A 55,226-nucleotide genomic window follows, 5' to 3' on the forward strand; every position below is an offset into this window, starting at 1 on the left:
GCCACCTGCTCAACTACTGCGGACACGACACCGACCAGGACGACATCGACCGCGCCATCGGCCACACCACCGCCTACAACCGGGTGATCGGCAACAGCTACACCGCGTCGGTGTACCTGGGCGTGGCCGCACTGCTCGACCGCTCGGAGGACCTGACGGGCCGGCCCGTGGCGTTCCTCAGCTACGGCTCCGGCTCCGTCGCCGAGTTCTTCGCCGGCACCGTCGTCGCCGGGTACAAGGACCATCTGCGCACCGAGGCCAACCGCGAGGCGATCGACCGGCGCAAGCCCGTCGACTACGCCGGCTACCGGGAGCTGCACGAGCACAAGCTGCCGGCCGACGGCGGCGACCACGCCAACCCGGAGCAGACCACCGGCCCGTTCCGGCTGGCCGGCATCAGCGGCCACAAGCGCATCTACACCAAGCGCTAGACGCCGAGGACGCGTCGAGCGTCTGGGGCCGGTGCGGGGGCGTCATGTGCGTCCGCTCCCGCGCCGGCCCGTCACGGCCGCGCACCCGCCGGCCTTGTCGTACTGGAGTTCACAGACCATGTGAGGGGAGGGCAGCCGCGTGAACGACACCACCATCCACCGAACAGGCAGCCCCATCAGGGACGTCAGGATCGTCGGTACGGGTGCCTGCGTGCCCGAGCGGATCGTCTCCAACGACGAGGTCGGCGCGCCGGCCGGAGTCGACGACGCCTGGATCACCCGCAAGACCGCCATCCGGGAGCGGCGCTGGGCCGGGCCCGAGCAGGCCACGTCCGACCTGGCGACGGCCGCGGCCCGCGCCGCGATGAAGTCGGCCGGCATCACCGCCGAGCAGCTCACCGTGATCGCGGTGGCCACGTCCACGCCGGACCGTCCGCAGCCGCCGACCGCGGCCTACGTCCAGCACAACCTCGGCGCGTCCGGCACGGCCGCCTTCGACGTCAACGCGGTGTGCTCCGGCACGGTGTTCGCGCTGTCCGCCGTCGGCAGCGTGATCCTGCGGCGCGGCGGCTACGCGCTGGTCATCGGCGCCGACGTGTACTCACGCATCCTCAACCCGGCCGACCGCAGGACGGTCGTGCTGTTCGGGGACGGCGCCGGGGCGATGGTCCTCGCCCCCACCACCGAGGGCCCGTCGGTCAAGCATGTCGCGCTGCACACCTTCGGCGAGCTGTCCGGGCTGATCCGGGTGCCGGCGGGCGGCAGCCGGCAGCCGCTGGACCAGGCCGCGCTCGACGCCGGGTTGCAGTACTTCGCGATGGACGGGCGGGAGGTGCGCCGCTTCGTCGTCGAGCAACTGCCGCAACTGGTCAAGGGGTTCCTCCACGAAGCCGGCGTGGAGGCCGCGGACATCAGTCACTTCATCCCGCACCAGGCCAACGGCATCATGCTCGACGAGGTCTTCGCCGACCTGCACCTGCCGCGCGCCACCATGCACAAGACGGTGACCCACTACGGCAACACCGGCGCCGCCTCCATCCCGATCACTCTGGACGCGGCCGTCCGTGAGGGCCGCATCCGGCCGGGCGAGCTGGTCCTGATGGCCGGGTTCGGCGGGGGCATGGCCGCGAGTTTCGCCCTGGTGGAGTGGTGAGGCAGGCATGACCCTCGTCCCCGCGCTCCCGGGTCGAAGCCGTCCCGGCGGACCGGCGGTCGGGCCCGGGGCGCGGATGTGACCTGGCTGACCGGCGTCATGTGCTGCAGCGGGCCGCCGGGAAGAACTTCCACGACGACGGTGTGACCCCACGGACCATCACGGCCGCCGGCCGTCAGCCCTGGCGGCTGACGGCCGGCGGCCGTGGTGGTCCGGTGGCCCCTGTGGTTCGGCGGCCCGAGGTGGCGCGGGGCCGCGGCGGAGGTCAGCTGCCCTCGGACGCCCGGTGTTCTTCGTAGCGCGCCGGCCACAGTTCGCGCAGGATCCGCAGTTCCTCCTCGGAGAGCGGAACGTCCTCGCGCACGCGTTCGGGGTGGGCGGGCGGCGGTCCTCCGGGGCGCTGGCGGGGCGACTGCTCCCGGTCGGCGTACTGCGCGGCGAAGGGATCGTGGGCGGCGCCGAAGTCGACCAGGGAGAGCCAGAGCTGTCGTACGAAGTAGTCCGACAGCGCCCGCCGACCGCCCCGAAAGAACCGCCTCACGTCCGCCTCCTCCACCGTCGCTCGTCACCTCCTCCACAAGCTCCCAAGGTCCGCTCGCGGATCACTTGAGGGCGGCACGGGTGCGGCCGCGGGGGCGGGGTCAGTCGATGCCGCGGACGAGATGGGGCTCGCGCAGCTCGTCCTCGTCGATCCCCGCGAGCCGCAGCGGCGGAGCCCAGGACGGGGGCAGGTCCGCCCGTCCCTCCGCTGTCCTGCCGTCCTCCTCGGTGGTGTCGTACACCTGGTCCTCCTGCCGGGTCGAGTGATCCATGTCACGATGCCGGACGGCGGACGAGGAACCCTCGAAGAGCGGATGAACGGCGGTGGATGCCGATCACACGCCGGGCAGGGCGGCGTCTTCCGGTCCCCGCGCGAGCGCCCGCGCCCGCTCACCGTGCTGTACGCGCCCGGGGGCCCGGGTGCCACACTGGGAGGCGTGGCGGAGCCGGACCATCTCGACCAGCGGCTGGAGCGGGCCATCATCAGCCTGCTGGAGCGCCGCGCCGACACGGCGTCCATCTGCCCGTCCGACGCCGCACGCGCGGCCTACGAGGGCGACGACGACGGCTGGCGGGCCCTGATGGAACCGGTACGCCGGGCGGCCTGGCGTCTGGTGGAGGCCGGCGAGGTCGAGGTGACGCAGGCCGGGCGGCCCGTCGCGAAGACCGGGGCACGGGGACCCCTGCGCATTCGTCGGGTCCGCCGGTAGCCGGGGCGCCGGCCGGACGGTCCCTTCCGGGCGCGGGGTGCTCAGCGTCGCCGGACCCGCCTGGCTGCGGGACACACCGGCCTCTACCGGACGGCTGAGCCGTCCCCGTGACGGACGGGGCAGCCGCGCAGCCCGGGGACGGGCCGGGTGCCCAGCTCGTCCAGGCGGTAGCCGTCCGGGTAGCTCTTGATCTCCCGGTTCTGGCGTGCGTGGTGCGGCCGGCGGCGCGGGGGCAGCAGGCGGACCAGCCGTCCCCGCGTGCGTACGGCCCGTCGTACCAGGGCGCGTGCGGCGGGGCCGGGAGGTGGGTAGCGGAACGCCTCCAGGAGCGGGTCGTCGAGCAGGGCGAGGGTCGAGGCGCGCAGGAGGGGCGCGAGGGGGCTGGGGTACCAGGAGGCCATGAGGTCGAGCGTGGCGTCCGCGACGCGGCGCGCGTCCGCGTCCCAGGCGAAGTGGGCGGCCTCGTAGGCGTCGAGGCAGTCCTCGAACTCCTCGTAGGTCTGCGGGACGTCCTTGATGCCCATGTGCCGTCCGAGTGTGCGGTAGTGGACGGCGGAGGCGACCGTCTCGTGCCGGGAGAGCCTGCGCCACCCGTAGGCGTCGATCCAGCGCTTGGGCACGACGACGAACGTGCACAGCACGTAGCGCATGTCGTCGTCGCCGATGTCGTAGGCGCGGTGCATCTGGTTGATGCGCCGGATCGCGGTGCGGGCTTCCCGGCTGTCGAAGCCGTGCTCGATGACGGCGTCGAGGAGCAGCGCGGTGTCGTCGTAGCGCTTTTGTGTGCGGTCCGTGAGTTCGGCGGTCGTGGCGAGCAGGCGGCCGATGCTCGGTACCGCGTAGGTGCGGTAGAGCGCCAGTTCCAGGGCTCGGGTGGTGTCCCAGGGGAACTCGTAGGCGGTGGTGAGGAGGTAGATCTCCGAGGCCTGCTCGTAGGGGTCCATCCGCCGGATCTGTGCCAGCCGTGCGAAGCGCTCCACCGGGCCCTCCCCCTTCTGCCACCGAAGTGCCCACTCTACGTCCAGTGACAGCAGGCGGACGGACGGTCGCCGTCGGCGGCCACGCCGGCCAGCACCTCGGGCACCCGCCGGGGGAACCGCGGGAGCACGGCCAGCAGTTCGGGGACCGCGGAGCGGGCCTGCGGCCCCCAGTGTGCGAGGAGCCCCAAGAGGTACACCGCTTCCTCCTCCCCCACGCCGTCCGCGACCAGACGCGTGCGGACCGCCCGCAGCAGTGCGGGATCGCAGGCGAGCGGCCGGACGGAGCGGATCCGTCCGCCGGCCTCGGACACGACCGTCGCCGCCAGGGCCCGCGGCCGGTCCGGGAGGTGCCGCGCGAGGAGGGCCGTCGCCTCGGGGACGTCCGCGGCGATCAGGACCGACAGGGCCCGGTCGGCGAGGACGTCGTCCTCGCCGGACGCCAGGTGTACGAGCTCCCGCGCGACGGCGTCGTCCTCCTTGCGCCATGCGTTCACGAGGAGATCCGCCGCCGTCCCCGGATCGTCGACAAGGGCGAGGAGGTCCGGCAGCAGGCGCAGCCGGACCTCCGGCCTGTGTTCTGCCAGCGTCCTGGCGCCCCACACGGCCTCCTTGCGCGCGCCGGCCCCGTCCTCGCCCTCGGTGCGCAGCGCCGCGGTGACCACGTCCATGGCGTCACCGGGACGCCCCCGTTCCACGAGCCGTTCGACGAGGTCGGGGAAGGGGTCGGTGAGCCAGGGGGTCCGGCCGATACGGTCGCTCGCCGGCAGCAGGGAGACCGTCACGGCGGTCAGTTCGGCCGTCCAGGCAAGGCCGGTGTCCGGGAGGACGACCAGGGCGGCGATCCGCACCTCGTCGGGCCGGCCGGCGGCCAGGGCCGTGGGCATCAGGCGGCGGGCCGACAGCGCGTCGAGCAGCGCGATGCCGAACAGCACGTCCCGCCGTACGCAGGGTTCGTCCTCCCTCTCCCAGCGGGCGGCCAGCGCCCGACCGGAGTTCTCTGGGCTGCGGCACTGGGCCACCGCCCAGACGGCGAGCTGGCGCACCTCGGCCTCCTCGTGCGCCAACAGAGGCAGCAGGAGCGGAAGTTGGGCGGTGACCGAGGCGCGGGCGGCACCCGGGGGGATGCCCTTCTCCTGGTCGGAGGCGGCGACGGAGCCGAGGAAGAAGAGCAGGGCCGAAGTCCGCAGACCGGCCGCGCACAGCCGGGCGATCCAGGGCACCGCCTGGACGGTGGCGGGTGTCGCGGTGCTGCCCAGGTCCAGCAACAGCCCGTAGAGATCTTCGAGGGCTTCTTGCGAGGTGTCGACGTCCGTGGACGCCAGCGCCCGCAGCACGCCGGGGAGTTCGCCCACCCCGTACCGCTCCCACGGCACGCGGTCGAACCCGTCTGCTTCCCGCCCGACGTCCATTTCGCGATCCTAGCCACGGCCGGCCCGCCGCCTGAGTCCCGGTGTCGCCGGAAGCATCTCCCCGTCCTGCGAAGGCCGTTGCGGCCCCGGCGCCGAACACGCATTCCCTTGCCCGGCCCGGCATGGAGGAGTTCACTGGTGTGATGCCGGCCTTGGTGGCGACGTTGACGGGCTTCTGGCCCTCGCGCCGCGTGTATCTCTTCGACGGTTTCTGTAGCCGGGCCTCGTGAGCGCGCCGCGCGCCCTCACCCCCGTCCGTGCCCTCCCCGTACGAGAGAACCGAGGTCCGTCATGTCCGTCACCGATGAGCTGCTCGCCAACAACGCCCGCTACGCCGAGACCTTCTCCGGCCCGCTCCCGCTGCCGCCCTCCCGCCGACTGGCCGTCGTGGCCTGCATGGACGCCCGGCTGAACGTCTACGCGATCCTCGGCCTGAACGACGGCGAGGCGCACGTCATCCGCAACGCCGGCGGGGTGGTGACCCAGGACGAGATCCGCTCGCTCGCCATCAGCCAGCGCCTCCTGGGCACCGAGGAGATCATCCTCATCCACCACACCGACTGCGGCATGCTGACGTTCACCGACGACGCGTTCAAGGACGCGGTCCAGAAGGACACCGGGATCCGTCCGCCCTGGGCGGTCGAGGCGTTCCCCGACCTGGAGGAGGACGTGCGGCAGTCCGTCGCGCGCATCAAGGCCGATCCCTTCGTCGTCCACAAGGACCGCGTCCGCGGTTTCGTCTTCGACGTGGCGACGGGCAGGCTCACGGAAGTCCGCTGACCGGATTCCCGACGCACCGGGGGCGCGCCCCCGGTGCGCACGCGGGCCCCGCGCGCTTCAACGAGCCGCAGACGCGCAGCGTACGCAGGTTCTCGCCGCCGGGCGGACCTCGAGGCGCCCCGCCGGGATCGGCTCACCGCACTGCTCGCAGCGCCCGTAGTCGCCTGCCTCCCATCGCTCCAGGGCCTGGTCGAGATCGTGCAGATGCTCGCGCGCCTGGGACAGCAGGGCGGCGACGTGCGCCCGCTCGAAGGCCGTGCTCGCCCCCTCCGGGTCGTGCTCGTCGTCGATGGCCACCAGGGCGTTCGCCGCGACGATCCCTTCGTACTCACGGCTCAGGGCGGATATCTGCTGCAGTGTGCCGGCGCGGTCGGCCGCCAGCGCCGCACGGATCGCCTCGGCCTGAGGCGGGGGAAAGGCGGCATTGCCGGAGGGATCACTCATAGGGGAGGAAACCTCTTCACCCCGGCTGCGATTCCCGGTCGCCCCGTCACGCGGCCCGTACGGCCCCGTGGGCGCGGGCCAGGTGGCGCAGCTCGGTGCGCGCCGTGGGTGCCGAGGGGACGGTCTGCCAGTAGGGGTGCCACCACAGCCGTACGGACAGGCGCAGCAGGCGGCGGCGCAGGGCGGCGGTGTCGCGGGGGTGGGGTGCGGCGAGTGCCTGGTAGGTGGTGTTCCAGGCGGCTTGCGTCCGCACCAGGTCGTCGGGGAAGTCGGTCGCATCCATACCGGCATTAGATCACTTGTTCGAATTCTCTGTCGCGTCGGCCGGGCAGGGGTGGTGCGGACCGTCCCCTGCGCTCGCGCAGGGGACGAAAAGGGGCGCCACCCGGACGGGGGACGTTCTCCCCGGTCCGCTGCCCGGGGGCCATCAATGCAGGCGGTGAGGGTAAGGGGTAGGGACCACCGACCGCTCGCAGGGAAGAAAGGTGCCCCGCCATGTCCCAGGCACAGGACGTCGTCGAGCTCATCCTCCAGGACCACCGGCGCATGGAGGACCTGTTCCGTCTGATGCGCAGCGTCGAGGCGGACCGTGCTGCCGCGCTGGAGGAGTTCGCCGACCTGCTGGTCGCCCATGCGCTGGCCGAGGAGGCCAAGGTCTACCCCGCCCTGAAGAGGTACAAGAACATCGACGACGAAGAGGTCGAGCACGGCGAGCACGAGCACGACGAGGGCAACGAGGCCCTGCTGGCCCTCCTGGAGGTGGAGGAGGTCGGCTCCGAGGAGTGGGACTCCAAGCTGGAGGAACTGGTGGAGGCCGTCACCCACCACGCCGACGAGGAGGAACGCACCATCCTCAACGGTGCGCGCGAGAACGTGGCCATGGAGCGGCGTGCGGAACTGGGAGCGGCGTTCCTTCAGGAGCGCGAGCGTCAGCTGAAGGCGGGCTGCGGCTCGGTCGACAACGTGCGCCGCATCGTGAAGTCCTGACCGCCTCGCACAGCGGGGTCCCGCCGGCCGGCGTCCTGACGCCGGCTGGCGGGTGGCCGGGGGCCGGGGTGAAGCTGGAGGTGTCCGCCGGGCACCGGAAGCAGTCCGTGACCGGCGTTCCTCTCGGGCCCCGGGCGGCGGTGTCCTCCTCGCGGCCGGGGCCGCGCGCGGGTGACTCGAAACCCGGGATCGGGGAACCGGAAGGGGTGCCCTGACCCATGCGGGCGGGCCGGGTGCCCGAACGCCCCGGCCTTCCCACCGGAAGAAGGACCATGATGGCGCACGAAGAGGACGACGGGCCCACCGAAGGCGGCGTCACCCGCCGCCGCCCGCTGCGTGAGTGGCACGTCGAGGAGACGGTCGAGGCCGCGGTGCCGGTGCGCACGGCCTACAACCAGTGGACGCAGTTCAAAACGTTCCCGCGCTTCTCGGCCGTGGTGCACGACGTCGAGCAGGTCAGGCCCACCGTCACCGCCTGGACCATCGGCTACGGCCCGCTGCGCCACCGTTTCTGCGTCGAGATCGTGGAGCAGGACCCCGACGCCTACCTGGCCTGGCGCGGCCTGGAGCAGAACCCCACCCACGAGGGCGAGGTCGAGTTCCGGCCCACCGGGTCCGGCGGCACCGCCATCACGGTCCGGATGCTTCTGCGGCCGCACGGGGCCGCGCAGGTCCTCGCCCGCTCCCCCGCGGTCACGGGGCTGGCCGCCCGGCTGGTGCGCGCCGAACTGGTCCACTTCCAGCACTTCATCGAGGGGCTCGGCCAGGAGGGCGGCGCCTGGCGCGGCACCATCCGCAACGGCCGCGTCCAGCACGACACCCCGGAACCGCCCAGGAGCCGTGTCGCCCAGTGGCCCGTCGGCTGACCCGCCCGCCCCGGACACGGCAAGAGAAAGGCCAAGCGATGCAGAACCCGCCCGGTGACGAGCCGGAGACCGCGCTCTCCGTGACACCGCCGAAGAAGTGGGCGGCCGGTGTCCCCGCCGTCGTGCACGCGCTGGAGTACTCCCTGGAGCAGACCTCCCCCCGCAAGACCGGGGTCGACCTGCTCACCATGAACCAGGTGGGCGGGATCGACTGCCCCGGCTGCGCGTGGGCGGACCCCGCCCCGGGCCGGCGCCATCGCAACGAGTACTGCGAGAACGGCGCCAAGCACATCAACGACGAGGCCACCACGCGCCGGATCACCGCCGGCTTCTTCCGCGAGCACAGCGTGTCCGACCTGGCGGCCCGTTCCGACAAGTGGCTCAACCAGCAGGGCCGGCTCACCGAGCCGATGATCAAACGGCCCGGATCGGACCACTACGAGCCCATCGGCTGGAACGACGCGCTGGGCGTCCTCGCGCAGGAGCTCACCGCGCTGGACTCGCCCGACGAGGCGGTCTTCTACACCTCCGGCCGGGCCAGCAACGAAGCCGCCTTCGTCTTCCAGCTCTTCGCCCGTGCCCTGGGCACCAACAACCTGCCCGACTGCAGCAACATGTGCCACGAGTCCAGCGGCTTCGCCCTGAACGAGACGCTCGGCGTCGGCAAGGGCACCGTGAGCCTGGACGACCTGCACCACGCGGACCTGATCTTCCTGGTGGGGCAGAACCCGGGCAGCAACCACCCGCGGCAGCTGTCGGCGCTGGAGGAGGCCAAGCGCAACGGCGGCCGCATCGTGGCGGTCAACCCGCTGCCGGAGGCGGGACTGCGGCGCTTCAAGAACCCGCAGAAGCCGCGCGGGGTCGTGGGGCGCGGCACCCAGATCGCCGACCGCTTCCTGCACATCAAACCGGGCGGGGACCTGGCCCTGTTCCAGGCGCTGAACCGGCTGCTGCTGGAGGCGGAGGACGCGCGTCCCGGCACCGTCCTGGACCACGACTTCATCGACGCCCACACCTCCGGTTTCGAGGACTTCGCCCGGCACGCCCGCACCGTCGACTGGGACGACGTGCACGCGGCGACGGGACTGACCCGCCAGGAGATCGAGAAGGTCCGCGACGAGGTCCTGGGCAGCGAACGCGTCGTCGTGTGCTGGGCGATGGGCATCACCCAGCACAAGCACGGCGTGCCCACCATCCGGGAGATCGTCAACTTCCTGATGCTGCGCGGCAACCTGGGGCGCGCGGGCACGGGCGTCTGCCCGGTGCGCGGGCACAGCAACGTCCAGGGCGACCGCACCATGGGCATCTGGGAGCAGATGCCGGACAGCTTCCTGGACGGCCTGCGGAAGGAGTTCGGCTTCGACCCGCCGCGCCCGCACGGCCTGGACTCGGTGAACTCGATCAAGGCGATGCTGGAGGGCCGTGTCAAGGTCTTCCTCGCCCTGGCCGGGAACTTCGTGCGCGCCGCGCCCGACAGCGACGTCACCGAGAAGGCGATGCGTTCGTGCCGGCTGACCGCCCACATCTCCACCAAGCTCAACCGCTCGCACACCGTCTGCGGCGACACCGCCCTGATCCTGCCGACGCTGGGCCGCACCGAGCGTGACGTGCAGGCCGACGGCGAGCAGTTCGTCACCGTGGAGAACTCCATGAGCGAGGTGCACACCTCCCAGGGGCGGCTGGAGCCGGCCTCGCGCATGCTGCTGAGCGAGGTCGCCATCCTGTGCCGGCTCGCCCGGCTGACCGTCGACGGCGTGGGGGACATCCCCTGGGCGAAGTTCGAGGGCGACTACGGCACCATCCGCGACAGCATCTCCCGGATCGTGCCGGGCTTCCACGACTTCAACGCCCGGGTGGCGCGCCCGGGCGGCTTCCAGCTGCCCAACCCGGTCAACGAGGGCGTGTTCCGCACCGAGACCGGCAAGGCCCGCTTCACCTGCAACGAACCGGTCGTCCCCCGCGCCCCCCAGGGGCACCTGCTGCTGCAGACCCTGCGCTCGCACGACCAGTGGAACACCGTCCCGTACACCGACAACGACCGCTACCGCGGCATCCACGGCAGCCGCCAGGTCGTCCTGGTCAACCCGGCCGACCTGTCCGAGCTCGGCCTCGCCCAGGGCGACCGGGTGGACCTGGTGAGCGTCTGGCAGGACGGCACCGAGCGCCGGGCGGAGAACTTCCGGGTCGTGTCCTACCCGGCGGCCAAGGGCTCGGCGGCCGCCTACTACCCGGAGACCAACGTCCTGGTGCCGCTCGACAGCGTCGCCGACATGAGCAACCAGCCCACGTCCAAGGGCATCGTCGTGCGCCTGGAGCCCGTCGGCGACCGGGTCAGGGACGTTCGTACAGCTGGAGCAGGCCGCCCGCGCTGAAGCATACGGCGCCCAGGAGCGTGCCCCAGTCGGCGATGTTGGCGTTGACCAGGCCGCCGGTGGCGGGGCGGGTGTAGGCGGCGAGCGCCGAGACCATGAAGAGGACGGAGCCGATCTGGTTGACGGCGGCGATCCACCAGCCGAGGCTGCGGCGGCGCACGCAGGGCCGGGCGCGGTGGCAGATCTCGACGAAGGCGAGATGGCCGGAGATCAGGAACAACAGGCAGCCGATCACGTCCGGCGCCCAGATGAGCCGGTTGACCTGCTGGACGCTCAGGCCCCGCAGGAAGGAGTCCAGCAGGTCGACGGCGAACACCAGCGTTCCGGCGAACAGCACGAAGGTGCCCAGCCAGTCGACGCGTGCCGGCTCGTAGCTCCACCAGCGCCAGCCGCGGGCGACCAGGCGGCCCTGGCCGCCGGGTTCGTGGCGGGGGGCGTTGACGACCTGCAGCAGGCTGACGTAGCCGCCGGTGGTGAAGAACAGGCCGCCGGCGAAGTAGATCGAGGCGCAGGTGGTGGCGTCGCCGGAGCCGAACTGGGCGACGGCGGCACCGGCCGCGAACAGCGCGCCGCCGAGGACGAAGGCGGTCGCGGCGACGGTGTTGAGGCGGCGCAGCCGGCCGAGCGTCACGTCGTCGGCGGCGATGGTGCGGCCGGCCGGTGCTCCGGACGGGTGGACCGCGATGACGCCGCGGCGCCGGGCGGGCCGTGACTCCCACACGGCGGTGCCCCCGCCGGGCGGCTGCCAGGTGAGCCTGGTGGTGAAGGGCCCGGCGCCCTCGGCGTGCGGCTCGGCGGATGTCATGCGGGCCTTTCTGAGATGCCGGCCGGTCCCGGGCCGGGTGCGTGCACGGCAGCAGGCGCTGTTCGTGCGCGAGGGCCACGGCGCCCGCCCGGTGGTCCGCTTCGAGTGTGTCGTAGACGGGGACGCGGCGCAGGCGGGGCCGTGGCCTCGCTGACGCGGCCGGGGCCGGCGCCGGGGGCGCCTCAGGAGGCGATGCCCACGGTCTGACCGATCGCGTCGGGCTCGTCCAGGACGCGCAGCATGTGGTGGGCGACGTCGGCGCGCGGCGACCGCCCGGGGGGCGCATGAAGAACCCCTCGCCCGGGTCGTGCCTGGGCGGGGTGGGCCGGCCGGGTGAGGGCACGGTGGCGACGGGTGCGGCGCCGACGGTCACGAAGCGCCGCACGGCCCGCCGGAGGTCCCACCCACCCGCAACGCCCCGCCACGCTCAGAAGACCTGTCTGCCCAGGTCCCGTCTCATGGCCATCCGCAGTTCCGTCAGCAGCAGTTCCCACCTGTCGCGGGCCCGGGCGTAGTCCTCGCTGGTGTGCAGGGCTCCTTCCTCCACGCGGTCCCTGAGGTCCCGCAGGGCCCGGAACGCGGCGGTCGACGCCTCCACGACCGCCCGGGGCGCCACCACCGCGATCTGGTAGCGCAGTTCATAGGCGTTCCCCTCGTGGAACGCCTCGGCCGCCCTGCGGGCCCGCTCCGCGGCCGGCACGTCGGCCGGCCGGGCCGCCATCCGCACCTGGTTCCTCGTCCTGGCCAGAGCGGCCAGGTAGTCGCCGTACAACTGCTGCCGGGCGGCCCGGTCGTCGTCCTGACGGCCGCGCCTGGTGCGCAGGTGGTCCGTCGCCAGCGTGGACGCGATGCCGATGACGGCACCCAGTGACGTGCTGAGCAGCGGTCCCCAGTCCATACGGGGATCCTACGAGAGGCGTCGGCGGGCCGGTCGTGGCTCAGTACAGCACCGGCAGGTCCCCCGGGCGTACGCGGACGGTGACCGGGAGGGTGGCCTCGACCTCGCCGTCGGCGCCGTAGGGGACGGGGCGGTCGGCCTCGATGCGCAGTTCGCGGCCGCGCAGGACGCGCACTTCGGGGCGGCGGACGTGGGCGCCGGTCTTCAGTTCGTTCATCAGCGTGAAGAAGAGCCGGCGCGGGGCCTCGCGGATCAGCACCACGTCCAGCAGTCCGTCGTCGACGCGCGCGCCGGGCGCGATGAGCCGGCCGGAGCCGTAGTAGGGGGAGTTGGCGGCGACGACGGTGTAGCCGCGGTGGAGGTGTTCCTCGCCGTCGACGGTGACCCGGTAGCCGGCCGGCCGCCAGGTGGTGACGGCGCGCAGGCCGCCCGCGTAGTAGGAGGCGGCGCCGCGCAGCAGGCGGGCCTGGTTGGCGTGCCGGTTGGCCTCGGCGTCGACGCCGGCGTACACGCTGCCCAGGACCACCGTGCGCGGGTGGACGGCCGACTCGACCTCGAGGGTGTCGACGGGCCGGGGTTCGGCGTGCAGCAGGATGTCCGCGAGGGCCTGCGGGTCGGCGGGCAGGCCGAGCGCGCGGGCGAAGTCGTTGCCGCGTCCGGCGGGTACGAGGCCCAGCACGGTCCCGGTGCCGCTGAGGGCGCCGCCGATGCCGCCGGCGATGCCGTCGCCGCCCACGGCCAGGACGGTCCGGCCGCGTTCGCCGGCCGCGCGGGCGATGTCCTGGGCGTGGGCGAGGCTGCGGCTGTACTCGGTCTCCAGCTCGGCGCCGGCCGCGCGCAGCAGCCGGGCCAGCGGCAGCAGGGTCGCCGCCCCGGTGGAGCCGCCCGCGGTGGGGTTGACGACGGCGGTGAACGGGCGCATCGGTGGGCCTCCGGGGCAGGCGGTCGGGGTGGGGCGGGTCAGTCGGTGGGCAGCAGGACGCCGGGGTTGAGCAGCCCCTCGGGGTCCAGGCGGCGCTTGACGGCGCGCAGCGCGGAGACGCCGAGGGGGCCGGCCTCGCGGACGTACCAGTCGCGGTGGTCGGTGCCGACGCCGTGGTGGTGGGAGATGGTGCCGCCGGCCGCGAGCACGGCCTCGTTGGCGGCGTGCTTGGCGGGCGTCCAGTGGGCCACCGGGTCCTCGCCCTGGGCGCTGACGACGGTGAAGTACAAGGAGGCGCCGTTCTCGTACACGTGGGAGATGTGGCACATCACCAGGGGCGGGGTGCCGGCCCGGGTGAGGGTGTCGGTCAGGGCGGTGCGCACGGCGGTGTACAGGCCGGGGATGCGGGACCAGAAGGCGGCGGTCTCCAGGGTCTCGGCGAAGGCGCCGGCGTCGAGGAGGGCGTCGCGCAGGTACGGCGCGGAGTAGCGGCCGTGCGCCCAGCGTTCGCCCGGTGCGGTGCCGGCGGGGGTGCCGCCGCAGCCGGCCAGGACGGTGGCCGCCCGCTCGCGGCGGTGGGCGGTGTCCTCGGCCGTCCCCTCGTACCCGGCGATCGCCAGGCAGCCCGCGCCGCCCTGGGCCGCGTCGGCGCCGATGGCGTCGGGCTGGGCGAGGCCGACGAGCGTCTCGGTCTCGTCGGACAGGCGCAGCACGGTGGGGCGGGGTCCGTCCTGGGCGAGCCGGCGCAGGGCGGCGGCGCCCTCCAGGAAGGAGGCGAACCGCCAGCCCTCGTGGACCCGGACCTCGGGCAGCGGGCGGATGCGGACGGTGACGGAGGTGATGACGCCGAAGGCGCCCTCGGAGCCGAGGATGAGCTGGCGCAGGTCGGGTCCGGCGGCGGAGCGCGGGGCGCGGCCGGTCGTGAGGGTGCCCTCGGGGGTGGCGAGGGTCAGGGCGAGGACCATCTCGTCGAAGCGGCCGTAGCCGGCGGAGGCCTGCCCGCTGGAGCGGGCGGCCGCGAAGCCGCCGATGGTGGCCCATTCGAAGGACTGCGGGAAGTGGCCGAGGGTGAAGCCCTCGGCGGCGAGCAGGGCTTCGGCCTCGGGGGCGCGCAGGCCGGGCTGGAGGACGGCGGTGCGCGAGAGCGGGTCGAGGTCGAGCAGGCGGTTCATCCGGCGCAGGTCCAGGGAGACGAACGCGCTGCGCTGCGGGGCGAGTCCGCCCACCACCGAGGTGCCGCCGCCGAAGGGCACGACGGCCAGGCCGTGTGCGGCGCAGGCGCGCAGGACGGCGAGGACCTCGTCGTGGCCGGCGGGCAGGACGACCGCCTGGGGGACGTCGGTGACGTCGCCGGCGCGCAGGCGCAGCAGGTCGGGGGTGGACTTGCCGCGGGTGTGGCGGACGCGGCTCGCGGTGTCCGTGCGCACGTGTTCCTCGCCGACGGCCGCGGCGAGGGCGCGCAGGGCGGCGGGGGCTGCGGTGGGGGCGGGCGGGCGGATGTCCTCCAGGCCGAGGGCGGGGGTGCTGCGCGGTTCGACGCCGAGCAGGTCGTGCAGCAGCCCGGTCACCGTCTCGGGCAGCGGCGCCGCCTTGGCCGGGTCGCCCCAGCCGTTCCACAGCATGTCCATCGAACGGTCGTCCTCACGGGTCGGTGTGCTGGTCGGTGGGCCGGCGGGACGGCCCCGGTCGGCGGCCGGCCGGGGTGGTGCGGGTGGGCGGGGCCCGGGCCGGCGGCGGGGCCGTGCCGGTTCCGCCCCGGCCCCGGGGCGTTACACTGTGACACATGACGCCTATTCGTCACAACGGTTCGGGCGGCGGATCGGACAACGACGCCGTCCTCGACGCGGTCCGCGACTGCGTGCTGGCCGTCGGGGTGCGGCGCACCACGCTCGCCGACGTGGCCCGCCGCGCCGGTGTCTCCCGGATGACGCTGTACCGGCGCTGGCCGGACCTGCGGAGCCTGGTGGGCGACCTGATGACGCGGGAGTGGATCGCGGTGGCCACCGGGGCCATGCCGGCTGCCGCGCCCGGCACCGGCACGCGCACCCGGATCGTGGACGGACTGGTCGCCGGGGTCGAGGCGTTCCGGGCCCACCCGCTCTTCCGCAAGATCGTCGACGTCGACCCCGAACTGCTCCTGCCCTACGTCCTGGACCGGCGCGGCGCGAGCCAGGAGGCGCTGCTGGCCCTGCTGGGCGAGGCGCTGCGCGAGGGCCACGCGGACGGTTCGGTACGGCCCGGCCACCCCGAACGGCAGGCGCGCGCGCTGCTGTTGACCGTGCAGTCCTTCACCCTGTCCCTGCGCACGATGACCGACGAGGACGACCCGGAGCTGGATGCGGCGGCGTTCCTCGGCGAGCTGCGCACCCTCCTGGAGAGGACCCTGACGCCATGAGCCACACCGAGGCCGCGCCCGGCTCGTCGCTGAGCGCGCACCGGCGCCGCCGGGAACTGGCCGAGGCCGCGGACGGCCGCACGGTGGACGTCCTGGTCGTCGGGCTCGGCGCCACGGGGGCCGGTGCCGCGCTGGACGCGGCGGCCCGCGGCCTGGACGTCGTCGCGGTGGACGCCCACGACCTGGCCTTCGGCACCTCGCGCTGGAGCTCCAAGCTCATCCACGGGGGGCTGCGCTACCTCGCCTCCGCGCAGTTCGACGTCGCCCACGAGAGCGCGGTCGAGCGCGGGGTGCTGATGACCCGGACCGCCCCCCACCTGGTGGCCGCCCAGCCGTTCGTGCTGCCGCTGACCCCGCTGGTGTCCCGGGGCCAGGCGTCGCTGGCCTGGGCCGGGCTGCGGGCCGGGGACGTGCTGCGGCTGGCCGCGCGGACCCCGCGCCCGGTGCTGCCCGCGCCGCGCCGGCTGTCCGCGGCCGAGGCCCGGCACCTGGCGCCCGCGGTCCGCGCGGCCGGCCTGCGCGGCGCCCTGCTGTCCTGGGACGGCAAGGTGAGCGACGACGCGGCGCTGGTGACGGCCCTGGCCAGGACGGCCGCCGCGCACGGCGCCCGGGTGCTGACCCGGGTGCGCGCCCGGGAGCTGACCGGCACCGGCGCCCGCGTCCGCGACGAACTCACCGGCGAGGAGGGCGAGATCAGGGCCCGCGCCGTGATCAACGCCACCGGGGTGTGGGCGGGCACCCTCGCCGACGGCATCCGCATCCGGCCCTCCCGCGGCACCCACCTGGTCCTGCGCTCCGAGCGGCTCGGCGCCCTGCCGGCCGGCCTGCACATCCCGGTCCCCGGCGAGAGCAACCGCTTCGTGCTGGTGCTGCCGCAGGACGACGGCCGCGTCTACGTCGGCCTCACCGACGAGCCGGTCGAGGGCCCGGTGCCGGACGTGCCGGAGGTGCCCGAGAGCGACATCGGCTTCCTGCTGGACGTGCTGGGCTCGGCCCTGGACGTGCCGGTCGGCCGGGAGGAGGTGGTCGGCGCCTTCGCCGGACTGCGCCCGCTGCTCGACACCTGCGCCGGCGGCCCCGCGCAGCGCACCTCCGACATCTCCCGCCGGCACGCCGTGCTGACCTCGCCCGACGGGGTCACCACCGTGGTCGGCGGCAAGCTCACCACCTACCGGCGCATGGCCCAGGACGCCGTGGACGCGGCCGTCGCGGCCCGGGGCCTGCGCGCCGCGCCCTCCCCCACCGCCGCGCTGGCGCTGACCGGTGCCGCCGCCCCCGGGCGGCTGCGCGCGCTGCCCGTGCCCCGCCGCCTGGTGCGCCGTTACGGCACGGAGGCCGTGGCGGTCCACGCCCTCGCCGCCGGCGACCCCGCGCTGGCCGAGCCGGTGCTGCCCGGCCACCCCGTCACCCGCGCCGAGCTGCTGTGGGCCGTCCGGCACGAGGGTGCCCTGGACGAGTCCGACCTGGTGGACCGCCGTACCCGCATCGGCCTGGTCGGCGAGGACCGCGAGCAGGCGCTCCCCGCGGCCCGCGAGGTCCTCGGCGAGGCGGCAGCGGTACGGCCCTGACCCGGCCGCCCGCCCCGCCCCGCCCTGCCCTGCCCTGTCTCGTGCCGGAGCTCAGCCGAAGTAGGCGTCGAAGGTCTTCTGGAACTCCCCGTTCGCGAAGCGGTCCCAGTTGATCGACCACGTCATCAGGCCCCGCAGCGCCGGCCAGGTCCCGTGGGTGGCGTAGGAGCCGCAGCCGGTCTTCTTCGTCAGGCAGTCCAGGGTCTTGGTGACCTCGGCCGGGGAGACGTAGCCGTTGCCGGCGTTCGTGTAGGCCGGCATGCCGATCGCGACCTGGTCGGGGCGCAGCGGCGGGAAGACGTTGTTCGGGTCGCCGGCCACCGGGAAGCCGGTGAGCAGCATGTCGGTCATGGCGATGTGGAAGTCGGCGCCGCCCATGGAGTGGTACTGGTTGTCCAGGCCCATGATCGGGCCCGAGTTGTAGTCCTGGACGTGCAGCAGGGTCAGGTCGTCGCGCAGGGCGTGGATGACCGGGAGGTAGGCGCCGCAGCGCGGGTCCTGGCCGCCCCACTTGCCGGTGCCGTAGAACTGGTAGCCGTTCTGCACGAAGAAGGTCTCCGGGGCCATCGTGAGGACGAACTTCGTCCCGTACTTGGCCTTCAGGGTCTTCAGGGCCGAGATCAGGTTCACGACCACGGGCGTGGTGGGGTTCTTGAAGTCCGTGTCGTTCGCGTTCAGCGACAGGGAGTGGCCCTCGAAGTCGACGTCCAGGCCGTCCAGGCCCCAGGTGTCGATGATCTTGGAGACGGAGGAGACGAAGGCGTCCCGGGCGGCCGTCGTGGTGAGCTGGACCTGGCCGTTCTGGCCGCCGATCGAGATGAGCACCTTCTTGCCGGCGGCCTGCTTGGCCTTGATCGCGGCCTTGAAGTCGGCGTCGCTCTCCACGCCGGGGCACTCGGTGACCGGGCAGCGGTTGAAGCGGATGTCGCCGGAGGTGACCGAGGTCGGCTCGCCGAAGGCCAGGTCGATGACGTCCCAGCTGTCGGGGACGTCGGCGAGGCGGGTGTAGCCGGCGCCGTTGGCGAAGCTGGCGTGCAGGTAGCCGACGAGGGCGTGGGCGGGCAGGTCGGACGGGCCGCCGCCGCCGGTGCCGGTGCCTGCGCTGGTGGTGGCGGTGACGGCCGCGGACTTCGCGGACTCGCCGGCGGCGTTGGCCGCGGCCACCTGGAAGCTGTACGCCGTCGAGGCCGTGAGGCCGGACACGGTCGCCGAGGTGCCGGTCACCGTCTGGGCCCGGGTGCCGTCGCGGTAGAGGACGTAGCTCGTCGCGCCGCTGACCGCCGACCAGGACAGGCCCACGGAGGACGAGGTGACCGAGGTGGTCCTGAGGCCGGCCGGGACGGCGGGCGGCTGGCCCGTGCCGGTGCCGCCGGGGCCGACGAGGGTGATGTCGTCGGCCTGGTAGGCGCCGGTGCCGTACCAGCCGTGGGTGTAGAGGGTGACCTTGGTGGTGGCGGGGCCGGTGCGGAAGGCGGTGCTCAGTTTCTGCCAGTCGGGGGCGGACTGGGTCCAGGCGGAGACGTCGGTGGTGCCGGTGCCGCTCGCGCCGAGGTAGACGTAGGAGCCGCGGACGTACCCCGACAGGGTGTACTGCGCGTCGGGCTGGACGGTCACCGTCTGGGAGCACTGGGCGTTGTCGCTGCCCGCCGGGGTGGCCTGCAGCGCCGAACGCCCGCTGTGCACGGGTGAGTCGACGGTCGTGCCGGCCGTGCAGGTCCACCCGGTCAGACCGGACTCGAAGCCGCCGTTGATCGCGACGTCCGCGTCGGCCGCGCCGGCGGGCGAGGAGAGCGCGGTGAGGGCGGGCACGGCCAGCAGGGCGGCCGTGAGCGCGGCGAGGACGGATCTGGGACGTCGGGCGCGGTCCACAAGGGCCTCCGGGGTCGGGGGAGTTGGAGGGGCGCAGCGCACACAACTTGGTCCAGACCAATCCTGTTGTCAAGACGTCCGGGCGCTGTCCGTGCGGGGACCGGACGCGGTGCGGGCCCCCAGGCGGGGCGCGCCGATTGTGGGGCCGCACTCCATATCGGGGGGTGGCCCCCGCTCCTACCGTCCCTGCGCATGACACCGACCAGAGCCGCACACCACCGCATCGCCGCCGTGCTCGCGACGCTGCTCGTCGCCCTGAGCCTCGGCCTGTTCACGCCCGGCAGGGCCGCCGCGGCCTCCCTGCAGGAGGTCACCGGTTTCGGCACGAATCCCGGTGCCCTGCGCATGTTCCGCTACGTGCCCGACGGGCTGCCCGCCGGCCGGCCCGTGGTCGTCGCCCTGCACGGGTGCACCCAGAACGCCGCCGGGTACAGCGCCGGCACCGGCTGGCTGCAACTGGCCGACCGCTGGGGCTTCTCCGTGGTCCTGCCGCAGCAGCAGAGCGCCAACAACGCCTCGTCCTGCTTCGACTGGTTCCAGAGCGGCGACATCCAGCGCGGGCAGGGCGAGGCCGCCTCCGTCGCGCAGATGGTCGACCGCCACCTCGCCGACGTCGGCGCGGACGCCTCGCGCGTGTACGTCACCGGTCTGTCGGCGGGCGGCGCGATGACAGCCGTGATGATGGCGGCCTACCCGGAGAAGTTCGCCGCCGGCGGGATCGTCGCCGGGCTGCCCTACGGCTGCGCGCAGGCCGCCGGGTCGCCGTACGTGTGCATGTACGTCGGCGCCGCCCAGACCCCGCGCCAGTGGGGCGACCGGGTGCGCGCCGCCCGCCCCGGTTACCCGGGTCCCTGGCCGAAGCTGACCGTCTTCCAGGGCAGCGCCGACTACACGGTCAAACCGGTCAACATGACCGACCTGGTCGAGCAGTGGACCGACGTCCAGGGCGCCGACCAGAGCGCCGACGCCGGCGACACCGTCGCCGGGTACCCGCACCAGGTGTACCGGGCGCCGTCGGGCGCCGCCGTGGTGGAGACCTACAGCATCACCGGCATGGGGCACGGCCAGCCCGTCGACCCCGGCAGCGGTCAGACGCAGTGCGGGACGGCCGGCGCCTACCTGCTGGACGTCGGCCTGTGCGCGGCGTACCGGATGGGGGCGGCCTGGGGACTGGGGCCGGCGTGAGACGAAGCCGTGGTCGGACGCGGGCGCTCCCGACCTTTCGACGGTCTTCGAAATCATTGCCGGCCGCGGAGCGGTCACGCGAGTATCTGGCGGCGACATCGAAGTGACGCTGTCGCGCCGGGACGGGTGACCGGCCGGGACACGGCAGGGGGCAGCAGTGAGGGCATTCCGGCGGACTTCCGGCGCGCGTCGCCGATGTGTCGTGGGTGTCGTGTGTGCGGGCGCAGCCCTGGTCGTAGCGGGCGGCGTCCACACACTCGCTGCTTCCCCGCCTGCCGCCTCGGCTGCTGCGGAGCGAGAACCGCGTGAGCCGTCGCGGCAGGAGGCGAGCCTCCTGCACGAAGCGGGCCAGATTCTGCTGCGGGACTGCATGCGGCGGAAGGGCTTCGACTACCAGCCGGTCAAGGAGAACCCGGTTCCGCAGGCTCGGGAGTTCCCGTATGTGCTCGACGACGTCGCGTGGGCCCGGGAACACGGCTACGGCTCGGGCATCCAGCACGCGCTGTCCGAGCTGAGGAGAACGGACGCCAACCAGCGGTACTTTCGCGGGCTGCCGGCCGGGCGGCGGGCGGCGGCGCTCGCGGCGGCCAATGGTTCCCCTCCCCTGACCGTCACGGCCAGGGCCCCCGACGGCATGGTGTACCAACGCAGTCCCGCGGGCTGTCAGTCGCAGGCCGACGCAACGCTCTACGGAAACCTGCAGGAGTGGTTCCGGGCCAAGGTCACCGCCGACGCGCTGACGGAGATCCGCCATGCCAAGGTCAGCGGGGACCCAAGGTTCGCCAAGGCCCTCAAGCCCTGGTCCGCGTGCATGCGGGCAGCCGGTCACCCCGCTGCCAGCCCGGCCGACCTGCGCGCTGCGGCAGGTTCGCGCACGCCCCCTCTTGCCCGGGGCGAGGAGATCGCCCTCGCCGTCACCGAGGCGCGGTGCGCCCGCGGTTCGGGCCTGGCCGAAACGGCACGGGCCCTGGACCTGCAGTACGCCCGCAGCCTGGCCCGGCAGTACCACCGGGCCGTGCGCAGCTACCGGGAACTGCAGCTGAACGCACTGTCCCGTGCCCGCGACCTCACACGGGAGGCCGGCACACCCTCATGAACCCGACATCCGCAGCAACGGGAGGACAGAACATGGGCACAGTACGCAGCGCTCTGATCGGCGCGGCTCTCGCCATGGTGACAGTGGCGGCCACACCGCTCGCCGCCCAGGCATCGGAACCCGTTCCCCTGCCCTCACAGGAGCCGCCCGCCGACGGCCTCCTCCACGTCTACTACAACACCGGTTATTCGGGATGGTGCGACGACTGGTCGGGAGAGGCCCCGGACTGGGGCAGCTGCCGCAACCAGGTGAGCTCGCTGTGGAACAACGGCTACCCCGGCAACCTGGACGACGTCTGGGTGTACTGGGGTCTGAACTACACAGGCGCGCGCCGGGGCGTCCACAACGGCATCGGACTCAGCGACCTGCGCCAGTGGACCTTCGACGCGAACACGGGCCCCGGTGCCGGGGAGTGGCTCAACGACAACATCTCCTCGCACCGATGGACGAACCTGCCCTGAGCCTGCCGCACTTCGGGGGCCGACGTGTTGACGTTCCATTTCACGGGCGCGGACATCGCCCGCGTACGGGTGGCGAGCAGACCGGATCCGATGTGGGAGCTGCTGCTCAGTCTGCATCTGCTCAGGGGGGACGACGGCGCGGTCGTCTTCGGACCGTGGAAGCGGCAGGTGCGGTCGCGGCTCGCCGCAGGCGTCCCCATGCTCTTCGACCTCGCCCCGCCCCGGGGCTACTCGGCCGACTTCCTCACCCCCTCCCCCAGCGGGGAGGGTCTGGAGGCGGGACTCGACGCCCTTTTGTCCACTCCGCGCCCCGTGCTGCGCCGGGACACCGGGAGGCTGGCCGCCGCTCGGCGTCCCGGCACCTGGACGCGGTCCCTGGCCGAGGGGGACCTGGACACCCTGCACCGCCTGGATGGGATCCTGCGCTCCTACTTCGCCGCCGCCCTGCGGCCCTACTGGTCCCGGGTGCACACGGCTTTCACCCGGGACCGTGAGCTGCGGGTGCGGGCCGTGGCGGACGGGGGCGTCGAGGGCATGCTGACCGGCCTGCACCCGGATCTGCGCTGGCGGTCCGGTCTGCTCACCATGGCCAGCGCCTGCGACCGCGACATCCACCTCGGCGGGCGCGGCCTGGTCCTGCTGCCGTCGTTCTTCTGCTGGCGCGCTCCTATCACCCTGCGCGATCCCGGCATGCCGCCGGTGATCGTCTACCCAGTGGCCCACGACCTGGGCTGGGCGCAGCCGAACGCCGAATCGCGCGATCCGCGGCTGGCCCTGCGCACCCTCCTGGGCCGCACCCGCGCCGATCTGCTCGCCGCCCTCACCGCGGGTGGCGGATCGACCGGGGAGCTCGCCCGGCGGCTCGTCGTCTCCCCCGCCTCGGTGTCGCAGCACACCACCGCGCTGCGTGACTGCGGGCTGATCGTCACCCGGCGCCGCGGACCGGCCGTCCACCACAGCGCGACCCCGCTGGGGGAGGCGCTGGTGGACGGCCGCCCCGGCATCCCATCGGTCAGGGCCGGGTGACGCGGCCGTGGTCAGGCGCCCAGGGTGAACACCCCCGCCCCCTGGCCCGGAGCCTGGGTCCAGCCTGTGATCCGCCGGGCGAGGCCGCGCAGCCGGGGATCACCGGGTCGTACGGCGATCTGGAAGTGTGCCGCATGCGGCCGGCGCAGGTCGCCGCCCCAGGCCACCACCGCCCCGCACTCCTTGAGGATGTCGCGTACCACGGCCAGTTGTGGGGGGAACAGCACGCCGGCCGCGGCCTGGGGGTAGGCGGCCGGGCGTATCTCGACGGCCGTGCCGGAGGCGTAGTTGGTGGTGTGTCCCGTCAGCCCCGCGGCGGGGCGGTGTCCGGCGAGTTCGTGGCGGGCCACCTCTTGGACCTCGTAGTGGAAGCGGCGGATGACGTGGACGAGCACCGTGGAGACGTCGCCCTCCAGCAGGGAGACGCGGGCCGCGGTGCCCGGCACCGGCAGGGTGGCGATACCGGTGGTGGTGAGGGGCCATCCGTTGGCGCTGGTGGTCGTGGCCGCGGCGGCGGGAGCGGCCGACGGCAGGGTGGCACCGGCCGTCATCACCCCCGCCAGTGCGGTGAGCAGCAGGGTCCGCCGGGGCAGACCTCTGCCGCCCGGTCCGCCCGTGTTCCTGGCCTGCATGCCGGGTCCCCTCTCAGCCGCGCAGGGCCGCGTTGTAGTGCTCGAATATGGCGTAGAGGTCGCGTGCCCGGCGGCCGTATTCGCCGGCGCCGTTGTACAGGGTGAGCACCGCGACGATCTCCTCGTCGGAGTAGCGCAGCCGGTCGGTGGTGATGCCCTTGAGGGCAGCGGATTCGATGTGGATCAGCGGGACGGTGCTCACGTTGTAGTCGTCGTCGTTGCGCAGCCGGTCCCAGACCGCCCGGCGCGCCCGCCAGTCCTCCATGTCCTGGATCGTGCCCGCGATCACGTCCGCGCGGATGCAGTGGTTACGGGCCTTGATCGCGGTCCTGCCGAAGATCTGGGCGACGCCTGTGCTGGAGTCGTCCCTGATCACGGCCGGCGGGGTGGGCGGTATCCCGACGGGGTTCTGCTCCCAGGCGGCATGCGCCTCCTCCCAGTCGAAGTAGGCAGCGACCAGCGCGTCCACGCCCTCGTCGGTGAAGTCGGCCTGGTACTCCCAGAAGATCACGGCCTGCATGAGCGACTTGCGCATCCGGAAGGACCGGGCGAGACCGGTGATCAGCGCGTCCATGGCGAGGACTTTGTCGATGCACTCCTCGGGGGTGCGGTCCCGGTACCAGTCGTCGTGTCCGTTGGCCACGATGTAGTGGACGAGGTCCGTGGCCAGGGCTCCCCGTTGGTTCATGTCGAAGGGCACGTCCAGCGCGGTGTCCGGGCCCCGGGGCGTGAACTGGGTCTGCCCGGTGTCGCGTCCGGAGGCGACGTCCTTGTCGATCTCGATGGACCCGGTGCCCGAGCCCACCGTGATCGTCGCGATCTGGTCGAAGGCCCAGTCCCTCGGCAGCGGGAAACCCAGGTTGCCGCTGTAGCCGGTGGACATGTCCGACACGAAACTGGCCACCGTCAGACCGGCCTTGGCGAGCCGGCTGCAGATGTTGCGGGGGGCGTAGACACCGACGCGGTACTCGCTGCCGTAGGCGGCCATACGGTCCGCCAGTGCGCGGAAGTGCGGCACGACCCGGCTGGTGATCTCCTCGTCGACGGCGTCGTAGTCGACGGAGAAGTAGAGGATGGTCCCGGCGCGGAAGCCGTGTCCTCGGGCCGCCTCCAGGGCCGCCAGGGCGTCCGTGGCACCCTGCTGCGCGTTGAAGTAGTCCGGATCGCCGCCGTTGGTCTGGTAGATCGGGAAGACCGACAGGCCGCCCGCGACGATGGTGGCGAGTTCACCGGGCTGGATCTTCTTGTTCCTCGGGTTGGTGACGTTGGCGTTGGTCAGGTACCGCCCCACCGTGGTGTATCCGGCGGCGCGCAGCGCCTGGGCGCGGGCCGGGGTGATCTCGGTGATGCAGTCCGCCGCGGTGCCGGGGCGGCTCGGGTCGCCGGTGCTGACCAGCAGTGAGGCCCAGGTGCGGAAGTCCGCGGTGCCGGTGGTGGGCAGCAGCTGGGCGAAGCGCTGGAAGTCCACGACGGTGCTGAGCAGCGACCCGGAGTACACGCCGTCGAACGCCACGTCCCAGCCGTTGAACCGCATCGCCGCCTGGAACAGGTGCACGAACTGCCGGGCGCCGTCGGCCGAGCCGAGGCCGAGCATTGCCTGGGTCCTGATGCCGTCCTGCGTGCCGGGTCCGAAACGCCCGTTGGCGACGTCGTCGCTCATGCCGATCTCGTACTGGAGGGCGAAGACCAGCGCCTTCTGCACGTCCCGGGAGAAGTTCCCGTCGGCCGGGCAGATGAAGAACTCCCGTCGTTGGACGTACCTCCCGTTCAGCCACTGCTGGATCTGGCGCACCTGCTGGGTGCCGTTGCCCACCCGCACGTACGGGTCCATCGTCAAAAGCGCTTTGAACACCTTGGGCTGCAGCCCGTTGCCCGGATAGGCCCCGCCCACGCCCATGTCGGACTTGAGTGCGGCGACCGAGTCCGCGGTCCTGCCGTTGTAGGTGCCGTCGATGCCGCCGCCGTCGTAGCCCTTGCAGTACAGGCCCGACTGGATGATCCGGTAGACGTTGCCGTGCCGGGTCAGGTCGTCGATCTGCGGCCCGAACCGGGACTGGAGCGTGCTCAGTGTCGTGGGACCGAAGGTGTCCGAGAGCGAGGTGATGCCCAGCTCGTACTGGAGTGCCCGGGTCAGGGCGTACATCACCGTCCAGCTGGTGCGCCCGTTGACCTCCACCTTCGGGATACCGGAGATGTTGTAGGAGTTGATGAACCGCTGCGCGAGTTCCACCATCTCGTCGGCCATGTGTGCCTCTTGTCCGTGGGGTGGGACGTCAGACCCAGTCCTGGTAGATGCCGCCGTTGCAGCCGGTGGTGCGGAATCCGCTGTCGTCGCTGTCGTCGATGCAGTCGTCGGTGTACTGGTTGCGGAAGGTCAGGCGCACGGAGTGGTGGTGGACGACGTACCAGCTCACGTTCTCGGAGCTGTCGCAGAACTGGGTGCTGAACCCGGCGGGGCCGTCGTAGAGGCAGCGTCCGGTGGCCTTGTTCTGGAAGCGTCGGGTGCCGTCGTTGAAGACGTGGACGTCCCACTGCTGGTAGAGGCCGCTGTTGCAGGGGTACGTGCGGAACCCGTACTGCTTGCTGTCGTCCATACAGCGCTGCGTGCCGAGGCTCTGGAAGGTGTTCACGACCAGGACGGTGGCGGCGCCGTCCTGGGATTCCTGCGCGGCTTCGGCGGTGCCGGCCGTGGTGACCAGTGCGCCCGCGCAGAGCAGGGCCGCCGCGGCCGTCTTGAGCGATTTCATGTCATCCCCCGGATGTCTGAGTGGTCGGACTCGCACGCCAAGACTGGGACCGGGGCCGCACGGCTGCCAGACGTTTCAGCCAGGACCGAAAGGGGCTTCGCGGCGGCGTCCGGGGGGAAGTCGGCGTGCACGCCCTGGACTCTCGAGCCGTTGTCGGTGGCCTGCCGTGAGCTGGAGCGGGAGCGTCTTGCTGCCGTCCCGGGCGCCCTGCGCGACCTGCCCGAAGTGGCTCGTGAAGGTCCTGCCCACGAAGTAGGTGCTCTGGAGAGGAGTTCCGAGGCGGCGCGGATCCGCCGGGACGGACGGCGTCGTCGCCACCTCCACCCGCCGGCGCCATCGCTCCGCCCGTCCCGGCGATCACCAGCGCCGTGGCCGCCGCCACCGCGCGGCGGCGGACACGGCGGCGGCGTCCGCCTTTGCCGATATTCTGCGCGGCGGGTCGACCTGCCCGAGGCGGTCAGTACAGCTTGTTCACCGCCGTGACGGTCGTGGTCTTGAAGTCCGCCACCTGGGCGTCCTTGAAGGTGCCCATCCGGCCCCAGCGCACGATGGTGACAGCGGCGCCGTCGCGGCCGACGGAGAACAGGTTGATGTCGGAGGAGCCCTGGGCGGAGGCGGTGTGGATGCCGTAGACGTCGGCGCCCTCCTCCACGTTCAGGTGGCCGTAGGACTTCTGCGTCGCCGTGATGTTGGGGTCCTGCTGCATCAGCGTCCGCGCGCAGCCGGCGAGGTCCTTGCGCAGCAGGGCGGCGAACTCCTTCGACCACTGCTCGCTGCGCCCCTCGACGGTGAGCTGCTGGGCGTTGGTGTCGAGCTCCGTCCAGTACTCGCGGTGGGAGGTGATGGACGGCAGCGCCTCGCCCACGCACATCGGCAGCGGGTCGGGCTGCCCGGCGGTGACGGGGCCCGCGTACCAGGGCGAGGACGGGTACGGCGGCAGCTCGGCCGGCTCCAGGTACCGGGGCGTGTCGGAGGGGTCCTGGCCGGCCGCGGCCGGGACGGCGGCTGCGGCGAGGCCGGCCACGGCCGCCAGCGCGGCCAGGCCGCCGGCCAGGGCGGTACGGGTGATACGGGTGCCTCGGGCGCGGATCTGCATGGTCTCCCCCATCGGTCGTGCCCGGCTGGCCGGGCGGGTGCGCGGGCTTGTGCCCTCGCCCCCTGTACGACCCGTCGGCGGCCGCATGCGTTGCCCGCGGGCTTGCTACGGATCCGTCCCGAATGTCACCGATCGGTCCGCCCCCGGGGGGCCGGCGCCTCTTCCCACCCTGACGGCCGTGCCCGTGCGGGTGTGCGCCACACTGAGGTGCGCCCCCCGCCCACCTGCAGGAGCAGCACGATGAACCCCCGATTCCGTCGCCTGGCCCTCGCCATGGCGCTGAGCGCGCTGCTGGGCGGATGCGGCACGGCCGCGGACACACAGACGCCTGCCGCCGCGGAGAAACCGTTCTGGAGTGCCGAGTTCGCGGGGGAGGCCGGTACCCGTCCGTCGGAGATGTCCTGGAACACCGAGACCGGCAACCGGGAAGCCGAGGGGTGGGGCAACGACGAGCTGCAGTACTACACCAACGACGCGGCCAACTCGTCTCTCGACGGCGCGGGGCACCTGCTGATCGCGGCGCGGCGCGCCCCCGTGGGCGCGCACCTGCCGTGCTACACGCAGGAGGTGTGCCCGTGGACCTCCGCCCGGCTCACCACGCAGGGGAAGGTCGCGCTCAGCCGCGGACGGGCGGAGATCCGCGCGAAGCTGCCCACCGGCACGGGGCTGCTGCCGGCGATCTGGATGCTCGGCGACAACGGCGTCGAGTGGCCCGGGCAGGGGGAGATCGACATCTGCGAGGTGGTCGGCGCGGAGCCGCGCACGGTGTACGGGACCGCGCACGGACCGACCTACTTCAACGAGAACGGGATCGGCGGCTCCACCGCCCTGCCGGGCGACGCCTCGCAGGCCTTCCACGTCTACGCGGTCGACAAGCAGCCGCACCGCATCACCTGGTCCGTCGACTCAAGGCCGTACTTCACGCTGACCCCGTCGCAGCTGCCCCGGCCCCATGACTGGGTCTTCGAACAGGACCTGCACCTCCTGCTCAACGTCGCCGTCGGGGGCGACTGGCCCGGTCCTCCCGATCGCTCCACACCCTCCCCCGCGACGATGACGGTGGACTGGGTGCGCCTGTACGGCGAGGGCGTGGCCTGAGCCGTGCGGCCGGTCAGTGCAGGATGCTCACCGCGCGGGCGATCACCAGGAGCGAGGTGAACAGGGCCGAGACGCTCTGGATGCTCATCAGCACCTTCGCGCGGGTCGACAGGGGCATCGTGTCGGTCGGGCTGAACGCCGTGGAGTTGGTGACGGAGACGTAGAGGTAGTCCACGAGGGTGGGGACCCAGTCGGAGGTGCCGCTGGCGCCGTCGGCCACTTCCTGGATGGCGTCGTCGTTCTCGTCCTGGGAGAAGCGGAAGTCCGCCAGCGGCAGCGCCGAGCGGGGCACCTGGGTGCGGCTGACCGGGCCGCCGCGGTCCAGCTCCCAGTAGGCCAGGCCGAAGACGATGATGTTGGTCAGCCACACCTGCAGGGCCGCCACCAGCAAGGACCTGCCGTCCTTGACCCCGGCGTAGACCAGCTCGTGGACCAGGATGACCAGCGCCACCAGGTTGCTGACGGCGATGATGCCCACCAGGGTGAGGGACAGCACCCGGAACGCCTTGGTCTGCCGGGTCAGGCGCCTGGGGTTGATCGCGATGAGCGGGACGAGCAGCAGGCACTCCAGGGCGGGCAGCACGTAGCGCGGGGCGACGAGCAGTTGCTCGGGCAGGAACAGGTACAGGGCGATCGCGGTGAGCGTCGCGACGACCGCGGGCAGCCGTACCTCGCCCCTGCGTTCGTGCCGGGGATGCCTGGTGCTCGCCTCCGCGCGCGTGCGTGCCATACCGACCGGTCCTTCCCCTTGCCGCCGCTGACAGCGCCAGAGGGCCCGCCGCGTCATCCGGTGCAGGTCGCCTGGCACCTGAAGCATCTACCCCGAGGACGGCGCTCCCCCGCCACCGCGCCCGGCGGCGGGGTGGGCGGCGGGTCAGGCGGCGGTCGCGGTGAAGCTCTGTGCGGCCGAGCCGTCGCAGGTGCGCTGGGTGAGCTGCGCGCTGTCGGCGGCGGTGGCCGCGGCGGTCAGGCACTTGCCGCTGTGGCGGGCGGTGAAGTGGTAGCGTCCGGCGGCCTCCTTCACGGGGAGCCACTGCTGGTTCTGCCCGCCCGTGTACGTCCACAGCTGCAGGGGGGCGTTGTCGGCGCCGGACACGTCGGTCACGTCGATGACCTGCTGCGGGTTCGGGCGTACGCCGATGCGCCGGTATCCGCTGTCGGTGGCGGCGAGCCGGAACTGCTGGGCCTGGGTGCCGTTGCAGGTGTACTGCTGGATCGCGGTGCCGTTGGCGGTGGCGGCGGCGCGGGCGTCGACGCAGGTGCCGTTGCCGACGTTCCTCAGGGAGTAGGGGGAGGTCTCGGAGAGCGTGTCGTCCGGCGGGGTGGTGGTGCCGGCGCCGCCGAGCCACTTCAGGCCGTCCAGCAGGAAGCGGTTCTGGGTGGCGCTGGCGAACGTGGACGACGTGCGGGTGTCGGTGGCGTAGTTCATCGCGTTGTGGCCGAAGTTCGCGTACAGCATGCGGTACTTCGTGTTGGTCCACAGGATCGGGTAGTAGCCGCTGTACCAGGACTGGTCGGGGTCGGTGCCCAGCGGGAAGCTGCTGGGGTCGACCGAGGCGAGGACCTTGATGTCCGGGTTCTGCCGCAGGTCGTTGGACCAGCTGTACCACTCGCTGACCGACGAGGTGAAGGTGGCGGGCAGGCCCGCGGTGGACGGGTGGGTGCGGTCCTCGACCTTCAGGGTGGCGGCCGTCGGGCCCCAGGTGTTGGAGCGGAAGGTGCCGCTGCCCAGGAACTGGTCGTGGTACCAGGGCCAGCTCGCCGCGTCCGTGGTGAAGGCGGAGACGTGGAAGCCCATCCAGGCGCCGCCGGAGCGCATGTACTGCTCGAATCCGGCGCGTTGGGCGGCGCTCTGCGGCAGGTCGTCGAGGAACAGGACGACCTGGTAGGCGTTGACGCCGCCGTTCGCGAGGAGGTTCCAGTCGTTGCTGGCGGTGTAGGTGAAGCCGTTCGCGGCCGCCTGCCGGGGCAGCCAGTCGTTGGCCTCCTTCTCGAAGTCGATGTGGGCCGCGTCCCAGGTGCCGCTGTACAGGCCGAGCACCTTGAAGGGGGTCGCCGCGGGGCCGGCGTGGGCGGCGGGCGGGGCGGCGAGGGTGAGGAGGGCCGCGAGCAGGAGGAGGATCCGCGGCGTGGTGCGGGCGGGTGCGGGTCGGGCGGGGTGCGGTGCGTGCATCTGCCGATCGGTCCTTTCGTCCCGGTCCCGGGAGGTCAGCCGGTGTACTTGGCGAAGATGCCGGTGAACTGCCAGGCGCTCTGGGCCACGCCCGAGCAGGTGTCGTCGTTCGGGTAGGCGCCGGAGCAGGGCCGGTCGCGGTTGGCCGACCAGAACGTCAGGCGCGCCAGGTGGTGCTGCTGGGCGTAGCCGAGGATGGTCTGGAAGTCGGCGGGGGTGACGGTCTCGTTGTCGTCGGTGATGCCGTTCATGGAGGAGATGCCCATGGAGCGGTAGGCCTGGTCGTCGCTGTAGCCGTAGGCGTTCTTCAGGGCGTTCTTCAGGCCCTCGGCCGCCCGGGTCGTCAGCGTCCCCATGTTCTGGCCGGCGCCGCCGAAGTCGAACGGCATGATCGTCCAGCTGTCCACGGTGAGGCCGGAGGCGGCGGCCCGGTTGATCAGGCTGGTGTCGGGCCCGGACTGGCCGGTGCCGATGGTGACGTACACCTTCAGGCCCGGGTTGGCGGCCTTGACGGTCTTGAGCGCGTCGACGGTGCGCTGCTGCACGGTGGCGCTGCTGTAGGCGTCGGCCTCCAGGTCGATGTCGATGGCCTTGAGCCCCAAGGCGTCGATGACCTTCTGGTAGGCGCCGGCGAGCGCGGAGGCGCTGGTGCAGGTGCTCTCCAGCTTGTTGCCGCTGTAGCCGCCGAAGGAGGGGATGACGTCGCCGCCGTTGGCCCGGACGGTGGTGACGGTCTGCTGGTCGACACCGCCGGTGAGCGGACGGGTGCCGTCCCACTGGGGGTTGCAGGTGCCGTTGCTCAGGACGAAGGCGAGGGTGAACCACTTGACGCCGGTGGCGTTCATGAGGGTGACCGGGTTGGGCGGGCTGCCCCAGCCGTTGTAGAGGTAGGGGGCGACGGCCATCGGTGCGGCGGCGGGGGGTGTGCCGTCGCCGGCCGCCGGTGCGGTCCACTTCTGGTTGGCGGCGCCGGTGCAGCTCCAGATCTGGACGGGGGTGCCGTTGGCGGCGGTGTTGCCGGTGACGTCGGCGCACTTGCCGGACTGCTGGCCGACGAGGTCGCGGGCGGCGGTGACGGTCCACTTCTGGTTGGCGCTGCCCGCGCAGTCCCACAGTTGCAGCCGTGCTCCGTTGGCGGTCGAACCGCCGGTCACGTCCAGGCACTTGCCGAGGGCGCGGAGGGTGCCGTCGGTGCCGACGGTCCACTGCTGGGCGGCGGTGCCGTTGCAGTCGTAGAGCTGGACGGCCGTGCCGTTGGCGGAGTTCGCCCCCGCCACGTCCAGACACTTGCCGCCGAGTCCGGTGACGGCGCCGGTCGCGGCCGCGGCGGGGGGCGCGGCGAGGACGCTCGCCGATCCCGCGAGCAGGGCGGTGACGAGGACGGCGCGCAGCGCGGTCCTGCGGGCGGGGGCGGATGCGGGCAGGGGGGACTTGGGGAGCGTGGGGCGCATGGGGGGTTCACAGCCCTTCGGGGGAAGACCATCGGTGGGGGTCGGCAGAGACACCGGGGTTCACGTATGTGAACTTCGGGTGCACTCGTGAAGCTGTGGCGAACTGGAACCTAAAGGTCTGTGCCAAAGCCGTCAAGAGATGAAGCCGAGATGGCCGTCGACGCACGCGCCTGCGCAGGGACTTGAACACAAAGGGGCCCCGGTCCGGGAGCACACTGCCGTACTCCCGGGCCGGGGATTCCTCAACCGCCCGAGCACACCGCGCCGTTGAGGCGGAAGGCCGTCGGGTCGGGGTTGGGGCCGTCGTTGGCGCCGACGAAACCGAAGGAGGCCGTCGACGCGCCGTCCGCAGCCAGCGCTCCCGCGCCCTCGGGAGCGGTCACCCGCACGTGCCGGCCGGTCTGGGTGAACGTGGCGTTCCAGCCGGAGGACACGCTCTGGCCGTCGGCCGGCCAGTCCCAGTCGAGCGTCCAGCCGGTGACCGGGGCGGCGGAGAGGTTGCGCACGCTCACCGTGGCCACGAACCCGTTGCCCCAGCCCGTGTCGCGGTGGTAGGTCACCGCGCAGACGGCGTCGGAGGGGGTGCCCGTGGTGAACGTCAGCGGGTCGGACGGCGCGGCGAGCCGGCCCGAGGCGTCCGCGGCCAGCACGTCGACGGTGTGCGTGCTGCCCGCGGGCAGGTTCCGCAGCGTCACCGAGGTGCCGGTGCTCTCGCCGACCGTCCACGTGTGCGCACCGTCGCGCTCCTGGACCAGGTAGCGCGCGGCCCCGGGCGCACCCGTCCAGGACAGGCGCGCCGTGGTGTCGGTGACCGCCTCCAGCCTCGGCGTGCCCGGCGTGCCGGCCGCCGAAGCGCCGGGCCCCGTACCCGACTTCGGGCTGAGCGTGAGGGTGAGCATCCCGTACGCCGGCACCGTGACCCGCGAGGCGCTCGCCCCGCTGCCGGTGACATCGGTGATGTCGCTGTCGCCGCGTGCGTAGCGGCGCGCGACGGGGGTCGCGGCGGAGGGGGTGAAGCCCGTGTAGGCGAGGGCGACGGTCCGTGCGGCGTCCGGGTTCTTGTTGATGAGCAGCACGCTCAGGCGCCCGTCGCGGCGGTGCACGGCGTGCGCGGAGACGTCCTGCGCGGAGGACGCGGCGGCGACCATGGTGTCGCCCGCGGTGCCCAGTTCGCTCGTCATCTTCATGCCGAAGTACGGGTGGAACGGCGTGTTCGCGGGCGGCTGGCAGACCGCGCCGCTGCACGCTCCGCTGGAGAGCATGCCCATGTCGCCGTAGTCCGTCTCGCCGTCCACGGTGCTGATCTGCCCCGGCCCGTTGTGGGTGTTCCACCAGTCGACGGTGAACACCCCGTTCTCCAGCGCCGTGGCGAAGGCGTCCGCGGCGAACAGGCCGTTGGGACGCGCGGTGAGCAGGCCGCCGCCGGTGTTGGTGTTCACCTCGGTCAGGGCGATGCCGATGCGCGGGGAGTCGGCGCCCGCGTACCGGTCGAGCTGGCGGCGCACCTCGCGCAGTTCGCCGGGCAGCCGGGTCAGGCGGGACAGGGCGGTGTCGGCGCTGGTGTCGGAGCCGCCCGCGTACCAGTGCACGCTCACGAAGTCGATGACGTCGGTGACCTGGGAGAGCACGGTGTGGTTCCAGTCGCCCGGATCGCCCTGGCCGACCACGCCGTCGGGCCAGTTGCCCGGCGCGGTCAGGACCGCGCCGATCTTCACGCTCGGGTCGACGGCCTTCATCGCGGCGGCGTAGGCGCGGACCTGGCGGGCGTACTCCTGGGGGCTCTTGTCGGCGTGCTCGTCGTGCTCCCAGCCGCTGCCGTAGTGGTCGTTGCCGTAGATCTCGTTGCCGATCTCCCAGTACTTCGCGCCGTAGCCCTTGGTGACGTTGGCGTAGCGGACCCAGCCGGCCGCCTCCTCGGGCGTGCCGGAGCCGTAGTTGGCGATCAGGACGGGCTGGGCGCCGGTGGCACGGACGGTGCCCATGAAGGCGTCGAAGCCGGTGCCGGGCGCGACGTACCCGCCGGGCGCGGTGTGCGTCTGCCAGTGGTAGATGTCGGCGTAGGAGCCGCCCGGGTAGCGCATCGCCCCCACGCCGGCCCGCTTCATCAGGGCCGCGACCTCGGGGTCGTTCATGTGGGCGTCCCAGACGGCGGCGTTGACCCCGCGCGCGGTGTCGGTGAGCCGGCCCAGCGACGCCTGCGCGTCGACCTGGACGTCGGCGTCCGCGGCGGGCTCCTCCCCCGCCGCGGAGGCGACCCCGGCGGCGCCGAGCGGGGACAGCAGGGCGAGCGCGGCGGCCAGGGCGGCGGCGGTGCGCACGAGACGGCGGGAACGGGAGCGGCCGGGGCGGCCGGATCGGCCGGGGCTGCGCGGTAAGGGCATGGGGGTCCCCCCTCAGGGGCCGGCGGCAAGGGCACAGGATCGGTGGGAGCGCTCCCATGATGGGAGGGGGGTGATGCCCTGTCAACGGACGGGACAGCCGGGACGCACCCGGCCGGCACGGGGGCGGGGGCGGGGAAGAGCCGGGGCCCGACGAGCGGGGTGCGTGCGCGGGCGGCGGAGGGCCCCGCCCTCACTCCCCCGGTGCCCGCAGCCGCCGTACGCGCGCGGGGGCGGGGCCGGTCGACTCGCGCGGGACGTAGGCGGTGCGCAGGGTGTGGCGGCGGGGGCGGGCCGTGGAGCCCTCGATGCGGCGGATCAGGATGTCCGCCGCGAGCCGGCCCAGTTCCTGCACCGGCTGGCTGACCACGCTCAGCCGCGGCCGCACGAGGGTGGCCCACTCGGCGTCGTCGAAGCCGATGACCGAGACGTCGTCGGGGATGCGGGCGCCGAGGTCGAGCAGGGCGTCGAGGGTGCCGAGGGTGGCCACGTTGTCGGTGGTGAACAGCGCGGTGGGCCGGTGCTCGGCGCACATCAGCTCCAGGACGGCCGAGCGCGCCAGGGCCCGGTCGTACCCGGTGTGCCGGATCAGTTCGGCCCCGCGCGGGATGCCGGCGGCGCGCAGGGCCTGCCGGTAGCCGGTGAGCCGTTCGGTGGTGGTCCAGATGTCGGCGCCCGGCGCGAGGCGCGCGGTGTTCTCGTCGGGGGACGCGGAGGTGACGACCGCGATGCGGGTGTGGCCCGCGTCGGTGAACCGGGCGACCGCGGCCTGGGCGGCGCCGCGGTTGTCCACCACGACCGTGTCCAGGCCGGCGCCGCTGACCACGCGGTCCAGCAGGACCACCGGCACGCCCGAGGCGACGGCCTTGTCGAGGTGTTCGTGGTCGGCCGCCGCGGGCGCCACGACCAGGCCGTCCACCCGCCGTTCGATGAACATCTGCACCGCGGCCCGCTCGGTCGGGCCGTTCTCGTCGCTGTTGGCGAGGACGACCTGGAGGCCGGCCCTGGCCGCGACGTCGGTGACGCCGCGCACCGCGCGCGCGAAGTAGGCGTTCTCGACGTCGGCGACGACCACGCCCAGCGTGTGGGTGCGTCCGCTGATCATGCTGCGGGCCACCGCGTTGGTGCTGTAGCCCAGTTCGGCGGCGGCGGCCAGCACCCGTTCGCGGGTGGCCGCGCTCGAGGAGCCGTAGCCGCCCAGGACCCGGGCGGCGGTGGCCTGTCCCACGCCGGCGTGCCGGGCGACGTCGGGGATGGTGACGCGGCGCGGCGGGCGGGGGGCGTTCGGCATGGGGTCTCTTCGTGAGTGACGGCTCGGCGGACGCCGAGGAAGGGGCCGGTGAAATCCGGCGCCATTCAACCATTGACGGGCGGCGCCTGCGGGTGGGTAAGGTACGAGCCCGTTGGTAACGTTATCAAAATTCACCGGCGCGGCACCCGACTGCCTTTCCCGGACCGGCCCCTGCACGCCCGCCCGTGCCCGCGGCCGTTCCCTGTCCCACGCCCCGAACACCGGAGGTTTCACGGATGGCACCCGACACCCTCTCGCCGCCGTCGGCCGCAGGCCCGGCCATCGCCCTCGTCGACGTGGTCAAGGACTTCGGCGGTGCCCGGGGCGCGGCGGCCGTGCGCGGCGTCAGCCTCTCCATCGAGGAGGGCGAGTTCTTCTCGCTGCTGGGCCCCTCCGGCTGCGGCAAGACCACCACGCTGCGGATGATCGCCGGGTTCGAGGAACCGACCCGCGGGCAGATCCTGCTGCACGGCAGCGACATGGTCGGCGTGCCGGCCAACCGGCGCGACATCAACATGGTCTTCCAGTCCTACGCCCTCTTCCCGCACCTGAGCGTCGCCGACAACGTGGCGTTCGGGCTGTGCCGCAAACGGGTGCCCCGGGAGGAGATCCGCGAGCGGGTCGCGACGATGCTGGCCACCGTGGAGCTCGCCGACAAGGCCGACCGCCGGCCCCGCGAGCTCTCCGGCGGCCAGCAGCAGCGCGTCGCGCTGGCCCGCGCCCTGGTCAACCGTCCCCGTGCGCTGCTGCTGGACGAGCCGCTCGGTGCGCTGGATCTGAAGCTGCGCCAGTCGATGCAGCTGGAGCTCAAGCGGATCCAGCGCGAGGTCGGCATCACCTTCATCTACGTCACGCACGACCAGGCCGAGGCGCTGACCATGTCGGACCGGATCGCGGTGATGAACAACGGCCTGGTCGAGCAGGTCGCCCCGCCCAGGGAGGTCTACGAGCGGCCCGCGACGGCGTTCGTCGCCGGGTTCATCGGCACCTCCAACCTGATCGGCGGGCGGCTGAGCCGGGTGGAGGGGGAGACGGGGGTGCTCGACCTCGGGGAGGGCCAGCAGGTCACGGTGGCGCTGGGCGGCAGTGCCCGGGGCGCGGGGGCGGCCGTCGAACTGACCGTGCGGCCGGAGAAGGTCACGCTGTGCGCCGGCCCGCCGGGCACGGCCAGCCGGATCCGCGGCACCGTCCGCGAGGTGGTCTACCTCGGCACCTCGACCAGTTACACCGTGGACACCGCCGTCGGCGCGGAGATGACGGTCTTCCAGCCCAACGACGGCACCGCCACCGTCCACCCGGCCCGCGGCGAGAGCGTGTGGCTGTCCTGGTCCACCGACCACTCCTACCTGCTGTCCGCCGCACCCGCGCCCGCGGCGGCCGCCGCCGCCGCGGCGGGCTCCCCGACCTCGCGCTGACGACAGGCGGACCACCATGCCCCAGTACTCCACCCCCTTCGTGCCCCGGCCGCGCACCCTGCCCCCGGCCGGCCCGTCCCGGCGCGGCCTGCTGCGGGCCGCGTTCGGCGCGGCCGCGCTGGCCCCGCTCGCCGCGTGCAGCGTGCCCGGCGCGCGGGTGCACGTCCCCACCGGCCAGGCCGAGATCGCCCGGGCGGTCAGCGGCTTCTGGGCCGGCCGCAAGCGGTCCGGGAAGCTGGACTTCGTCAATTACACGCAGTACATCGACGTCGACCCCGCCGACCAGAGCAGGCACCCCACACTCGCCGCCTTCACCCGCGAGAGCGGCATCGAGGTGACCTACAGCGAGCTGATCGACGACAGCGCCTCCTGGTTCGGCAAGATCCAGCCCGAGTTCGCCTCCGGGCAGGGCATCGGCTACGACCTGATGGTCGTCGGCGGCGACAGCTACCTCACCAAGTACATCCAGCTGGGCTACCTCGCCCCGCTGGACCACAGCAGGCTGCCGCACTTCGCCCGGTACGGCGGGGCGGCGTTCAAGAACTCCTCCTTCGACCCCGGCAACGTGTACACCGTGCCCTGGCAGTCCGGCATGACCGGCATCGGCTACGACCCGGCCCTGGTCGGCCGGAAGATCACGAGCTGGCAGGACCTGCTCGACCCCAGGTTGCGCGGCCGGGTGGGCATGTGGAACGACGCGGTGCAGATGGGCAACGTCGCCCTGCTGGCCGTCGGGGTGGACCCGGAGACCTCCACGCCCGCCGACTGGCGCAAGGCGGCGGCCTGGCTGCGCAGGCAGCGCGACGCCGGCATGGTGCGCTCCTACTCCACGGCGACGTACCAGTCCTCGCTCCAGCGCGGTGACCTGGCCGCGTCGCTGGTGTACTCGGGCGACGTCTTCCAGGCCAACCAGAGCGGTTCGAAGCTGGAGTTCGTCATCCCCGACGAGGGCGGTCTGCTGTGGACCGACAACCTGTGCATCCCCTCGACGGCCGCCCACCCCGTCGACGCCCTGACCTACATGGACTACGCCTACCGGCCCGAGGTCGCCGCGCGGATCAGCGAGACCGTGCAGTTCGTGTGCCCCGTCCCCGACGCGCAGCGCATCGTCGCGCGGGACGCGGCCGCCGCGACCGGCAGGCGGCGCAGCGTGCTCGACGCGCTGAGCACCAGCCCCCTGGTCTTCCCGACGACCAGCGACGAAGCGAAGCTGCGCCACCTGCGGGTGCTCGACGAGGAGGAGGAGAAGCAGTGGAACGCACTGTTCGAACCGATCTACCAGGCCTGACCCGGCGGCGGCGCCGTCCGGGGGCCTCGCTCGCCCCCTACTGGCTGATCCTGCCGGGCTGGCTGTGGCTGGCCGCGTTCTTCATCACCCCCGTGATCGTGATGGTGTCGCTGTCGCTGCAGACCGGCGACTTCATCGACGGGTTCCGCCAGACGTGGCACGTCGCCACCTACGCGGACGTGGTGCACACCTACCACGTGCAGTTGGTGCGGTCCCTGCTCTACGGCGCCGCGGCCACCGTGTGCTGCGCCCTGATCGGCTACCCGGTCGCCTACTGGATCGCCTTCCGGGCGGGCCGGCACAAGTCGGTGTTCCTCTTCGTGCTGTTGCTGCCGTTCTTCGTCTCCTTCGTCATCCGCACCCAGTCCTGGAACGTGGTGCTCGCCGACCACGGCGTGCTGCTGGGCCCGCTGAAGGACCTGGGGCTGCTCTCCGACGGCTTCCACGTGCTGGCCACGCCGTACGCGGTGATCGGGGGGCTGACGTACAACTTCATGCCGTTCATGGTGCTGCCCGTCTACGTGGCGCTGGAGCGGGTGGACCCCAAGGTGATCGAGGCCTCCACCGACCTGTACGCCTCGCGGACGGCGACGTTCACGCGGGTGGTGCTGCCGCTGTCGCTGCCCGGTGTGTTCGCCGGGGTGCTGCTGACCTTCGTGCCCGCCTCCGCCGACTACGTCAACGCCGGGATCCTCGGCGGCCCTTCGACCACGATGATCGGCAACATCATCCAGACCGAGTACTTCACCAACCTCGACTACCCCGGCGCGGCCGCCCTGTCCTTCGTCCTCATGGGCGCGCTGCTGCTGGCCGTGTTCACCTACGCCCGGACCCTGGGCACCGACGAGGTCCTTCAGGCGGCCGCGCGATGAGCTCCCCGACCCTCTCCCCCGCCGCCGGCCGGTCCCGTCCCGCCCGGCGGGCGCGCCGCCGCCCGTTGCTGTCGCTGTACACGCTGCTGGTGCTGGCGTGGCTGCTGCTGCCGATCGCCGTGATGGTCCTGTTCGGCTTCAACGACACCGCCAGCAAGGTCAACTTCACCTGGCAGGGCTTCACCCTGACCTGGTACCGGCACCTGTTCGCCATCCCCAACCTCACCTCCGCGCTGGTCAACAGCCTGACCATCGCCCTGGTCGTCGCCGTGGTCGCCACCTTGCTGGGGACCCCGATCGGGCTGGCGCTGGGCCGCTACCGCTTCCGCGGCCGCGGCTCGACGGACCTGCTGATGTTCGCCGCCATCGCGGCGCCGGAGATCGCCCTGGGCGCCGCCCTGCTGTCGCTGTTCATCGTGCTGGGCGTGCCCCGCGGCTACTGGACGGTCGTCGTCGCGCACGTGGCGTTCTGCATCCCCTACGTCGCCATCACCGTGCGGGCGCGGATGGCGGGGCACGACCCGACGCTGGAGGAGGCCGCCCGTGACCTGGGGGCGGGCCCGTGGACGGCGTTCCGGCTGGTCACCCTGCCGATGCTGCTGCCCGGGGTGGCCTCCGGCGCCCTGCTGTGCTTCGCCCTGTCGATCGACGACTACGTCATCACCAGCTTCAACGCCGGCCGTACGGTCACCTTCCCGCTGTGGGTCTACAGCGCCAGCCGTACCGGCGTTCCCCCGCAGGTCAACGTCATGGGGACGCTGATCTTCGTGGGCGGCCTGATCATCGCCGGCGCGAACGTCCTGTTCTCGCGGCGCCGCGCGGTCTGACCCGCTCGCGGTCCCCGCGCCCCCGGACACCGGCTCTCCGGCATCCGCCGGCCGGTGCGCGACAACCCCTTAAGGAAACATCACCGTGCTCAAGTTCAACGAAGCCGAGTTCGTCGCCCAGACGGAAAGCCTCGTGACGCTGCGCCCCCAGATCGAAAAGCTCGTCGACCGCCTCGTCGACGAGGGCTGCGACAACGTCCTCCTGGTGGGCGCCGGCGGCACGTACGCGCAGATGTGGCCCTACGAGCACCTCGCTAGGCGCTCCTCGCCGCTGCCGGTGCGGGCCGCGATCGCCGCCGAGCTGGTCGCCTCCGGCGACGCCCGTCTCGGCGAGCGGACCGCCGCCGTGTTCACCTCCGTCTCCGGCACCACCGAGGACAGCCTGCGCGCCATCGAGTACTGCAGGTCCCGCGGCGCCCACACCATCGGCTTCACCGGCATCGCCGACTCCCCCGTCGCGCGAAGCGTCGACACCGCGCTCGTCTCCGCGCCCAAGGCCTGGCCGTTCGACGTGCAGTTGCTGCTGTTCATGGGCCGGCTGCTGTCCCTGCGGGGCGAGTTCGAGGGCTACGAGCGCCTGGCCGACGAACTCGCGGAGCTGCCCCGCGTCCTGGTGGACGTCGCCCGGCAGGCCGAGCCGGTGGCGGCGGCCTTCGCCGAGGCCCACAAGGACGACGACTACCACTTCCTCATCGGCGGCGGGAACCTGTGGGGGTTCACCTACCTGTACTCCATGTGCATCCTCGAGGAGATGCAGTGGCTGCGCACCACCCGGGTGCACAGCGCGGAGTTCTTCCACGGCTCGCTGGAGCTGCTGGAGGAGGACACCAGCGTGATCGTCTTCCAGGGGGAGGACGAGACGCGGGCCCTGACCGACCGGGCCGAGGCGTTCGCCAGGCGGGTCTCCAAGGACGTCACCGTCTTCGACACCCGCGACTACCCGCTTCAGGGGATCAGCGCGCAGTTCCGCGGACTGCTCTCCCCGCTGGTCATGGACACCGTGATGGACCGGGTCAGCAAGCACCTGGAGCGGGTCCGCGACCACTCGCTGGACCTGCGCCGCTACTACCGCGTCATGGACTACTGACCCGCGGGCCGTTCCCCCTTCTCCGTCCGTCCGTCCGCGCGCGCCGGTGCCCTGCGGGGTACCGGCGCGCCCACGGCGGGCGCCGCGTGCGCCGCACGCCGCGTCCGCGCCTCGGGAGACCCTGATGAACGTCCTCGGCTTCGGCGACAACACCGTCGACCGCTTCGTGGACCGCGCCACCGACTACCCCGGCGGCAACTGCGTCAACGTGGCCGTCTACGCCCGCCGGCTCGGCCTGGACGCCGCCTACCTGGGGGTGTTCGGCGACGACGACCTGGGCGCCTTCCTGCGCACGGCCGTGGCGGCCCAGGGCGTCGCCGTGGACCGCAGCGTCGTGCGCCCCGGCGCGACCTCGGTCTCCACCCTGCACGTGCAGGGCGGCGACCGGGTCTTCCTCGGCTACGACCCCGGCGGCGACCTGGTGCGCCGGCCGCTGGTCCTGGACGGCGCCCTGACGGCCTACGCCGCGTCGTTCACGCTCGTGCACTCCAGCGTCTACTCCGCCACCGAGTCCCAGCTCCCCCGGCTGGCCGCGGCCGGCCCGCTGGTGAGCTTCGACTTCTCCGACGAGGAGGAGTACCGCACCCCCGCCTACCTCGACCGCGTCTGCCCGCACGTCGACCTGGCCCTGCTGTCCTGCTCGCACCTGGACGAGGCGGCCACGGCGGCGCTGCTGGCCGAGGTGACCGGGCGGGGTGCGGGCCTGGCGCTGGCCACCCGGGGCCTGGACGGGGCGCTCGTGCACGACGGCCGCCTCACGCTCGGCGCGCCGGCCCGCGCCGCCGATCCGGGCGCCCTGACCGACACGATGGGCTGCGGGGACGCCTTCCTCGCCGGGTTCGCCGTGTCGCTGCTGCGCGCGGGCTGGTCCCGGCGCACCCGCCCGGCCCCCCAAGCCCTCGAACACGCCCTGGAGCAGGGGGCGCAGGCCGCCTACCGGCAGTGTTTCGTGGAGTCCGCCTTCGGCTGCGGCCGGCCCACGCCGGCGTCGGCCGAAGGCGGACCGGGCGCGGGCCGGGCGGTGTCCCGCTGAAAAGGGGGGCGGCGGTCACCCGGAGGGGAACGGCGCGGGCCGGGTCAGCAGAACCAGCCGTTCTGCACGAACCCTTCGGCGTTGACGTCGCCCCAGGCGAAGCCGCGCACGTACTCGCTGCCGAACTCCGCGTAGTTCTGGTGCATGGTGAACGTCTGCCCGTAGGTGAGCCGGCCGAAGGCCGCGCCGCCGTAGGAGCTGCGGACGTCGAGTGTCTGGGCGCAGACGGTCAGGCGCTGGCCGACGTTGCCGTCGTGCGCCCACCGGTAGGGGCCGCCGGCGTAGGCGGCGGACTGGGTGAGGGCGAGCATCAGGGCCGTCAGGACGGCGGTGGCGGCGGTGAGCAGGCCCGCCAGGGCGGTGCGCGGCATCGGCTGGGACGGCTGGCGTAACGCTGGCACGGTCACGGGGACGGTCTCCTCGGCTCGGAAGGGCACGGCACCGACACGGTAGGTGAACGAGCGTGCGCCGCGCAGCACATGACGGCTTGTCAGGTGCCAGGTGTTATTCCTGCGGGTCCCAGGCGCGCAGCTGGTCGAGCAGGGCCGGGTCCCCGTCGATGCGTACGCGGTCACCGTCGGCGGGGATGCGGTCGTAGAGGTAGAGGACGAGTTCGCCGGCCGTGGCGCTGACGCGGGCGCCGGGGGTGCCCTCGGGGGCCTGGCCGGTGGCGGGCAGGCGGGTGGGGCGTGCGCCGTCCCCGTCGAGCGTGAGGCGCCAGGAGCGGCCCTCGGTGGCGTGGAAGTCGAGGGCGGTGGGTTCGTGCGGCCAGGCGGCCGTCGTGGCGCAGCAGGTGGACAGGAACTCCTCGACGCCGTCGAGTGCCACCTCCCGCGCGAGCGGCTGCGGGGCGCCGGTGACGAGCTGGATGTCCCAGGTGTGCACCGCGGTCTCCTGGAGCCGGTGGCGGGCGACGGCGCCGGAGCTCTGCGGCGAGTGCGAGGTGCCCCACCAGGTCCAGCACCCGCGCTGCGGGCCCGCCTCACCCAGCGCGCCCAGCAGCAGCCGGGTCGACTCGCGCGACCAGTCCAGCAGGGCCGCGCGCTCGCGCGGCGCGCTCAGCGCGGCCCGCTCGACGACGGCGTCGGCCGGCGGGGTGTCGGCGGGGCCCGCGCCGAGGACGGCGGCCCAGAAGCGGTCCCCGCCGCCCAGGTGCTGCACCAGGTCGTGCAGCGTCCACCCGGGGCAGGTGGGCACCTGCGCGTCGAGGCTGGGCGCGGAGGCGACCGCGGCGCGGAAGGCCCTCGCCCGTTCGTCCGTCAGCCGCCGCAGGTCGGAGAACTGAAGTGTCATGGCCACAGCGGCTGTCTATCACCGTGGCGCGCCGGCCGGACAGCGAATATCGCAGCCGGCGCGGCGGGAGCGGTCGTAACGGATCCTGTGACCGTGGTGACAGGACCGGGACACAACGGGCCACAACGGTCAGCGGGGATCGTCGGTCTCACTGTGCGTGGGCGGCGAGGACCGGCCGTCCCGCCGTGAACCGACAAGGGGGAACCACCATGAAGCCGATCCGCCGCACGGCAGCCACCGCAAGCGCCCTCGCCGTACTGGCGCTGGGCGGCACGCTCGCCGCGACCGCACCGGCCTCGGCCGCCACCGCCGGCGCCTACAACGGGGCGTGCGGCGCGGGGTACGAGGTCTTCACGTCGACTCCGGTGATGTCCTCGCAGCGGACCGTCGCCGCCACCACCTACGTGGCCTACAGCTCCGCCGACCGGCAGTGGTGCGCCGTCACCGTGCGCAGCAAGCCCGGCGCCCGCGTCTTCATGGAGGTCACCCTGGACACGTGGCCGGTCAGCAGCACCCCGGCCCGCGACGCCGGCTCCTACACGGCCTACGCGGGCCCGGTGTACAAGGACCTGCCCGAGGCCGGCCGGTGCATGGTCTGGAGCGGCACGATCGACATCTACTACAACTCGGACCTGGGTCTGTGCCCTTGACCCGGCGGCATGTACATGAGCTGGACCAGGCCCATCCGATTGTCCTGGTCCACCTCGGTGTGGGCGGTCCACACCTTGCAGCGGCGGGCGGCAGCGGGGCGCCTGGGCGGGCGTCCACCCTGGGGCGCTCGGTTTCCGGATCAGCGCCCGCTTCCAGTGCCCGGGCAGCGATCAGAGGGCCGCCCGTCGACTCAGCCAGACGGGACAACGCCTCCCGGCGCCGGCAGGCAGCCCATCCGGCCCGCATGCTCCGCGGCCGGGCCCAGGTACGGCTGCGGCCCCGGCCGAACCGAGAGCTCGAGTTGTCTCTCCTCAGTCTCTGTCATCGCTCGGCAAAGGAGTATTTGCAGGTACGGCCCACAGGGCGGTCGCCCCGACGATGAGGTCGTGCGAAGGGCTCAGGCTCAGAGCCAGGTGCGCCTTGGGCCCTGCCACTACTCGCGCGTTCTCCAGTACCGGGTGAGGTACAGCCAGGCGCTCAGGCCTGTTGGGCAGCGTGAAGGTCTCCTGACTGGCCCCCCGCCCCTTGATGTTGGAGCGAGCGTTGTGGCGGATCGGTCTACGCACGCCCGGATACAGCGCTGCGTACAGTCCGGCGAAGGTGAGTACGTGAACCGCGCCGGGGTTGGATAGGCGGCAGACAGGTACATCGTGAACGGTGTGCTGCTGGACGAGGTAGGGGGACAGCACATCGGAGTTGTTGCACAGCAAGCGGGTGACTGCCCATGTGCCTGCCTCCAGGCGCGCCATCGCGTCGACGTTGTAGAGGTCGACAAGAAGCTGCCATACGTCCGAGGGCTGCGCTGTGCGGTGGAAGAGCTCCAGGCGGCGTGGGATCCGGGCCAGGTCTCGGGTGAAGACGTCAGTCCAGCGGTCCACAGCCTGCTGCGCGCTGGTCTGACGGTCGCGATCTGTGTCGAAGTCTGCGATAACCCGCTCGCGGTAAGCCCGTACCTGGCTCTGCCTCAGCTCGCCGAGTTCGTAGGTAAGCACGCGGCGCAGCCGCTGTACGGGGCGGCCGTAGGCGGCGGACAGTTCGATCAGCTCAGGGTCATCGAGCGCGGGCCCCCGCCACGGCCCACGCTGGGGAACGTAGCGTTCCGCCAGTGCTACCACCAGCTCGGTGGCACGTGCCTGGCGGCGTCTTACGGCAGGGGTCCGGTCTATCGCCTGTTCAACGGTGGGGCGGGGCAACCCCAGAGCCTCTGCGACCTCGTCCACGAACAATGGGCTACGGCTGGGCACGATGCCTTCGTTCTCGAACCGCCGATAGTTCTTCGGGGAAACCCTCAGGCGGTCCACGACGTCCTGCGCCCGCAGCCCGGAGGCACGCCGAAAGTCTGCGAGCGTCCACGTCTTCTGCCTAGCACGGTCCATGAGCAGGGACGTGTGGATCCCCAGTGCCCGGGCAAGGGCTCGCAGCCGTGGCGGGTCTGGCACTCGGTGCCCGTTCTCGTAGGCCAGGATCTGCGCCTTGCTCGCTCCGACAGCCCTCGCTAGTTCCTCGGCGGTCATGGATGACCCGCCCGGACGCGCGTAGACGTTCATCCGCTGTGCCCGCAGCTCCGCAGCGCTGAAATGTGCCAGGCCCCGCGCCATTCGTGTGCTCTTCCTCGTCGAAGGGACCAGTTTAGAGGTACCATCCAAGAGCCACGGACGTCTCACATGCACGACCTGCGTGAGCCTCACCTGGCCTGCCGTGTTTTTTAGCGGCAGAACTGGTGGATGCTTACGCGGAAATGCGCGACGTTGGACGCCGTCGGCCGCACGGTTTGGGGACCCTGGTCCGCGTGTATCGGTTATGAAAGCGGCCCTGCACCTCCACGGTTAGCTACTCCGTGGGCGGAGGGCAGGGCCAGCGTCTGGGGAGCTCGCTCCCGGAAGGCCCTCTGTTGCAGCAGGGGGCCTTTGACGTCTACAAGTGATGCTCGATCAGGCTACGCAGCCAGACACCCAGTGCCTGGAACGTTAGCCAACCGAGGATCTTCTTGAAGATCTTCCGGTCGTTCCGCTCCCCGCCTTCCGGCGGGTTTCCCATCCGCACAACACCTCCTCTCGGTCGCGGAGCCGATCGGCCCCGATCGGGTCAACCGATCGACGGGTTACGCCGCGAGAGAAGATGCCGATGATGAGCATACCGGGCCGGGCATACAACACCGGTCCGTGCGCGACCAGCCAGCACCAACTTCGTTCATCAATCGAAGTTTGACGGCTAGTTGATTCTTGTACCGCCTTGAGCTCGACGCGGTTACCGGCGAACACGGGATCGAACAACGGCTGCTGAGGGGGTGTTTCCCGAGTCGTGACACCACGTGAGGGCCAGGGGTGAGGACGGGGTCTACGCCTACTGACGCGGTCACGACCGATGTGTGACCGGTTAAATATCAACTGTGTGGCATCCGTCACTGTCGCCACATACCGGCTGGTCGGACCATTACCCGGTGGGGCACTACAACAGAACGGCCTGTTGACGATCTGCAGACAACACCGGCCTCTGCGGAAGCCGACCCGCTGGCTTCACCGTGGTTGCACTTGAGACCTGTATGGTCCGACGCCCGGCCAGCACACGTGGCCCCCGGCGCGTGCGTCAGGCGCCCTGGACGGCCGGTGCCCGGAAGCGGAGCGACTCGGCGTCGGGGAGGTTGCGGCGGGTCAGCGCGGAGAGGGTGGCGCCGGGGCCGATGTCCAGGAACGTCGTGGCCGCCAGGGTCTCGCTCAGGACGCGCAGTGTCGCGGTCCAGTGGACCGGGCCGGTGAGCTGACGGGTGCACAGCTCCCGCCAGTGCGGGCCGCCTTGACGGGCGGTGGCGTCGACGTTGGCGACGACCGGGATCTGGCCGGCGGTGAACTGTGTCAGCTCCAGGGCCCGGCGCAGCGGGGCGGCGGCCGGGGCCATGAGCGGGGTGTGGCAGGCCGCGGTGACCGGCAGGACCGTGCAGCGCAGGCCCGCCTCGGCCGCCCGGGCCGCGGCCGCCCGCACGGCCGTGCGGCTGCCCGCGATCACCGTCTGCTGGGGGCTGTTGTGGTTGGCCACCCACAGATCGCCCCGCTCGGCGGCCACCAGGGCCTGGACCGCGTCCGGGCCGGCGCCCATCACCGCGGCCATCGCGCCGGGGCGCAGCCGGGCGGCGTCCGCCATGGCGCGGCCGCGCTCGCCCACCAGCCAGGCGCCGTCGGCCACCGACAGCGCTCCGGCCGCGACCAGCGCCGCGTACTCGCCCAGGCTGTGGCCGGCCACGGCCACCACGTCGGCCGCGGGGTCGGTGCGGCGGAACTCGGACCAGGCCAGCAGGGAGGCGGTGAACACCGAGATCTGGGCGTGGTCGGTGCGCGAGAGCGTCTCCTGGTCGGCCGCCAGCAGCAGGTGGGCCACGTCGAAGCCGGAGGCCCGGGCCACCTCCTCCACCAGGGCCCAGGAGGGGGTGTCGCGCCAGGGTTCGCCCATGCCGGGGCGCTGCACGCCCTGGCCGGGGAACAGGACGGCGATCCGGGGGGCGGCCGATTCCTCGACGTGCGTCTCCATGGTTTTTCCTCCGTCGGTCGGGGGCGTCCGGATCATCTTGTGCGGCCTTTCCTCAAGGGACGGCACGGTGATCACCAAGTGCTCGCTCAAGAGCCGCACAAGAGTTTTCCCCGGTTCCTGCGGCGGCCTTTTCCCGCCTCTCCCCCCGGATTTCTCCCGGCTTTTTCCCGGCTTGAGTCAGGCATTGCCGCGCAGGGCCGACTCTCGTTCCCGTGATTCACCGACGGAGCGACGGACCGGCATACGGGACGGGAGGCACTGCATGACCACCGTGGTCGAGAAACCCCCGCAGGACGCGGTCGAGGCCGCACAACAGCCCCTGCGGGCCGACACCATGCACGTGCGCGTGGAGGAACTGCGCAGGCTGCGGGCCGAGGTGCAGGCCGGGCCCGGGCAGCGCGCCACCGAGGCGCAGCACGCACGCGGCAAGCTCACCGCCCGTGAGCGCGTCGAACTGCTGCTGGACGAAGGGTCGTTCACCGAGCTGGAGCCGTTGCGGCGGCACCGCGCCACCGGGTTCGGGCTGGAGGACAGGCGGCCGCACACCGACGGCGTCGTCACCGGCTGGGGCACCGTCGAGGGGCGTCAGGTGTTCGTCTACGCCCACGACTTCAGGATCTTCGGCGGGGCCCTCGGCGAGTCGCACGCCGCGAAGATCCACAAGCTGATGGACCTCGCGGAGGCCTCGGGCGCGCCCCTGGTGAGCCTGTGCGACGGGGCCGGCGCGCGCATCCAGGAAGGGGTGACGGCGCTGGCGGGGTACGGCGGGATCTTCAGCCGCAACGCCCGTTCCTCCGGGGTCATCCCGCAGATCAGCGTCATCCTCGGGCCGTGCGCGGGCGGTGCCGCCTACTCGCCGGCGCTGACCGACTTCACCTTCATGGTGCGGGGCGTGTCGCAGATGTTCATCACCGGGCCGGACGTGGTGCGCGCCGTCACCGGCGAGCAGGTCAGCATGGACGAGCTGGGCGGCGCCGACGTGCACGCCTCGGTGTCGGGGGTGGCCGCGTTCGCCTACGACGACGAGGTGAGCTGCCTGCAGGACGTGCGCTACCTGCTGTCGTACCTGCCCTCCAACAACCGCCAGGCACCGCCGGTGCTGCGCGGCGAGGACCCGGCCGGGCGGCGCACCGACCGCCTCGCCGACCTGGTGCCGGCGGACCCCGCGCGCGGCTACGACGTGCGCGAGGTCATCGAGGAGATCGTCGACGACGGCGACTTCTTCGAGACCCACCCCACCTGGGCGGCCAACGTGGTGTGCGCGCTGGCCCGCATCGACGGGCACGTCGTCGGCGTCGTCGCCAACCAGCCCCTGGTCAGCGCGGGTGTCCTGGACATCCGTGCCAGCGAGAAGGCCGCCCGGTTCGTGTCGCTGTGCGACGCGTTCAACATCCCGCTGGTCACCCTGCTGGACGTGCCCGGGTTCCTGCCCGGGGTGGAGCAGGAGCACAACGGGATCATCCGGCACGGCGCGAAGCTGCTGTACGCGTACTGCAACGCCACCGTGCCGCGCATCCAGTTGATCCTGCGCAAGGCCTACGGCGGTGCCTACATCGTCATGGACTCGCGGTCGGTGGGCGCGGACCTGTCGTTCGCCTGGCCCACCAACGAGGTGGCGGTGATGGGCGCGGAGGGCGCCGCCAACGTCATCTTCCGGCGCCGGATCGCCGAGGCCGACGACCCGGAGGCGGTGCGCGCGCAGATGGTGAAGGAGTACCGCTCGGAGCTGATGCACCCCTACTACGCCGCCGAACGCGGTCTCGTCGACGACGTGATCGAGCCGGGCGAGACCCGCGCCGTGCTCGCCCGCGCGCTGGAGATGCTGCACACCAAGCACCGGGCGCTGCCCCAGCGCAAGCACGGGATCACCCCGCTGTGAGCGCCCGCCCGGACGCCGCCGCTGCCCCGGCCGGCGCCGCGCGGACGGCCGTCGGTGCGGCCGGGCCGCTGGAGCTGCTGCGCGAGGCCGCGTTCCGCGTGGTGCGCGGCAACCCGGACGCCGACGAACTCGCCGCGCTCGTCGCCGTCCTGGTGGCGCTGCACGGCCGCGCGGACGCCGCCGCCGGTGCCGGCGGTGATGCGGCCGGTGCCGCGCCGCGGGCCACCTGGGACCGGGCCGGCCACGCCTGGCGCAGCCCGCTCGCCTGGGTGCTTTGAGCCCGCTTTTAGTGAGCGCTTTGCCGACCCCCCCGACAATGAAAACAGAGCGAGAAAAGGGGGAATCGACGTGGATTCCCGCCCACTCGCGCCGCCTCAGGAGGACGAAGAAATGAACCCCGCCGAACGCAAGACGTGTCTGCCGGGTGCCGCGAATCTCGAATTCATGCGCACCGTGGACCGTTCCCTGCTGCACCGCTGGGCGCTCTCGGAGGTGTTCCTCACCGACGCCCGCAAGACCGGTGACGAGGAGTACCTCGCCGCCGCCCAGCTGCCCCCGCTGCACGCCTACTACACCGAGCACGGCTCGCGGCTGAACGCCCCCGACCCGATGCTGCTGCTGGAGTGCTGCCGGCAGGCCGAGACCTACGGCGGCCACGAGTACGCCGGTGTCTCGCGCACGAGCAAGTTCCTGCTGCGCAACTGGTCGATGGAGCTGCCGGGGCTGCTGACCCTGCCGCAGGAGGAGCGGCCCGGCGAGCTGCGGATCTCGGTGCGCACCAGCAACCGCCGCGGCACCCCCGGCGACGTGCGCCGGCTGTCGTTCGGCATCGACATGAAGCTCGCCCAGCGCTGCCTGGGCTTCGTGCGCATGGACGTGGGCTACATCCCCGCCGAGGTCTACGACCAGGTGCGCCTGCAGGGCCGCGGCCGGCCGCTGGTGCCGTTCAAGGACCTGCCGCGCCAGACCTCCTACGTCACCCCCCACCTGGTGGGCCGCAGCGACCCGGCCAACGTCGTCCTCGCCGACGCCACCGTGGGCAGCGACAACGCCACCGCGACGGTGCGGGTGCCGCTGGACAACCGCAGCATGTTCGACCACGGCCAGGACCACGTGCCCGGCATGGTGCTCATGGAGGCCGCCCGGCAGCTGTGCCTGCTCGGGGTGTCGGACCTGTGGGGCGCCTCGGTCAGCCGCAGCACGGTCGCCGGGTTCGAGTTCTCCTTCACCCGCTACGCCGAGCTCGACTCCCCCACCACCGTGCACATCCGCAAGACCGAGCCCTACGCGCACGAGGACAACCTCAGCCTGATGCTGCCGGACCTGCGGACCTTCCACATCGACTTCGAGCAGGACGGCGACGTCATCGCCTCCGGGCAGATGCACACCACCACCGCCTCCACCGGCACCGCGCTCCTCGAGGGCGAGGAGTGCCTGTGAGCACCGAAGGCACCGGCGCCGCCGGGGTGTGGCTGGTGCCCGCCCAGTGGCTGCCGCCGGCCGCCGAGAAGACGGCGGACGCGCTGGCCGCCGGGCGGATCACCGCCGAGGAGGCCGACGCGATGGGCTATGAGCAACTGCCCGTCTCCGACGGCCCGTCGGCCCCCGAGATGGCGGTGCGCGCCGCCCGGCGCGCACTGGCGCGGGCCGGCCTGCCGGCCGAGGACATCGGCGCGCTCTGGCACGCCTGGACCTACTACCAGGGCCACGACTTCTGGTCGCCCGCCCACTACGTCGCCGCCCGCACCGGCGCGCTGGACGCCGTCCCCACCGGCGTGCAGCAGATGTGCAACGGCGCCGGGGCGGCCCTGCGCGGCGCGCTGCACCAGCTCACCGCGCACCCCGGCGGCGGGCCGGTGCTCCTCACCACCGCCGACCGCTTCGCACCCCCCGGCTTCGACCGGTGGCACGGCGACTACGGCGTCTGGTACGGCGACGGCGCCACCGCCGCCGTCGCCGGCACCGGGCCCGCCCCGGCCGGCGCGCTCACCCTGTGCGCCCTGGTCACCCGGGCGGCGCCTGAGCTGGAGAGCGCCCACCGTGACACCGACGCCTTCCACCCGGCACCGCACACCCGCAGCGCCGCGGTGGACGTGCGCCGCACCAAGAAGGCGTTCCTCGCCGCGCAGGGCGGCCGCGAGGCCTTCCTGGGCCGGCTGCGGCGCGAGACCACCACCGTCCTCGCCGACGCCCTGGCCGAGGCCGGCCTCGGCGGCGCGGACGGCGGCGGGCGGCTGAGCACCGTACTGCTGCCGCGACTGGGGCGGGCCACCGCCCGCGACGTCTACGGCCCCGCCGTCGCCGAGGTCACCGGCGCACCCGTCGCCGACCTGGGCGAGCGCACCGGGCACCTCGGCGCCGGGGACCTGCTGTCCAACCTGGCCGCGCTGGCCGACGACAGCGGCCCGCACCGCCTGCCGCCCGGCGCTCACGCGGCCGTGCTGAGCGCGGGCGCCGGGTTCACCTGGAGCGCGGCCGTCGTGCGCCGCACCTGACCCCGCGGCCCGGGCCCGCCGGAGCGCCCCTGCTCCCCCCTTCACCTTCCTCCTCCCACCATCCTGGAAAGGCACTGTCATGACGTTCCCTCAGCGCGGGGGGCCCGGTGAACGGCGTCCCGTCCTCGTCGTGGGCGCGGGTCCCGTCGGACTCGTCCTGGCCACCGAGCTGCTCGCGCAGGGCGTGCCGGTCCGGCTGGTCGACCACGCGGCCGCCCAGCCCCAGCAGCACTCGCGGGCCAGCGTCGTGTGGCCGCGCAGCCTGGAGCTGCTCGGCCGGATCGGCGCCAGTGAGCCGCTGATCGAGCGCGGCAACCGGCTGGACTCGGTGCAGTACTACTCCGACAAGCGCCACCTGGGCGCCGTGGAGATGAGCCGGCTCGCCGGCACCCCCTACCCGTTCGGTGTGGTCGTCCCGCAGGACACCACCGAGGAGGTCATCCGCACCCGCCTGGCCGCCTACGGCGGCGAGATCGAGTTCGGCACCCTCACCGGGCTCGACACCTCCCGTCCCCGGCCCGTCGCCGAGGTGCGCCGCGCCGACGGCAGCACCGACCGCATCGAGGCCGAGTACGTCATCGGCGCGGACGGCGCGCACAGCGCGGTGCGCCGCTTCGCCGGCATCGAGCTCCTCGGCACCGGCAACGACGTCCTGTTCGCCATCGGTGACGGCCCCGTCGCCGGCGACCTGGACCAGCACGCCCTGGTCTACTGCTACTCGCGCTCCGGCGCCCTGGGCATCGCGCCGTTCGGCGGCGGGACCTACCGCCTGGCCATCAGCGTCCCGGACTGGCGCGGGGAACAGGGGCCGCCGCCGGAGCTGTTCCAGCGGTTCGTCGACGAACGCTCCCCGCGCCCGGGCATCGTGGGCGAGCTGGAGTGGTCCACGATCTTCCGCGCCCGGCGCCGGGTCGCCGAGACCATGCGGGCCGGACGGGTGTTCCTCGCGGGCGACGCCGCGCACGTGTTCAGCGCGGCCGGCGCGCAGGGCATGAACACCGGCATCCAGGACGCGGTCAACCTCGCCTGGAAGCTGGCCGGTGTGGTGCGCGGCGCCTTCGAACCGGGCATCCTCGACACCTACGACACCGACCGGCGCCTGGCCGCCGAGCGCATAGTGCTGACCACCGCGAAGCAGACGAGCTGGGGCCTGTTCAAGCGGCGCCACGAACTCGCCCTGCGCGACGCGACGGTGCGCCTGGCCCACCGCACCGGCGTGCTCCAGCGCTTCGGCGCCCCGCTGATGGCCCAGCACGACGTCAGCTACCGGCCGGCCGAGTCCCTGCGCGACACCCTGCCGGGACTGACCCGCCGCATCCGCACCGGCGACCGGCTGCCGGTGTTCGCCGCGCACGACACCCCCCAGCCGGACGCCGAGCGCTGGCCGGCGATCGACCCGGCCCGGCTGACGGTGATGCTGTGGGCCGGCGCCCGCCAGGACGCCGCGTGGCTGGCCGCCCGCGCCTCGGTCACGGCGGCCGTGCCCGAGGGAGTGCCCGTGCGGGACGTGTCCGGCTGGCCGGGCTTCGCCCCGCTGCTCGGCACCGCGCCCCGCGCCCTGGTGGTGCGTCCCGACGGGCACGTCGCGGCGATCGTCGCGCCGGAGGCGACGGCGGTGCGCACCGCGCTGCGCCGCGCGGGCAGCAGCTTCCGCCCGGCGGCCGCGGGCACGGTCCGGGCGCTGACGGTCCCCGCCGCGCGCACGGCACCCGGAGCGGGGCCCGCCGACGAGGTCACGGCCGACGTGGCCGGTGTGGCCGAGGAGTTGGCGTCGTGAGCCGCGCGGCGGTGCTGTGCGGGCTGGGCGGGGCGCTGCCCGAGCGGATCGTGTCCAACGAGGAACTGGCCGCGCAGCTCGACACCTCCGACCGGTGGATCCGCACCCGGACCGGGATCGGGCAGCGCCACGTCGTCGCCCCGGGCCAGTCCACCTCCGACCTGGCGGTGCAGGCCGGCGCGCAGGCGCTGGCCTCGGCCCGCGGCACGGCCGACCGGCCGGACCCCGGCGTCGGCCCCGTCGATCTCGTGGTGCTCGCCACCAGCACGCCGGACCGGCCCTGCCCGGCCACCGCGCCGGACGTGGCGCACCGGCTCGGACTGGGCAACGTCGCCTCCTTCGACGTGTCGGCGGTGTGCACGGGCTTCGTGTACGCCCTGGCCACCGCCGCCTCGATGATCACCGCGGGGGTCGCCGGGCGGGCCCTGGTGATCGGCGCGGACACCTTCTCCACGATCCTCGACCCCGCCGACCGCACCACCCGGGCCATCTTCGGCGACGGCGCCGGAGCGGTGGTGCTGCGGGCCGGCGAGGCGGGCGAGCCGGGCGCCCTGCTCGGCTTCGACCTGGGCAGCGACGGCTCCGGCGCCGACCTGATCACCGTGCGCGCCGGGGGCTCCCGGCAGCGCTCGGTGCCCGGACCGGCGGCCGCGGGCGAGGAGTTCTTCACCATGGACGGCCGGCCCGTCTTCACCCGGGCCGTGCTGGACATGAGCCGCTCCTCGCAGAGCCTGCTGGAGCGGGTCGGCTGGAGCGCCGCCGAGGTCGACAAGGTCGTGGCGCACCAGGCCAACATCCGCATCCTCAACGCGGTCGGCGAGCAACTCGGCCTGGAGGAGAAGCAGATCGTCGCCAACCTCGACCGGGTCGGCAACACCGTCGCCGCCTCGATCCCGCTCGCCCTGCGCGACGCCGTCGCCGGCGGGGAGCTCCAGCCCGGTCACCGGGTCCTGCTCACCGGCTTCGGCGGCGGGCTCACCTGGGGATCGGCCGCACTGGTCTGGCCGGAGCTGGAAACCGGCCGACCGCACCGCTGAACCACCGTACAAACCCCTACAAAACCCTCGAATTCATTGGGAATTCGAGCATCTCACCGGAAGGAACCACCATCATGAGCGCTCCCGTCATGCCGACCCAGGAGTCCCTCAAGCACCGCGTCTCCGCGCTGATCAGCGAGAAGTTCGGCCTCGACGAGGCGGAGCTGGCGTCCGGCGCCACCTTCGACGAGCTGGAGATCGACTCCCTGATCCTGGTGGAGCTGAGCCTGATCCTGCGCAAGGACCTGGGCATCGTCCTGGAGGAGGGCGAGCTGAAGTCGTCCTTC

General features: G+C 72.8%; 52 protein-coding genes (1 of these 52 running past the window's edge). 28 read left to right on the forward strand and 24 right to left on the reverse strand.

From position 1 onward, the window contains the following. Window positions 1-431, forward strand: a 431-nt coding sequence (locus tag E4U92_RS30260; protein ID WP_277754763.1) for a hydroxymethylglutaryl-CoA synthase, incomplete at its 5' end; no start/stop codon positions are given. Between the two features lie 139 nt (window positions 432-570). After that, on the forward strand, window positions 571-1,584 hold the full coding sequence (locus E4U92_RS30265; protein WP_229863542.1) for a 3-oxoacyl-ACP synthase III family protein: 1,014 nt from the start codon (window positions 571-573) through the stop codon (window positions 1,582-1,584). A 265-nt stretch (window positions 1,585-1,849) separates the two neighbouring features. Here E4U92_RS30265 and E4U92_RS30270 read toward each other — a convergent pair whose 3' ends face one another. Together E4U92_RS30270 and E4U92_RS36045 are read right to left on the reverse strand one after the other, a co-directional pair. Next, the gene (locus E4U92_RS30270; protein WP_137303627.1) at window positions 1,850-2,125 is read right to left on the reverse strand and encodes a DUF6059 family protein; all 276 of its coding nucleotides are present in this window, start codon (window positions 2,123-2,125) and stop codon (window positions 1,850-1,852) included. Between the two features lie 100 nt (window positions 2,126-2,225). Beyond that, window positions 2,226-2,396, reverse strand: a complete 171-nt coding sequence (locus E4U92_RS36045; protein ID WP_168372716.1) for a hypothetical protein — start codon at window positions 2,394-2,396, stop codon at window positions 2,226-2,228. Between the two features lie 165 nt (window positions 2,397-2,561). Between E4U92_RS36045 and E4U92_RS30275 the strand changes: the two genes are divergently transcribed. Beyond that, a complete protein-coding gene (locus E4U92_RS30275) occupies window positions 2,562-2,834 on the forward strand; it encodes a DUF3253 domain-containing protein (RefSeq protein ID WP_229863543.1) in 273 nt (90 codons plus the stop codon). Between the two features lie 83 nt (window positions 2,835-2,917). On the opposite strand, the gene E4U92_RS30280 is transcribed toward E4U92_RS30275, so the two are convergent. Next, the gene (locus E4U92_RS30280; protein WP_229863544.1) at window positions 2,918-3,814 is read right to left on the reverse strand and encodes an oxygenase MpaB family protein; all 897 of its coding nucleotides are present in this window, start codon (window positions 3,812-3,814) and stop codon (window positions 2,918-2,920) included. A gap of 35 nt (window positions 3,815-3,849) precedes the next feature. Then, window positions 3,850-5,223: a hypothetical protein gene (locus E4U92_RS30285; RefSeq protein WP_137303629.1), complete on the reverse strand. Its 1,374-nt coding sequence runs from the start codon at window positions 5,221-5,223 to the stop codon at window positions 3,850-3,852. Between the two features lie 291 nt (window positions 5,224-5,514). On the opposite strand from E4U92_RS30285, the gene E4U92_RS30290 reads away from it, so the two are divergent. Continuing rightward, complete coding sequence (locus E4U92_RS30290) at window positions 5,515-6,003, forward strand: beta-class carbonic anhydrase (RefSeq protein ID WP_137303630.1); 489 nt, start codon at window positions 5,515-5,517, stop codon at window positions 6,001-6,003. Between the two features lie 57 nt (window positions 6,004-6,060). Here E4U92_RS30290 and E4U92_RS30295 read toward each other — a convergent pair whose 3' ends face one another. Then, window positions 6,061-6,447 (reverse strand): TraR/DksA family transcriptional regulator, encoded by a 387-nt coding sequence (locus E4U92_RS30295; RefSeq protein WP_137303631.1) that lies wholly within the window; start codon window positions 6,445-6,447, stop codon window positions 6,061-6,063. A 46-nt stretch (window positions 6,448-6,493) separates the two neighbouring features. Continuing rightward, the gene (locus E4U92_RS30300) at window positions 6,494-6,730 is read right to left on the reverse strand and encodes a hypothetical protein (RefSeq protein WP_137303632.1); all 237 of its coding nucleotides are present in this window, start codon (window positions 6,728-6,730) and stop codon (window positions 6,494-6,496) included. Window positions 6,731-6,942: 212 nt separating this feature from the next. Between E4U92_RS30300 and E4U92_RS30305 the strand changes: the two genes are divergently transcribed. The 3 genes from E4U92_RS30305 to E4U92_RS30315 all read left to right on the forward strand — a co-directional run bounded on the left by E4U92_RS30305 (window position 6,943) and on the right by E4U92_RS30315 (window position 10,672). Then, complete coding sequence (locus E4U92_RS30305; RefSeq protein WP_137303633.1) at window positions 6,943-7,434, forward strand: hemerythrin domain-containing protein; 492 nt, start codon at window positions 6,943-6,945, stop codon at window positions 7,432-7,434. Window positions 7,435-7,709: 275 nt separating this feature from the next. Then, window positions 7,710-8,300: an SRPBCC family protein gene (locus E4U92_RS30310; protein ID WP_137303695.1), complete on the forward strand. Its 591-nt coding sequence runs from the start codon at window positions 7,710-7,712 to the stop codon at window positions 8,298-8,300. A 38-nt stretch (window positions 8,301-8,338) separates the two neighbouring features. Next, window positions 8,339-10,672 carry an FdhF/YdeP family oxidoreductase gene (locus E4U92_RS30315; RefSeq protein ID WP_137303634.1) on the forward strand — a complete coding sequence of 778 codons (2,334 nt, stop codon included), beginning with the start codon at window positions 8,339-8,341 and terminating at the stop codon, window positions 10,670-10,672. On the opposite strand, the gene E4U92_RS30320 is transcribed toward E4U92_RS30315, so the two are convergent. The 4 genes from E4U92_RS30320 to E4U92_RS30335 all read right to left on the reverse strand — a co-directional run bounded on the left by E4U92_RS30320 (window position 10,632) and on the right by E4U92_RS30335 (window position 14,925). After that, window positions 10,632-11,477 (reverse strand): hypothetical protein, encoded by an 846-nt coding sequence (locus E4U92_RS30320; RefSeq protein ID WP_137303635.1) that lies wholly within the window; start codon window positions 11,475-11,477, stop codon window positions 10,632-10,634. The genes E4U92_RS30315 and E4U92_RS30320 overlap by 41 nt on opposite strands. Before the next feature lie 427 nt (window positions 11,478-11,904). Then, a complete protein-coding gene (locus E4U92_RS30325) occupies window positions 11,905-12,375 on the reverse strand; it encodes a hypothetical protein (protein ID WP_137303636.1) in 471 nt (156 codons plus the stop codon). A gap of 40 nt (window positions 12,376-12,415) precedes the next feature. Next, entirely contained in the window at window positions 12,416-13,297 is an 882-nt protein-coding gene (locus tag E4U92_RS30330; RefSeq protein WP_137303637.1) for a YegS/Rv2252/BmrU family lipid kinase, read from the reverse strand. Window positions 13,298-13,335: 38 nt separating this feature from the next. Beyond that, on the reverse strand, window positions 13,336-14,925 hold the full coding sequence (locus tag E4U92_RS30335; protein ID WP_168725226.1) for an FAD-binding oxidoreductase: 1,590 nt from the start codon (window positions 14,923-14,925) through the stop codon (window positions 13,336-13,338). A 155-nt stretch (window positions 14,926-15,080) separates the two neighbouring features. On the opposite strand from E4U92_RS30335, the gene E4U92_RS30340 reads away from it, so the two are divergent. Beyond that, entirely contained in the window at window positions 15,081-15,692 is a 612-nt protein-coding gene (locus E4U92_RS30340; protein WP_137303638.1) for a TetR/AcrR family transcriptional regulator, read from the forward strand. Continuing rightward, entirely contained in the window at window positions 15,689-17,260 is a 1,572-nt protein-coding gene (locus tag E4U92_RS30345) for a glycerol-3-phosphate dehydrogenase/oxidase (protein WP_137303639.1), read from the forward strand. The genes E4U92_RS30340 and E4U92_RS30345 overlap by 4 nt, the downstream gene beginning before the upstream one ends. A gap of 51 nt (window positions 17,261-17,311) precedes the next feature. On the opposite strand, the gene E4U92_RS30350 is transcribed toward E4U92_RS30345, so the two are convergent. Beyond that, window positions 17,312-19,129 carry a chitinase gene (locus tag E4U92_RS30350; protein WP_137303640.1) on the reverse strand — a complete coding sequence of 606 codons (1,818 nt, stop codon included), beginning with the start codon at window positions 19,127-19,129 and terminating at the stop codon, window positions 17,312-17,314. A 192-nt stretch (window positions 19,130-19,321) separates the two neighbouring features. Between E4U92_RS30350 and E4U92_RS30355 the strand changes: the two genes are divergently transcribed. The 4 genes from E4U92_RS30355 (at window position 19,322) to E4U92_RS30370 (ending at window position 22,897) form a co-directional block, all read left to right on the forward strand. Next, window positions 19,322-20,314, forward strand: a complete 993-nt coding sequence (locus tag E4U92_RS30355) for an extracellular catalytic domain type 1 short-chain-length polyhydroxyalkanoate depolymerase (protein WP_137303641.1) — start codon at window positions 19,322-19,324, stop codon at window positions 20,312-20,314. Window positions 20,315-20,684: 370 nt separating this feature from the next. Then, on the forward strand, window positions 20,685-21,410 hold the full coding sequence (locus tag E4U92_RS30360) for a hypothetical protein (protein WP_137303642.1): 726 nt from the start codon (window positions 20,685-20,687) through the stop codon (window positions 21,408-21,410). Between the two features lie 32 nt (window positions 21,411-21,442). Further along, window positions 21,443-21,871, forward strand: coding sequence for a hypothetical protein (locus tag E4U92_RS30365; protein ID WP_137303643.1), 429 nt, complete (start codon window positions 21,443-21,445; stop codon window positions 21,869-21,871). Window positions 21,872-21,895: 24 nt separating this feature from the next. Then, complete coding sequence (locus E4U92_RS30370) at window positions 21,896-22,897, forward strand: ArsR/SmtB family transcription factor (protein ID WP_229863547.1); 1,002 nt, start codon at window positions 21,896-21,898, stop codon at window positions 22,895-22,897. An 11-nt stretch (window positions 22,898-22,908) separates the two neighbouring features. Here E4U92_RS30370 and E4U92_RS30375 read toward each other — a convergent pair whose 3' ends face one another. From E4U92_RS30375 to E4U92_RS30390, 4 genes are all read right to left on the reverse strand, one after another. Next, window positions 22,909-23,529, reverse strand: coding sequence for a hypothetical protein (locus tag E4U92_RS30375; protein WP_137303644.1), 621 nt, complete (start codon window positions 23,527-23,529; stop codon window positions 22,909-22,911). 13 nt (window positions 23,530-23,542) lie between these two features. Next, entirely contained in the window at window positions 23,543-25,774 is a 2,232-nt protein-coding gene (locus tag E4U92_RS30380) for a glycoside hydrolase domain-containing protein (RefSeq protein ID WP_137303645.1), read from the reverse strand. Window positions 25,775-25,802: 28 nt separating this feature from the next. Next, window positions 25,803-26,276 carry an RICIN domain-containing protein gene (locus tag E4U92_RS30385; protein WP_137303646.1) on the reverse strand — a complete coding sequence of 158 codons (474 nt, stop codon included), beginning with the start codon at window positions 26,274-26,276 and terminating at the stop codon, window positions 25,803-25,805. Window positions 26,277-26,733: 457 nt separating this feature from the next. Next, complete coding sequence (locus E4U92_RS30390) at window positions 26,734-27,372, reverse strand: hypothetical protein (RefSeq protein WP_137303647.1); 639 nt, start codon at window positions 27,370-27,372, stop codon at window positions 26,734-26,736. Between the two features lie 240 nt (window positions 27,373-27,612). Between E4U92_RS30390 and E4U92_RS30395 the strand changes: the two genes are divergently transcribed. Then, window positions 27,613-28,470, forward strand: a complete 858-nt coding sequence (locus tag E4U92_RS30395) for a glycoside hydrolase family 16 protein (RefSeq protein WP_137303648.1) — start codon at window positions 27,613-27,615, stop codon at window positions 28,468-28,470. Between the two features lie 13 nt (window positions 28,471-28,483). On the opposite strand, the gene E4U92_RS30400 is transcribed toward E4U92_RS30395, so the two are convergent. The 5 genes from E4U92_RS30400 to E4U92_RS30420 form a co-directional block, all read right to left on the reverse strand. Beyond that, the gene (locus tag E4U92_RS30400) at window positions 28,484-29,200 is read right to left on the reverse strand and encodes a DUF1345 domain-containing protein (RefSeq protein ID WP_137303649.1); all 717 of its coding nucleotides are present in this window, start codon (window positions 29,198-29,200) and stop codon (window positions 28,484-28,486) included. A gap of 144 nt (window positions 29,201-29,344) precedes the next feature. Next, window positions 29,345-30,643 (reverse strand): ThuA domain-containing protein, encoded by a 1,299-nt coding sequence (locus E4U92_RS30405; RefSeq protein WP_137303650.1) that lies wholly within the window; start codon window positions 30,641-30,643, stop codon window positions 29,345-29,347. Window positions 30,644-30,678: 35 nt separating this feature from the next. Then, window positions 30,679-32,094, reverse strand: coding sequence for a lectin (locus tag E4U92_RS30410; protein ID WP_137303651.1), 1,416 nt, complete (start codon window positions 32,092-32,094; stop codon window positions 30,679-30,681). Window positions 32,095-32,336: 242 nt separating this feature from the next. Further along, window positions 32,337-34,475: a cellulose binding domain-containing protein gene (locus E4U92_RS30415; RefSeq protein WP_137303652.1), complete on the reverse strand. Its 2,139-nt coding sequence runs from the start codon at window positions 34,473-34,475 to the stop codon at window positions 32,337-32,339. A 190-nt stretch (window positions 34,476-34,665) separates the two neighbouring features. Beyond that, complete coding sequence (locus tag E4U92_RS30420; RefSeq protein WP_137303653.1) at window positions 34,666-35,763, reverse strand: LacI family DNA-binding transcriptional regulator; 1,098 nt, start codon at window positions 35,761-35,763, stop codon at window positions 34,666-34,668. A gap of 236 nt (window positions 35,764-35,999) precedes the next feature. On the opposite strand from E4U92_RS30420, the gene E4U92_RS30425 reads away from it, so the two are divergent. The 6 genes from E4U92_RS30425 to E4U92_RS30450 all read left to right on the forward strand — a co-directional run bounded on the left by E4U92_RS30425 (window position 36,000) and on the right by E4U92_RS30450 (window position 42,285). Next, a complete protein-coding gene (locus tag E4U92_RS30425; RefSeq protein ID WP_174864067.1) occupies window positions 36,000-37,178 on the forward strand; it encodes an ABC transporter ATP-binding protein in 1,179 nt (392 codons plus the stop codon). A 16-nt stretch (window positions 37,179-37,194) separates the two neighbouring features. Continuing rightward, window positions 37,195-38,466 carry a polyamine ABC transporter substrate-binding protein gene (locus tag E4U92_RS30430; RefSeq protein ID WP_137303654.1) on the forward strand — a complete coding sequence of 424 codons (1,272 nt, stop codon included), beginning with the start codon at window positions 37,195-37,197 and terminating at the stop codon, window positions 38,464-38,466. Then, window positions 38,430-39,338, forward strand: coding sequence for an ABC transporter permease (locus E4U92_RS30435; protein ID WP_229863548.1), 909 nt, complete (start codon window positions 38,430-38,432; stop codon window positions 39,336-39,338). Before E4U92_RS30430 ends, E4U92_RS30435 begins: the two co-directional genes overlap by 37 nt. Further along, window positions 39,335-40,165: an ABC transporter permease gene (locus E4U92_RS30440; protein ID WP_137303655.1), complete on the forward strand. Its 831-nt coding sequence runs from the start codon at window positions 39,335-39,337 to the stop codon at window positions 40,163-40,165. Before E4U92_RS30435 ends, E4U92_RS30440 begins: the two co-directional genes overlap by 4 nt. Before the next feature lie 85 nt (window positions 40,166-40,250). Then, entirely contained in the window at window positions 40,251-41,252 is a 1,002-nt protein-coding gene (locus E4U92_RS30445) for an SIS domain-containing protein (RefSeq protein ID WP_137303656.1), read from the forward strand. Window positions 41,253-41,376: 124 nt separating this feature from the next. Further along, window positions 41,377-42,285 (forward strand): PfkB family carbohydrate kinase, encoded by a 909-nt coding sequence (locus tag E4U92_RS30450; RefSeq protein WP_137303657.1) that lies wholly within the window; start codon window positions 41,377-41,379, stop codon window positions 42,283-42,285. Between the two features lie 44 nt (window positions 42,286-42,329). On the opposite strand, the gene E4U92_RS30455 is transcribed toward E4U92_RS30450, so the two are convergent. Beyond that, window positions 42,330-42,692, reverse strand: a complete 363-nt coding sequence (locus tag E4U92_RS30455) for a hypothetical protein (RefSeq protein ID WP_206666487.1) — start codon at window positions 42,690-42,692, stop codon at window positions 42,330-42,332. Between the two features lie 97 nt (window positions 42,693-42,789). Continuing rightward, entirely contained in the window at window positions 42,790-43,578 is a 789-nt protein-coding gene (locus tag E4U92_RS30460) for a maleylpyruvate isomerase family mycothiol-dependent enzyme (RefSeq protein WP_137303701.1), read from the reverse strand. A gap of 209 nt (window positions 43,579-43,787) precedes the next feature. Between E4U92_RS30460 and E4U92_RS30465 the strand changes: the two genes are divergently transcribed. Further along, the gene (locus tag E4U92_RS30465) at window positions 43,788-44,228 is read left to right on the forward strand and encodes a hypothetical protein (protein WP_137303658.1); all 441 of its coding nucleotides are present in this window, start codon (window positions 43,788-43,790) and stop codon (window positions 44,226-44,228) included. A gap of 312 nt (window positions 44,229-44,540) precedes the next feature. Here E4U92_RS30465 and E4U92_RS30470 read toward each other — a convergent pair whose 3' ends face one another. Together E4U92_RS30470 and E4U92_RS30475 are read right to left on the reverse strand one after the other, a co-directional pair. Continuing rightward, window positions 44,541-45,827 carry a helix-turn-helix domain-containing protein gene (locus tag E4U92_RS30470; protein WP_137303659.1) on the reverse strand — a complete coding sequence of 429 codons (1,287 nt, stop codon included), beginning with the start codon at window positions 45,825-45,827 and terminating at the stop codon, window positions 44,541-44,543. A gap of 988 nt (window positions 45,828-46,815) precedes the next feature. Continuing rightward, window positions 46,816-47,751, reverse strand: a complete 936-nt coding sequence (locus E4U92_RS30475) for an ACP S-malonyltransferase (RefSeq protein ID WP_137303660.1) — start codon at window positions 47,749-47,751, stop codon at window positions 46,816-46,818. Between the two features lie 262 nt (window positions 47,752-48,013). Here E4U92_RS30475 and E4U92_RS30480 point away from each other — a divergent pair, with 262 nt between their 5' ends. The 7 genes from E4U92_RS30480 to E4U92_RS30510 form a co-directional block, all read left to right on the forward strand. Further along, complete coding sequence (locus E4U92_RS30480) at window positions 48,014-49,630, forward strand: acyl-CoA carboxylase subunit beta (RefSeq protein WP_137303661.1); 1,617 nt, start codon at window positions 48,014-48,016, stop codon at window positions 49,628-49,630. Then, window positions 49,627-49,908 carry an acyl-CoA carboxylase epsilon subunit gene (locus E4U92_RS30485; RefSeq protein ID WP_137303662.1) on the forward strand — a complete coding sequence of 94 codons (282 nt, stop codon included), beginning with the start codon at window positions 49,627-49,629 and terminating at the stop codon, window positions 49,906-49,908. The genes E4U92_RS30480 and E4U92_RS30485 overlap by 4 nt, the downstream gene beginning before the upstream one ends. A gap of 112 nt (window positions 49,909-50,020) precedes the next feature. After that, complete coding sequence (locus E4U92_RS30490) at window positions 50,021-51,070, forward strand: AfsA-related hotdog domain-containing protein (RefSeq protein ID WP_168725227.1); 1,050 nt, start codon at window positions 50,021-50,023, stop codon at window positions 51,068-51,070. Beyond that, entirely contained in the window at window positions 51,067-52,125 is a 1,059-nt protein-coding gene (locus E4U92_RS30495; RefSeq protein WP_206666488.1) for a beta-ketoacyl-[acyl-carrier-protein] synthase family protein, read from the forward strand. Before E4U92_RS30490 ends, E4U92_RS30495 begins: the two co-directional genes overlap by 4 nt. 79 nt (window positions 52,126-52,204) lie before the next feature. After that, window positions 52,205-53,902, forward strand: coding sequence for an FAD-dependent monooxygenase (locus E4U92_RS30500; protein WP_137303664.1), 1,698 nt, complete (start codon window positions 52,205-52,207; stop codon window positions 53,900-53,902). Further along, window positions 53,899-54,939, forward strand: a complete 1,041-nt coding sequence (locus tag E4U92_RS30505; RefSeq protein ID WP_137303665.1) for a beta-ketoacyl-ACP synthase III — start codon at window positions 53,899-53,901, stop codon at window positions 54,937-54,939. Before E4U92_RS30500 ends, E4U92_RS30505 begins: the two co-directional genes overlap by 4 nt. Before the next feature lie 74 nt (window positions 54,940-55,013). Next, window positions 55,014-55,226, forward strand: partial view of an acyl carrier protein gene (locus E4U92_RS30510; protein WP_067237474.1) — the 5' portion only. 51 nt of this gene lie beyond the right edge of the window; only the first 213 of its 264 coding nucleotides appear in the window; its start codon is at window positions 55,014-55,016; the stop codon falls past the right edge of the window.

It is taken from the genome of Streptomyces galbus, assembly GCF_005280195.1.
GTDB lineage: Bacteria > Actinomycetota > Actinomycetes > Streptomycetales > Streptomycetaceae > Streptomyces > Streptomyces galbus.

Excerpts from the sequence above, each read along its gene's own strand:
- E4U92_RS30305 (WP_137303633.1), top strand. The coding sequence starts at position 6,943 with ATGTCCCAGGCACAGGACGTCGTCGAGCTCATCCTCCAGGACCACCGG.
- E4U92_RS30480 (WP_137303661.1), top strand. The coding sequence starts at position 48,014 with ATGACCACCGTGGTCGAGAAACCCCCGCAGGACGCGGTCGAGGCCGCA.
- E4U92_RS30325 (WP_137303636.1), bottom strand. The coding sequence starts at position 12,375 with ATGGACTGGGGACCGCTGCTCAGCACGTCACTGGGTGCCGTCATCGGC.
- E4U92_RS30285 (WP_137303629.1), bottom strand. The coding sequence starts at position 5,223 with ATGGACGTCGGGCGGGAAGCAGACGGGTTCGACCGCGTGCCGTGGGAG.
- E4U92_RS30345 (WP_137303639.1), top strand. The coding sequence starts at position 15,689 with ATGAGCCACACCGAGGCCGCGCCCGGCTCGTCGCTGAGCGCGCACCGG.
- E4U92_RS30290 (WP_137303630.1), top strand. The coding sequence starts at position 5,515 with ATGTCCGTCACCGATGAGCTGCTCGCCAACAACGCCCGCTACGCCGAG.
- E4U92_RS30475 (WP_137303660.1), bottom strand. The coding sequence starts at position 47,751 with ATGGAGACGCACGTCGAGGAATCGGCCGCCCCCCGGATCGCCGTCCTG.
- E4U92_RS30330 (WP_137303637.1), bottom strand. The coding sequence starts at position 13,297 with ATGCGCCCGTTCACCGCCGTCGTCAACCCCACCGCGGGCGGCTCCACC.
- E4U92_RS30385 (WP_137303646.1), bottom strand. The coding sequence starts at position 26,276 with ATGAAATCGCTCAAGACGGCCGCGGCGGCCCTGCTCTGCGCGGGCGCA.
- E4U92_RS30440 (WP_137303655.1), top strand. The coding sequence starts at position 39,335 with ATGAGCTCCCCGACCCTCTCCCCCGCCGCCGGCCGGTCCCGTCCCGCC.
- E4U92_RS30360 (WP_137303642.1), top strand. The coding sequence starts at position 20,685 with ATGCGGCGGAAGGGCTTCGACTACCAGCCGGTCAAGGAGAACCCGGTT.
- E4U92_RS30415 (WP_137303652.1), bottom strand. The coding sequence starts at position 34,475 with ATGCCCTTACCGCGCAGCCCCGGCCGATCCGGCCGCCCCGGCCGCTCC.
- E4U92_RS30295 (WP_137303631.1), bottom strand. The coding sequence starts at position 6,447 with ATGAGTGATCCCTCCGGCAATGCCGCCTTTCCCCCGCCTCAGGCCGAG.
- E4U92_RS30425 (WP_174864067.1), top strand. The coding sequence starts at position 36,000 with ATGGCACCCGACACCCTCTCGCCGCCGTCGGCCGCAGGCCCGGCCATC.
- E4U92_RS30315 (WP_137303634.1), top strand. The coding sequence starts at position 8,339 with ATGCAGAACCCGCCCGGTGACGAGCCGGAGACCGCGCTCTCCGTGACA.
- E4U92_RS30420 (WP_137303653.1), bottom strand. The coding sequence starts at position 35,763 with ATGCCGAACGCCCCCCGCCCGCCGCGCCGCGTCACCATCCCCGACGTC.
- E4U92_RS30310 (WP_137303695.1), top strand. The coding sequence starts at position 7,710 with ATGGCGCACGAAGAGGACGACGGGCCCACCGAAGGCGGCGTCACCCGC.
- E4U92_RS30355 (WP_137303641.1), top strand. The coding sequence starts at position 19,322 with ATGACACCGACCAGAGCCGCACACCACCGCATCGCCGCCGTGCTCGCG.
- E4U92_RS36045 (WP_168372716.1), bottom strand. The coding sequence starts at position 2,396 with ATGGATCACTCGACCCGGCAGGAGGACCAGGTGTACGACACCACCGAG.
- E4U92_RS30395 (WP_137303648.1), top strand. The coding sequence starts at position 27,613 with ATGAACCCCCGATTCCGTCGCCTGGCCCTCGCCATGGCGCTGAGCGCG.
- E4U92_RS30380 (WP_137303645.1), bottom strand. The coding sequence starts at position 25,774 with ATGGCCGACGAGATGGTGGAACTCGCGCAGCGGTTCATCAACTCCTAC.
- E4U92_RS30300 (WP_137303632.1), bottom strand. The coding sequence starts at position 6,730 with ATGGATGCGACCGACTTCCCCGACGACCTGGTGCGGACGCAAGCCGCC.
- E4U92_RS30335 (WP_168725226.1), bottom strand. The coding sequence starts at position 14,925 with ATGGACATGCTGTGGAACGGCTGGGGCGACCCGGCCAAGGCGGCGCCG.
- E4U92_RS30490 (WP_168725227.1), top strand. The coding sequence starts at position 50,021 with ATGAACCCCGCCGAACGCAAGACGTGTCTGCCGGGTGCCGCGAATCTC.
- E4U92_RS30405 (WP_137303650.1), bottom strand. The coding sequence starts at position 30,643 with ATGCACGCACCGCACCCCGCCCGACCCGCACCCGCCCGCACCACGCCG.
- E4U92_RS30390 (WP_137303647.1), bottom strand. The coding sequence starts at position 27,372 with ATGCAGATCCGCGCCCGAGGCACCCGTATCACCCGTACCGCCCTGGCC.
- E4U92_RS30500 (WP_137303664.1), top strand. The coding sequence starts at position 52,205 with ATGACGTTCCCTCAGCGCGGGGGGCCCGGTGAACGGCGTCCCGTCCTC.
- E4U92_RS30400 (WP_137303649.1), bottom strand. The coding sequence starts at position 29,200 with ATGGCACGCACGCGCGCGGAGGCGAGCACCAGGCATCCCCGGCACGAA.
- E4U92_RS30340 (WP_137303638.1), top strand. The coding sequence starts at position 15,081 with ATGACGCCTATTCGTCACAACGGTTCGGGCGGCGGATCGGACAACGAC.
- E4U92_RS30375 (WP_137303644.1), bottom strand. The coding sequence starts at position 23,529 with ATGCAGGCCAGGAACACGGGCGGACCGGGCGGCAGAGGTCTGCCCCGG.
- E4U92_RS30450 (WP_137303657.1), top strand. The coding sequence starts at position 41,377 with ATGAACGTCCTCGGCTTCGGCGACAACACCGTCGACCGCTTCGTGGAC.
- E4U92_RS30430 (WP_137303654.1), top strand. The coding sequence starts at position 37,195 with ATGCCCCAGTACTCCACCCCCTTCGTGCCCCGGCCGCGCACCCTGCCC.
- E4U92_RS30365 (WP_137303643.1), top strand. The coding sequence starts at position 21,443 with ATGGGCACAGTACGCAGCGCTCTGATCGGCGCGGCTCTCGCCATGGTG.
- E4U92_RS30320 (WP_137303635.1), bottom strand. The coding sequence starts at position 11,477 with ATGACATCCGCCGAGCCGCACGCCGAGGGCGCCGGGCCCTTCACCACC.
- E4U92_RS30460 (WP_137303701.1), bottom strand. The coding sequence starts at position 43,578 with ATGACACTTCAGTTCTCCGACCTGCGGCGGCTGACGGACGAACGGGCG.
- E4U92_RS30465 (WP_137303658.1), top strand. The coding sequence starts at position 43,788 with ATGAAGCCGATCCGCCGCACGGCAGCCACCGCAAGCGCCCTCGCCGTA.
- E4U92_RS30470 (WP_137303659.1), bottom strand. The coding sequence starts at position 45,827 with ATGGCGCGGGGCCTGGCACATTTCAGCGCTGCGGAGCTGCGGGCACAG.
- E4U92_RS30410 (WP_137303651.1), bottom strand. The coding sequence starts at position 32,094 with ATGCGCCCCACGCTCCCCAAGTCCCCCCTGCCCGCATCCGCCCCCGCC.